The following is a 40,410-nucleotide window of genomic DNA, read 5'->3' as shown; positions in this document are numbered from 1 at the left end:
TGCCGACGTCGTGGCGGCGGCGGCGCTACCCGTAGAGACGGGAAGCCCCATAAGCGCGGCGGTCGAAAGCGCCACAGCGGCCGACACCGACAGAGAAAAGCGGCGGTTCATGATGTGCTCCTACTCCGAAGGTCCGCGCCCTGTCAGGGCTTCTCAGTGATAAACGTGGCCGCTTGCAGGAAACTAGAATCCCGATTACAACGGCAGCACCGCGGGCGGCGGGGGATTCGACGTGTTCCGCCGTTCCTCGGAGGGCTGGCAGTACGCGATCTACAGCGGCCTGCCGCGCACGATGGTGACGATCGGGTCTGAGCCCTCCTCCACCTTGCAGGTGGTGAGGCACGACCCATCCGGGAACCTCAGCGAGCCGTCCGAGCCGCTGACCGTCCCCGGTGTTCCGTCGTCACCGCCGCCCTCCTCCCCACCGCCGTCGTCACCGCCGCCCACTGCGACGTGCGCCGTCGCCTACGACGCGTGGAACTGGAAGAGCGGCTTCACCACCAGGATCGTCGCCAAGAACACCGTGTGAAGGACGCGACGGCCCTCTCCAGGTTCTGAACGGGAGGTCGCCGATCGTGTGGTCGTGGGGCAGCCCCAACTCCTGCAGGATCTGACGGACGCGTGGACCGGTCAGGCCGGGTGGCCCGAACGGACGTTTCCCTAGGGCCACCTTCGCCGGGCGCGCGCCTATTCGGTCGAGCCGCTTTCTTACGCCATACGCACCATGCGAGTCGCTTTTCCGTAGATGTACGGATATCGCTACGGATGTTCGCGTCCCGGCCATGGTTCTAACGTCGCGCACGAGCCGGTTATCCCGGCCGGGTCGGCGAAGCGAGGAGCCCCGTGACGTAGAACCCCTCTCATCCTCCCGGCCTTTTCCGCCATGGGAGAGACGCGTCCGCTCGTACCCCACACAGCGGACATCCCCCTCCATTTCTCTCATCACCCCCCCAGTTCCCACGGTGTCCGCAGCCCGGGCTCGTCTCCCGGCCGCGCGACCGCCGGCGCCCGCCCACAAGGCGGGACGCCGCGTGGGAGGCAGAGAAAGGAAGACGCCCATGAGGCGCACAGCACTGCTCGCGGCGGCCGCCGCGCTGGCCGTGACCGGCGTCGTGGCACCCCCCACCGCCGCCGCCGCGAAGCCCCCGCCGGGCAGCGAGGTCGCGGTGAGGTCCCTCGCCGACGATCCGGCGCAGCGGGCCGCGGCCGCGGCCGACCAGGCCGTCGCGAGCGGCTTCGACGACCTGCGCGTGTCCCCCGGCGAGACCTACCGGCGCACCGCCGTGACGGCGGGCGGCGGCATGTACTACGTCACCTATGAGCGCACGTACAAGGGCCTGCCCATCGTGGGCGGCGACGCGGTCGTGGTCACCGACTCCAATGGGCGGGTACGCGACTCCGAGGCGGCCTCCGGCGCGCTCCCCCTGGGCGTGCCGACCTCGCCGGCGGTCGCCGCCGAGACCGCCACGGCGACGGCGAAGACCGTGCTGTCGCGCGTCGACGACAGCGCCGCCCCGCGCCTGGTGGTCCTGGCCTGGGGCGCCCAGCCCCGCCTGGCGTGGGAGGCGGTGGTCTCCGGCATCGCCGACGGCAAGCCGAGCATCCGGCACGTCTTCGTCGACGCGACGACCGGCGAGATCGCCGACTCCTACGACGAGGTGAAGGCCGGCACCGGCAACGGCTACTACTACGGCACGGTCACCATCGACACCAGCGGCTCCGGCACGTCGTACTCGATGACCGACTCCACCCGCAGCGGCATCAGGTGCGGCGGGCAGAACGGCTCGGCCTACACCGGCACCGACGACTCCTGGGGCAACGGCGGCGGGACCAACCTGGAGACCGCCTGCGTGGACGCGCTCTACGGCGTGCAGCGCGAGTGGGACATGCTGCGCGACTGGCTCGGCCGCAACGGCATCAACGGCAGCGGCGGCGGCTTCCCCGCCCGCGTCGGGCTGTCCGACGTCAACGCCTACTGGAACGGCAGCTACACCAACTTCGGCCACTCGCAGGACAACGCCCGCCAGGCCACGCCGATCGACGTCGTCGCGCACGAGTTCGGTCACGCCATCTTCCAGACGACTCCCGGAGCCGCCGGCTCGGGCAACGAGAACGGCGGCCTGAACGAGGCCACCGGCGACATCTTCGGCGCGCTCACCGAGGCGTACGCCAACAACCCGAACGACCCGCCGGACTACCAGGTGGGCGAGGAGGTCAACCTCGTCGGCGACGGGCCGATCCGCTACATGTACAACCCGTCCCTCGCCGGCGACCCCAACTGCTACTCCTCCTCGATCCCGCGTACGGAGGTCCACTCCGCGGCCGGCCCGCTGAACCACTGGTTCTACCTGCTCGCCGAGGGCTCGTCCCCGGGCGGCGGCAAGCCGAGCAGCCCGATCTGCTCCGGCGGCCCCTCCTCGGTGACCGGCATCGGCATCCAGAAGGCCGGCAAGATCTACATGGGCGCGCTGATGCGCAAGACCTCGACCTGGAAGTACGTCAACGTCAGGACCGCGTCCCTGGCGGCGGCGGTCGAGCTGTACGGCGCGAGCAGCGCCGAGTGCGCGGCCACCAAGGCGGCGTGGCTCGCCGCCGGCGTGCCGGCGCAGTCGGGCGAGCCGAGCTGCAGCTCCTCCGGCAGCGACTTCTCCCTGGCGCTCAGCCCCACCGCGGGCACGGTGACGCCCGGCCAGTCGGCGACCGCCACGGTCGCCACGGCCACCACCTCGGGCAGCGCGCAGACGGTGAGCCTCAGCGCCTCCGGGCTTCCGTCGGGGACCACCGCGAGCTTCAGCCCGTCGTCGGTGAGCTCGGGCGGGTCCTCCACGCTGACCGTCTCCACCAGCGCCTCGACCCCGGCCGGCACCTACACCGTCACCGTCACGGGCAGCGGGTCGTCGGGCAGCCACACCGCGGCGTACACGCTGACGGTGTCGGGTACCTCCGGCGGGCGCACGTTCACCAACGGCACCAACTACACGATCAGCGACCTGACCACGATCAACAGCCCGATCACCTCGACCGCCACGGGGACGGCGGTCTCCCCGGTGCAGCTGAGCATCACGATCTCGCACACCTGCGCCGAGGACCTGCGGATCAGGCTCAGGGGCCCGAACGGCACCTACTACACGGTCAAGTCCAGCGGCGGCCTGAGCTGCACGTCGTTCGGCACCCGGGCCTACTCCGTCCCGGTCACCCAGACGGCGGCGGGCACCTGGACCCTCGAGGTCCGTGACCAGTACACCTACGACACCGGCTACCTCGACTCCTGGAGCATCACGCTCTGAGCGAGGGCGGCCCGCCCCCGGGACCACGCGGTCCCGGGGGTCTCCGCGTCCGGGGCCGGTCAGGAGGGCGGCGCGATCTGCGTCCGCGACCGGACGCCGAGCTTGCGCAGCACGGTGGCGACGTGGGTCTCGACCGTGCGTGTGGACAGGAAGAGCACGTCGGCGATCTCCCGGTTGGTCCGGCCGAGCGCGACGAGCCGGGCCACCTCCCGCTCCCGCTGCGACAGCGCGCCGGCGCCCCGGCGCCCGCCGCGCGGCAGCGGGACGTCCACCCCGATGTCGCGCAGGGCCCGCCGGCACCGGGCGGCGTCGTGGGTGGCGCCGAGCCGGCCGTACCACTGTGCGGCCTCCCGGAAGCCCGCCGCCGCGGCCCCGTCCCCGAGCGCGAGCCCGGCCCGCGCCTCGCCCTCGGCCGCCCGCGCCGCCGCGTACGGCTGGGGCAGTGCGGCGTACGCCTCGCGGGCCCGGGCGAAGCAGGCGGCGGCGTCGGCGTGCCGCAGTCCGGCGGCGGCGAGCGCGCCCCGGGCGGCGTGCAGCGCGGCGTGCGCCGCGGGCGCCACCCGGTCCACGATGCCGGCGGCGTACTCGTCCACCAGTTCGGCCGCCGTCCCCGCCCGCCCGGCCCGGGCGAACGCGGCGGCGGCGGACGGGACCAGGCTCGCCCCCCACACCCACACGCCCTTGCGGCGCAGCCGGGTGACCGCCCGCCCGGCCTCCGCGGCCGCCTCGTCCACCGCCCCGCGGGCGAGATGCAGGTCCACGAGCACTCCGGCGGCGGCCGTCACGACCGGGACGTTGCGGGCGTCAGGGGCGTCCAGCCCGGCGCGGTGGAGCTGCCTGACCGCCTCCTCCCATTCGCCCCTCGCCAGGGCCAGCGATCCGAGCACCAGCCAGAGGTCCACCGCGATCAGCGGCGTCTCGGTGGCCGACTCCCCCAGGGACGCCGCCCGGTCGCGGAGCCCGTCCCACCGCCCGGTGAGCCACTCCCTGCGGATGACGGAGGCGTCGAGGAGGAAGGCGGGATACTGCGCGCCGGTCTCCAGGGCGAGCCGCCGGCCCTCCCGGGCGAACCGCTCGGCCGCCGCGTAGAGCCCCACGGTGGTCGCCGAGTCGTGGAGGTTGCAGTACGCCCGGGCGACCTCCCGCCGGACCGCCGGACGCGGATCGGCGACCGGAAGCCGGGCGGCGACGTCGAACGCGCCGGGAGAACCGGTCGTCATCTCGAAGGAGGCCCGGTTGGCCAGGACCGCGGCCGACAGCTCCGGGTTGTCGGCGGTGGCGACGAGCGCCTCGGCGCGGGCCATCCACTCCGCGTGCTCCGCCAGCGACTCGGTGCCCCATTCGGGCATCGCGATGCTGGCCCAGCCGCGGGCGGCCAGCGTCGGCCGGTCGCTCAGCTCGGCCAGGGCGGCCAGGATCTCCGGGCGCCCCGCGGCGGCGTCGCCCGCCTGGTTCGACAGGACGACGCCGAGGTTGAGCCGCACCTCGCCGCGCACGTCCCGGGAGAGGAAGTCACCCCGGAGCACCTGGCGCAGCAGCCGCACCACCCGCTGGTGCGACAGGCCCGTCGCCGCCAGGCGGCTCAGCATCAGCACCAACGGGCCCCGGCCGGCGGCCGGGAGATCGGGGTCGTCGAGCATGCCCTCGATCACCTCGACGGCCAGCGCGGTGTCGCCCAGCGCGGCGGCCTGCCGGGCGGCGGCGGTCCCGTGACGCACCCAGGCGCCGGTGTCCCCGGCCCGCCGGGCGTGGAAGGCCAGCTGCACCAGCGGCGGCGCGTCCGTGGCGGCGAGCGCGGCCATCGCTCTGACGTGCGCCGACCGGCGTTCCGGGCCGGGGACGGCGTCGTAGACGGCCTGCTGGGCCAGCGCGTGGCGGAAGCCGTACCGGCCGCCGGGATGTTCGTGCAGGACCCCGGCGCGCAGCGCCTCGGCCAAGCCGGCGGAGCCCGGCCCGAGGCTGCCCGGCCCGGCGGAGCCCGGCCCGGAGGTGCCCCCGGCGACCGCGGTGATCGTCTCCTCGTCCGCGGGCAGCCGCAGCACCGCCGCCGCCCGGACCGCGCGCGCCGCCGCCGGGGACAGTCCCGCCATCCGCTCGGCCATCGCCTCGCGCAGCAGCAGCGGGACGCCGGCGCGGTCGACGGCGCGGTCGAGCGAGTCCGGATCGTCCGCGCCGGGAAGACCGGCGGGCAGCGACCGGACGAGTTCCTCCACCACGAACGGGATGCCCGCCGTGCGCTCGTGCAGCCGCGCGACGAACCCGGGAGCCAGGTCGGACCGCTCCAGCAGCGCGCCGGCCAGGCTGGCCACAGCCGGCACGTCCAGCGGCGCCAGCCGTACGACGACGTTGGCCGTGTCCGGCTGGTGCCGGTAGGCCCGGCCGAGCGGCGGCCCGGCCGTGCCGTCCCGCCGGCAGGTCGCGACCACCGCCAGCCCCTGCGGCGGCTGACCGGCCAGGAAGCGCAGCAGGTCGAGCGTGCCGTCGTCGGCCCAGTGCAGGTCCTCGACGACGAGCACGGCCGGTCCGACGGCCGCCAGCAGGGCGCGTATGGCGCGGAACACCCGGTGGCGCTCGGCCCGCGGGTCGTCCAGCGGCTGGGGCGGCGGCGGCAGCGCGCCGGCCAGCTCGGGGAGGTAGCCGCGGAGCGCACCGGTGACCGGGTTGAGCCGGTGCGCCGCCGGGAGCCGTCCCCTGATGTCCCGCAGCGCCTCGAAGACCGGCCCGTACGGGAACGGCTCGCGGATCTGGTGGCAGTAGCCGAGCAGGACGGCCCGGTCGCCGGACGGCAGGCGGTCGAGCGCGGCGCGGACGAGCCGGGTCTTGCCGATGCCCGCCTCGCCCTCCACCAGCACGACCGCGGGCGGCCGGGTCACCGCGTCGATGAGGGTCCGCAGTTCAGCGGCGCGTCCGACCAGCGGGGGCGAGGGCACGATGCTCATCCACGGCTCCAACCTACGGATTGCGGCCCCCGCGTCAGTTATCCCCGTCCCCTGACCCGTGGTCAACCCTCCGGCGTAACGGCCGTGTTGCGGAAGCGGACAGACGGCACGGCCACTGCTCGCGGCGGTCTCGCGGGTTCGGCCCGGCGAGGCGGAACGGGCTCAGCCGGTCAGCAGCCGCCAGGTGGTGAGGGCGATCCCGGCCCGGGTCAGCCCGGCCGGTTCGGTGAGGTCGATGCCGAGGGTCCGCCCGATCCGGCCGAGGCGCCGGGCGACCCTGCTGTGGTGGAGGCGGAGAAGGCCGACGGCACGGCGCAGGGAGCCGGTGGTGCAGCAGACGCCCAGGGTCGCAAGGTCCTCGGGGCTGGCGGCCAGCCGGGCCATCGCGGCCACGTCGGGGTGCTCACTCGCCCACCGCGGCCTCGGTGACGCGCGGGCGAGAACCCGGGGTGCGGCGACGGGCTGCGCCTGCGCAGAGTCAGCGGCCGGAACAGGGGTGACGCCGTAGGCATGCTGGACCCGCGGCGCATTCGTGAGAAGCCGGGCTGGCGCTGGTCGTGCCCGGGGGCCTCCTCGCCCGGCTGCGGCGCAGCCGTCCGCCCGAGCGGGGCCAGCTCGGCTGGATGGTGGAAACAGCTCCAGCCGAGGTCCAGCGTCCGTCGTCGGACGTGCGCCTCGATCCGCCGTGGCTCACGATCGCGTGGAACGCATGCCGGCCCGCCACGATGCCTGGCATGAAGTCCACGGCAGCGGCCCGGCCGCTCGCGGCGGGCATGGCCGCCGTCGCCGCCTTGGTTTCCCGGACGCCCTGCTCCTCGTTGACCTCGCGGCTGACGACGGTCAGGCCGAAGACGGACTCGTAGAACGGTAGCCGAAATCGACCCGGACATCAGGTGAGACTCACCAAAACAGGCGACACCGCGGCTGAGCGCCTCAATCCGCGGCCCGGCCATCGCGACGAACCGCACCGTCGGCGCAGCACGAGCACCACGGCGTCGGCCGCGGTGAGGATCGCGTACGGCACGCTCTCCACCCCAAGCGCGCCCACGTCCGCGATGACATCCCGCCCGGCGGTGGTCAGGACCTGGGCGATCTGCGGCCAGGAGCCCTTGATCTGCAGGGCCTGGCGGGGGTCTGCCACCCCGGGCAGCAGCAGCCTGCGCCGGGCGTCCCCGTCGAGCGCGACGGCCTCCTCGGCCAGCTGCGCCCGCGTGGCCTCCAGGTCACGCGCCGCCGTCATGGCCACCTCGGCCACCCCGGTCCGGTACGGCTGCCGCCCTACGAAGTAGCCCGGCAGCACGCCGCCACCGGAGGGGTCGCAATCGGCGAGCAACACCGGCTTGGGCCAGGTGAACGCGGCGGCCAGGCACACCGTGGTGACCCCGGGCGCCCCGCCGGGAGACGCCACCGCGATCAGCGCCATCCGCCCACCCCCACCCAGGACGACAGCGGCACGGCGAACACCAGAACCCCTGCGGCCGGTCGGCGCGAGCCATACCGGCAGGATCGCGACCACCACACGGAGAAACCTCGCCCGATCACGGCGTGTCTCTCCGGGAGGTGAGGATGAGGGCGATGTGCCCGCCCATGGCCTCCCGCGCGATGAAGCCGCCCGCTCCGGGGCCGACCAGCAGGTCGACGACCCGCACACCGTCGGGGTCGGCCTCCCCCACCCGGTCGACGACGGCGGGCAGGTCCTTCGCCGCAGCCCTGGTCTCCTGGCCGGGGTCGGTCAGCTCGGCGGCGACCAGGACGGGGTCGCCGGCACGAAGCCCCCGGGCCGGAAGCTGACCCGGCTTGAGCGCGAGCGGCACCAGTTGCTGGCCGGGGCCCGGCGTTATGGCGTCCGTCGCGGTGAGACGGAAGAAGGGAAGACGCGTCCCCGTAGTGGTGACCGAAGCGCGGACACCAGCAGGGGCACGGGCACATTGGAACGGCCCAACTGTGCGTGCATGAGTGCTGGTAGATGGCGGGTGACGCCCCGCGGGCGGACACACCCCGCCTCCTCGCCCGGGCACCGCGTGCCCTCTTGCCCGTCGCCCGGCCGGGAGAGCGTGGGGCACAGCCTCGTACCCAGCCCCAGCAACGTGGGAAGGCCTCGGTGGAGACCTCCGACAGCCGGACACCACACGACGTGCAATGCGCCCAGCAGGTGCGAACCCGCGCCGTCGTCCAGCACGACGGCGCCGAGCAGATCCGCGCCTGCTGCGGGCACTCTCCGCTCAAGTCCCTGCGGCTGGCCGCCGGCTGGACCGTTGCGCAGGCGGTGGCCGAACTTGTACGAACAGCCCGAGCGGTAGGCCTGCGCGATCGCGGCATCGACGCCCGCACCTGGCGGCGCTGGGAGTCCCAGAGCGTCCGCCCGGACGACGACTACCAGGACCGGCTCGCCCGCCTGTTCGCCACCGACCCCGTACGGCTCGGATTCGCCAGCGACTACACCCCCCAACAAGGTGGCAGCACGAACCGCCGAGACGCCCTACGCACGCTAGGCACCGCAGCGCTCGTCGCACCAACCCTCGGGCGAGCCTCGGACGCCGAGCGGATCGCCCGCGGGCTGACCCAGATCAGCGAAACCACCGACGTCGGCCCATCCACGCTCGACGGCCTGCGGCAGGTCATCCTGAATTACGGTCACCAGTACGCCCGCTACCCCGCCGGCGACCTGTGGCAGGCCGTGCTCACCGACCGCCACCGCGTCGCCGAACTACTCCAGCTCCGCACCACGCTCCGCCAGCGCCGCGAGCTGTATGTCGCCGCCGCCTGGCTGTCGATGATCCTCGCCTGGTCCGCCCACGACCAGGGCGACAACCGCGCAGCGCTGGCGTACGCGGCCGACGCGCTGCACCACGCGGACCAAGCCGACCACGACGAGCTGACCGCCTGGGCGCACGACATGGCCGCGACCGTCTGGTTCTACAACGGCCGCCCCGACGAAGCGCTCCGCGCCGCCGAACGCGGCGCCGCCACCGCCCCCACCTGCACCCACAGCGCACGTGCGGCTCACCGGACAACTCGCCCGCGTCCACGCCAGGCTCGGCCACGCCGACGCCGCCACCGAGATACTGCAGGTCCTCCTCAAGCAGGCCGAACGGGAACCCGTCCACGCCGCCGGCCTGTTCACCTGCGATGCCGCCCGCGTCCTGTCGATATCCGCCACCGCATACTTGTCCCTCGACCAGCACGAGCAGGCCCGCCGAACCGCGCAGGAAGCCGTAACCGTCTACCAGCAGGCCCCACCCTGGTCGTCCCCCACGCGGCAGGCGATCACCCGGATCGACCTGGCCGTCGCCTGCGCCCGGCTCGGCGACCCCGACCGGTCCGTGGCCGAAGGCCTCACCGCGCTGACCGCCACCCGCTACGCCGCCGCGATCGTCACCCGCGCAAGAGACCTGCAGAAGAAGCTCAAGCGTGCCTATCCGTCCGCTGCCGTCGTCGGGAACCTCAGGCGGGGTCTCGCAGAGTTGTACGCCGCCCAGGAATAGCGCGAGTTGCCTATGGGCTACAAAGACCGAGCTCTCTGTACGGCACGCACTGCCCCCAATGGGGCCGAAACTGGGAGTCGCTCCATCACGCCTCGGCTCACACGAGCGTGAGTATGATTCGGGGTATGAGCGGAGACAGGAAGGCGCGGATCACCATCACCGTGGACCCCGACGTCCTTGAATACGCCGAGCACCTCGTGGCGACCGGCAAAGCCACCAGCGTGGCCGCCGTCTTCAACGAGGCCATCGCGGAAAAGCGCATCACCGACCAGCGTGCGCTTGCCCTGCTGCGCGAACGCGCCCGGCAGGCCGACCCCGCCCGGGTTGCCCGCATGATGCGGCACGTGAACCGCCAGCTCGCCGAGCACGGGTTCCCGGCGGCGCTGGATGAGTGACTTCACACCCACGCCGTACATCCTCGACACGAGCGTGCTGGCCGACGTCGCCCGCGGGGACGCCGACTTGATCGGCCTCCTGCAGGACTTCGACCGAGCAAGGCAACCGCTCATCGTCCCCGCGCTGTCAGCCGCCGGGGCGCTCCTCGACGGCCGCGGCACGCCGGACGCTCAGGCACTGCTCGCCGGTCTGGCCGCGTTCGAGCACGCCATCGTCGCCCCGCTCGACGGCATCGCCCAATCCGTCAAGCTCGTCGACACGATGGCCGTCACCGGACTCGACATCTACGACGCTCACGCCGCCGCCATCGCGGACGTATCGGTCTGCCCGATCCTCACTCTGCGCGGCGGCAAATGGCAGCAGCCGTCCCGCGCTCTGGACAACCCGCTGCACGTCATCGAGATCGCTGACCCCGACGAGTAGGCGGCCGACCTGCTCGACTACCTGTTGCACGACCGCGCCCGGTCGTACGACTCCCGGCGCTCCGGAGTCGTAAGTATGGTTCATGCATATCTTGCTCCGCGGAGTGCGACGGGTTCACGGTGACTGAGGGTCTTTTCGGCTCCCTCTTGTTCTTCTTTGGTCACGGGAAGGCGTACAGGCGTGAGACGGCGCTGGCAGTCATGGACCGGGTTTCCAAGCTCCTGCGTCTCAGGGCCTGACGCCACATGGGTGACCGGACGGCCATCGTCCTGCTGGCCGGGTGGCCGGGGTGGCGATCGGTGATGGGGGGGTTGTGGCCGGTCGAGGTCGGTCGAGGCGGCCGGCATGCGCAGCATGCAGCCGGGACGGATCACATCCGGCTGGGTAAACCGGGCGCCGTCGGTCATGACGCGACCGGTGTTGAGGGCGGCGATTTCGATGTAGCGGTCACCGTCGCCGAGGTGGCGTTCAATGGTCACAGGCAGTCGCCGCGACGCACCCGACCGCCCTGCCGCTCATGCTGCAGGTGCACGGCGGCGGCTTCGTGGGCACGGCCGTGCAGAGCGACTGGGTGAACAGTCACCTCGCCGCGAGGCTGCCCGCAGTCGTCGTCTCGGTCGAGCACCGCCTCCTCGACGAGCGGACCCCGCTGCCGGCGGCCGTGAACGACGGCTGGGACGTGCTCCGGCACGTGGTGGCGCACGCCGCGCGGTGGGGAGTCGACCCGGCGCGTATCGCGGTCGTCGGCGAGAACACCGGCGCGCTCGTCACCGCCCTGGCCGCGATCCGGGCCGGACGGTCAGGGCCGGTCCTGCGGGCGCAGGTGCTGGTCAATCCCGCCGTCCACCTGACCCCGGCGGGGTTCGAGCATCCCTCGATGAGGGAGCACGCCGACAGCCCCGGCTTCACCATGCCGCAGATCCGGCTGTTCCGGCGGCTCGCCGTGCCGCCGGAAACCGACCCTCGTGCGGTGTCGCCGCTGCACGCCGGCGACCTGAGCGGCCTGGTCCCGGCGCTCGTGGTGGTGCCGACCGTCGGCCCGGTGGCCGACCGGGGCCGCTGTTGTGCCGCGCGGCTGCGGGCGGCCGAGACGCCCGCGCGGCTGACCGAATACCCCAAAGCCACGCACGCGTTCCTCAGCCTGCCGGGCGTGGTGCCGCACGCCAAGGCCGCGCGGACGGAGATCACCGAGTTCCTCCGCGAGGCCCTGCCGCGTGACGTGCGGCCGGGCGGTTACGTGCGGCGCGGCCGGGCGGCGGCGTCGAGGGCGGCGGCCTCCTCGGGGGTGGGCGCCGTGCCGCCGAGGTGGGCGGGCTGCCACCACACGCCCCGCGGCTGGTCGGGGTAGGTTCGCTGGGCCTCGTCGAGCAGGTCCGCCATCCGCCGCCGCAGGTCGTCGGTGAGTGCGGCGATGTCGTCGCCCGGCATCGGGTGCATGGGCTCGCCGACCAGGATCGTGATCGGGACGTGCCGCTGGAGCAGCTTGCGGGGGCGGCCCTTGGTCCACAGCCGCTGGCCGCCCCACAGGGCGACCGGGATCACGGGCACCCCGGCCTCGGCCGCCATCCGGATCGGGCCGTTCTTGATCTCCTTGATCGTGAACGACCTGCTGATCGTCGCCTCGGCGAAGTTGCCGACGATCTCGCCGTCCTTGAGGGCCCGTACGGCGGCGTCGTAGGCGCCCGCCCCGGCCGACCGGTCCACCGGGATGTGGTGCATGCCGCGCATCAGCGGGCCCGACACGGGGTGGTCGAAGACCTCCTTCTTCGCCATGAACCGGACCAGCCGCCCGGCGGGGTGGGCGGCGAAGCCGGCGAAGATGAAGTCGAGGTAGCTGACATGGTTGCTCACCAGGACCGCGCCGCCGCTGCGGGGTATCCGCTCCGTGCCCTCCAGGTGGAACCTCAGGTCGAGCAGTTTGAAGGCGGTCAGCGCGGTCCTCAGGACCGGCGGGTACACGATCTCAGCCATGCTGAAACCGTAACCTACTCACCCGTAACCTAACCGGGGCCGAAGGTCCTCTTCGCGTAAACCGGGCCGTCAGTGCCCGCGGAACGCCTCCTCCAGCCACCACGACGGGCGGTCGGCGGTGACCTTCGCATGGACGAGCAGGGGCTTGTCGCGCGGCCCCTTCAGCCACTCGGCGACGCCGGACAGGTCCTCCTCCGCCCGTACGGTCACCGCCTCGAAGCCGAAGCCCCGGGCGATCGCCGCGATGTCGGCGGGCGGGAAGGTGACCGTGCCGAGCGGGAACCCGCCGGGGCCGAAGTGGTGGACCTCCGCGCCGTACCCGTCGTCGTCGTAGACCACGACCACCATGGGCAGGCCGAGCCGTACGACCGTCTCCAGCTCGGCGACGCCCATCAGGGCCCCGCCGTCGCCGAGCGCGGCGACCGCCAGCCGGTCGGGCCGCGCGACGGCCGCGCCGATCGCGGTTGCCAGGCCCAGCCCGATCGACTGGAACGCCTGGGTGAAGCAGAACGCGCCGCCGTCCGGGACCGTGAGGAACATCGACGGATATCCCATGAAGTTGCCGGAGTCCACGGCGACCAGCCGCTCCTGCGGGAGCAGGTCGTCGAGCCCGATGGTCAGCGTGCGGGGGTCGATGCGTCCCCCGGCGCTCAGGTCCTCGTACGGCACGTCGCGCCAGCGCCCCTCGCGGGCGATGCGCTCGGCGATCTCCGGGGCGCGGTAGCCGCGCCTGCCCGCCTCGCCGTCGGCCCCGCCCTCACCGAGCAGGGCGGCGACGGCCCGCGCGGTCTCGCGTACGTCGCCGACCACGCCGAGGTCGATCTCGCGGTGCACGCCCAGCGCGTCGGGGTCGAGGTCCACCTGGACGACCCTGCTCTGCGGGCCGATCAGCGCGCCGTGCCGGGTGGTCCACATGGTGAACGAACAGCCCCAGCCCACGACGAGGTCGGCGTCGCGGATCAGCTCGGCCGCGAGCGGGGTGGCGAACCCGCCGCTCACGTCGAGGTCCCAGGGACTGCCGTGGAAGTTGCCCTTGGCGACGGCCGATGTGGCGAACAGCGCCCCCACCCGCTCGCCGAGCGCCTCCAGTTCGCGCCGCGCGCCCCGGGCTCCCCGGCCGGCCACGAAGACCGGGCGCCGCGCCTCCGCCAGCAGCCGCGTGAACCGTGTCAACGTGTCGGACGGCTCCGCGGGAAGCCCCTCCGGCTCCTCCTCGTCCCCCGAATCGACGGGGAACGTCAGCCCCCACGCCGCAGGCACGCGGCTCGCCACGTCGCGGTGCCCGCGTCCGGCCAGCAGTTCGCGCACGGCCGCGGCGGCCTCCTCGGGCAGCGTCTCGGCCTGCACGTCCAAGGGCAGGTTGAGCACCACGGTCCGGCGCCCGAGCAGGGCGGCGAGGAAGGCCATCACGGTGTCGTCCACGACCGTCTCCGCCGACCCGACCCGGGCGCAGTGCGCGCCCACCGCCTCGGCGAGGGCGGTCTGGTCGACGCGGAAGTTGGAGGTGGGCGAGGTGACCTCCGGGGCGAGCACCAGCAGCGGAGTGCGGCTCTTGGCCGCCTCGGTGACGCCGGTCAGCGCGTTGGTGAGGCCGGGTCCCTGGTGGACGGTGAGCACGGCGACCGTGCCGCTCATCCGGGCGTAGGCGTCGGCCATCGTGGCGGCCCCGCCCTCGTGCCGCGCCGCGACGTAGCGCACGCCGTGCTCGACGAGGGCGTTGGTGACGTGGAAGTTGCCGCTGCCGACGACGCCGAAGGCCGCCCGTACGCCGAGGGCGGCGAGGGCCGCGCCGACGGCCTCCGCGACGTTCACCGCTCCACCAGCGCGAGCACGCGCACCGGGCTGCCGGAGCCGCCGACGATCGGCAGCGGCCCGGCGACCACGACCGCGCCCGTCACCGGGAGCCGGTCGAGGTTGCGCAGCTGCGTCAGGCCGTACTTCCCCGCGCCGAGCAGGTACGAGTGGCACGGGAACGCGGGGTCGAAGGAGTGGGCGGCGCCCGCGTCGGTGCCCACGGTCTCCACGCCGATGCCCGCGATCGGCGTCTCCTCGGCCAGGAAGCGGGCGCAGGCGGGCGACATGCCGGGCGTGTGCGGCCCCGTCTCGTCGGCGTTGAGGAACTCCGCCTGGTCGTGGGCGCGCACGTCCCAGCCCGTGCGGTACAGCAGCCAGCCGCCGTCCGGCAGCGGCCCGTGCTCGGCCTCCCACGCCTTCACGTGGTCGATCTCCAGCAGGAAGTCGGGGTCGGCGGCCGACTCGGCGCTGAAGTCGAGCACCACGGCGGGGGCGATCAGCTTGGCGGGGGCCACCTGCGACACGTCCTCGCCGTCGCGCCCGGTCACCCAGTGGTTGGGGGCGTCGAAGTGCGTGCCGGTGTGCTCGCCCGTGGTGAAGTTGTTCCAGTACCAGCCGGGGCCGCGGTCGTCGTACCGGCTGATCTCCTGCAGCGAGAACGGCACCGTCTGCCCGAACGGCTCCGGCAGCGACAGGATCGGTGTCTTGTCGCTCAGCGGCGCGGTGAGGTCGAGCACCTCGATCCCCCCGCTCCGGATGCCGTCCACCAAATCCCGCAACACCGACACTGCGCCTCCCAACAGTCAGGACACCCCTGCGATACTCCTACACCTCCGCCCCCGAACGCCATATCCCGGAGACATGCAACGCCCGCGCCCGCCCGCGCGATGAACCGCACAGGGGACCTGATCATCGATTCACGCGGGAGGACGCGGATGGCGGGGGCGGCCGATCGGACCCGCACGACAGCCGGGGCGTGGCTCGGGCATCCCGCGACACTCGCCGCGATCGCCGTGCTCCTCGTCAACGACCACCTGCTCAAGCGCCTGTGGCCGGGCGTGGTCACCGGCAAGCTGAGCGACGTCGCGGGCATGCTGGTCGCCCCGCCGCTGCTCGCGCTCGCCGCGACCCTCGCCGTCCGGCGCCCCGTCGCCGCCGCTGGGGGCGGCGCCTCACGGAGCGGCGCCGGCGCGCCCGGCGAGGCGGACAGGCGGACCGCCCTGGCCGCGATCCTGCTGACCGCCGTGCTCTTCACGGTCGTGAAGACCACGGCGGCGGGGGCCCATGCGGCCGCGGACGTCTGGGCGCTGTTCACCCCCTCCGCCCGCGTCGTCGCGGACCCCTCCGACCTGCTCGCCCTGCCCGCCCTCGGCCTCGCCTGGCTGGTCCGGCTGCGCGCCGTGGAGACCGCCGCCCGCGTCCGGCGTGCCGTGCGCCGGGCCCGGCTGCTGGTCGCCCTGCCCGCGGCCGTCCTCGCGGTCACGGCCACGAGCGCGGCCGACCCCGGGCCGTCCGCGCTGCACGTGGAGGCCCACGACGCCGTCATCGTCGTCTATTCGGCTCGCACCAGGTTCATCGAGGGCAAGGGCCTGGCGACGAGCGACCAGGGCCGCACATGGCACCGCTGGGACACCTCCGCCAGGGGAACGCCGCGCACCGTCGCGTGCGTGCCCGACCGGCCGTCGCGCTGTTACCGCGTCGTCCCGGACCGGCTCGCGGTCGAGCAGTCCGACGACGCGGGCATCACCTGGTCGCCGTCCTGGGCGGTCTCGCCGGGCCGGCAGCTCTTCCTCGACCGCGGCCACAAGTACGACTACCTGTACGGCGGCGTCGACCCCGCCGCGTCCGTGGCCCTGGCGATCCTGCCCGTGCCCGGGGGGCACCTCGTCGCCGTGGCGAACGGCAGCGAGGGTGTGGCGCTGCGCGACGCAGCGGGGCGATGGCACCGGCTCGGCTTCGACGGGCGGGACGGCCTGGCCGAGCAGGCGGCCGAGCCGCTGTCCGGCCCCGGGAAGCACATCCAGGGGGAGACCGGGACGGCCGTCCTCATCGCGTTCACAGTGCTGCTGGCCGCCCTGGCGTCCGCCGGACTGTGGCGGCGGGCGCCCATCGGGTTCACCGTCCTCGGGCTCCTCGCCTGGGCCGGCGTCTACCTCATGGTGAAGGGTCCTCCCGGCATCTTCGGGCTGCCCTACGCCGCCTTCGGGCTCTTCCTCGCGGCGGGCGCCTGCGCCGCGCTGGTCGGCATCGGCGTGCACGCCGCCCTGCGGGGGCTGAGCGTGATCGTCGCCGCACCGCTGACCTTCGCGGCGATCTACCTGCCCTTCCTGGGCTGGAGCGCGGGATGGCCCGACGACTACGGCACGGCCGTGGTGCTGGCGATCGTCTCGTGCCCGCTCGCCCTCGCCCTCGGCGCGCACCTCGCCGTACGGGCCAGGGGCGGATATCGCCGGATGGCCAGAGGGCTCCGCGCCCGTACGCGCTGAGCCGGGCCCGGCGCGATCCGTCCCAAGCCCGGGCACCCGCCCGCGCGGCGCTTGCGGCTTCGCGAGGAAAGGGCAAGCTGGAGAGCACGACAACGGCAGTAGGGACCGCATCGTGAAGAAGCTCATCAACGGCGCCGACTCCATCGTCACCGACGCGCTGCGCGGCATCGCCGCGGCGCACCCCGCACTCCGCGTGGACCTCGAGAACAGGATCGTCTTCCGCGCGGGCGCCCCCACCCCGGGCAAGGTCGGCCTGGTCTCCGGCGGGGGTTCGGGCCACGAACCGCTGCACGGCGGGTTCGTCGGGTACGGCATGCTCGACGCCGCCTGCCCCGGAGAGGTCTTCACCTCCCCCGTGCCCGACCAGATCATCGAGGCCACCAAGGGCGTCGACGGCGGCGCCGGCGTGCTGCACATCGTGAAGAACTACACCGGAGACGTGCTGAACTTCGAGATGGCCGCCGAACTCGGCGGCGACGAGGGCGTCGAGGTGGCGACCGTGCTCGTCGACGACGACGTGGCCGTGCAGGACTCGCTGTTCACGGCCGGCCGCCGGGGCACCGGGGCCACGCTGTTCGTGGAGAAGATCGCCGGAGCGCTGGCCGAGACCGGTGCGCCCCTCGCCGAGGTGGCGCGGGCCGCCCGGGAGGTCAACGAGCGCAGCCGCTCCTTCGGGGTGGCGCTGAGCGCCTGCACGGTCCCGGCCGCGGGCAAGCCCACCTTCGAGCTGAGCGACGCGGAGATCGAGCTCGGCATCGGCATCCACGGCGAGCCCGGCCGCGCCCGGGCCCCGATGGGCGAGGCCCGCGAGATCGTCCGTACGGCCATGGACGCGATCCACGCCGACCTCCCGCTGTCCGGGGAGACGCTCGTCATGGTCAACGGCATGGGCGGGACCCCGCTCATCGAGCTGTACATCGTCTTCGCCGAGGTGGAGGCGTACCTGCGGGAGAAGGGCGCGACGGCCGCGCGCAGCCTCGTCGGCAACTACGTGACCAGCCTCGACATGCAGGGCTTCTCGGTGACGACGTGTTCGCTGACCGGCGAGCTCACCCGGCTCTGGGACGCGCCCGTGGAGACGCCGGCGCTGCGCTGGGGCCGCTGACCGCCATCCGAACGTCTGGAGTCCACTCGTGAACACCGACTTCTTCGCCGCCTGGATCGACGAGATCGCCGCCGCCGTGCGGGCGCGGCGCGACCACCTCACCCAGCTGGACGCCGCGATCGGCGACGCCGACCACGGCGCCAACCTCGACCGCGGATTCACCGCCGTGCGGGAGGCGCTGGCCGGCGCCTCCCCGCACACCCCGGGCGCGCTCCTCGTCCTCGTCGGCTCCACGCTCATCCGCAAGGTCGGCGGGGCCTCCGGCCCTCTGTACGGCACCGCCTTCCGGGAGATGGGCAAGGCGTTCGGCGAGGCCGCCGAGGTCTCGCCGGCCGAGCTGAGCACCGCGCTGGACGCGGCCCTGTCCGGCGTCCGGCGCCTCGGAGCCGCCGCCGAGGGCGACAAGACCATGGTCGACGCCCTCGCCCCGGCCGCCAGGGCACTGGCTCAGGCCGTACGGGACGGGCTGAAGGCGGAGGAGGCCCTGGAGGCGACGGCCGCCGCGGCCGAGCAGGGGGCCGAGGCGACGATTCCGTTGCAGGCGCGCAAGGGGCGGGCCAGCTATCTGGGGCCGCGCAGCATCGGGCACGAGGACCCGGGCGCGGCCTCGACGGCTCTCCTGTTCGGCGCCCTCAGGGCCGCCGCCTCCCGATGACGGAGGTGGCGAACACGTCTCGGGGACGGCGAATGGTCGGCATCGTACTCATCTCACACAGCAGCGGCCTCGCCGAGGAGGTGGCCGCGCTGGCCAGGCAGATCGGCGGCGCGCAGGTGCCGCTGGCGGCGGCGGGCGGCACCGAGGACGGCGGCCTCGGCACCAGTCCCGACCGGGTGACCGCCGCCATCGAGGAGGTGGACCGGGGGGACGGCGTCGTGCTGATCCCCGACCTCGGCAGCTCGGTGCTCACCGCCCGGCTGCTGGAGTCCCCGGGTGACGTCGTGGTCGCCGACGTGCCGTTCGTGGAGGGCGCCATCTCCGCGGTCGTCGCGGCGGGCGGCGGGGCCTCGCTGGACGGTGTGCTGGCGGCGGCGGAGGAGGCGTGGCAGGTCCGCAAGCTCTGAGCCCGCCTGCTTCGGGCTCCCGGCCGGAGACGCCCGAGCAGGAGCCCACGACTCGTGGCCGGCGGGCCGCCGCGGCGGCCGAGGGCGGCCCGCGGCCGCCGCGACGGCACCCGCATGGACGTCCGCGGTGGACACGGTGAACGGCATGGTCGGGCGCGTCTCCTGAGACCGCGCGCGAGGGCCCGGTTCAACGGCTCCGCGTGCGCCGGGCGCGGGGCATGGCGGCGAGCTGGTCGTGGCGGATCTCCTCCAAGTAGGCCCGCATGAGGTCGCCGGCGCGGGTGAACCAGTCGGACAGCACGGCGACCTCCGCGGGCGTGTAGTCGGCGAACAGGTCGTTCAACCGCCGGTAGAACGGCTCGTAGACGGCCGCCGCGGTGGTGACCGCGGCCTCGTCGGCGACGACGCGCACGCGGCGGCGGTCGGCGGGGTCGGGTTGCCGGTGCGCGTACCCGGCCCGTTCGAGGCGGTTCAGCACCCCGGTCACCGCGCCCGTGGTCAGGCCGGCCTGCTCGGCGAGCGCGCCCGCGCTGATCGGGTCGTCCCCCGCCGCCAGGATGAAGCCCAGGCAGGTGACATCGGTGACGTTCAGTCCGAGCCGCCGGGCGATGTCGTGCTGCCCGACCAGGCTGAGTGCGATCAGCTGATCCATGCCGGCCAGGGCCTGCTCGGGCGTCGCCTCCGGACGCGGCTTGCCGTCCATCCCCAATCTCCTTAGTATCTAAGATGTTTAGTTCGTGAGATAAGCATCTCGCAGTCAAGGAGAATCATGAGTGCGATCCACGACGACGTCGATCTGGGGCACACGGTCGCGGGCTGGACCGGCTGCGTCGTCGTGCTGTGCGGCTGCGCGACGACGGGGGCGGGGGTGTGCGCCGCCTCGCCCCTCGGCGTCTGGCTCGGCATCGGCGTGATCGCCCTGGGCGGCCTGGTCACCTGGGCGCTGCACGTTGCGGGCTGGGGCAAGCCCAGCGGCCCCCGGCCTCCGGAGCAGTGGGACTGGCGGACGAGGGACCCGATGAAGGGCCACGGCGACTGTCTCGCCTGCCGTCTCGCGGGCCGTCTCGCGGGCCGCGCCGGTCGCCGGGACCGCGCTCCCGCCGTCATGTCGGGCGCCCCCGTCGCACCGGACACCCTTGTAGCACCGCCGTCGTCGTCGCGCGCGCCTGCGCCTCTGCCTTCGCCGGAGGAGCCGCTCTCCCCCGCGCTCGCCGAGCGATGATCGTCCCCTTGTCGTAGCATCATGCGGTGCTCGACCGGGTGATCGACCGACAGTGCGACGACCTCCACCGCGCCGCGGAGGCCCAGGACCCTCCCGCTTTCCTGGCGACCCTACAGGAGCTGTGGCAGGGCACCGAGGACTGCGACCCGGCCACCGCGGACGCCGTCCTCGTCCGCCTGTGCGACCTGTTCGGCCGGCTGAGTCCCGGGCTCGGCGCGCGACTGGCCGTCATGGGCGGCGCGATGGTCGAGAACGGGGCCGATCCCGCCCCGCTGATCGACCCCGTGGTCGCGGGAGTGTGCGACGCGCTGGAGCGGAGCGCCGAGTTCGCCCGGGCCTGGCGCGCGGTCACCGACCGGCGCCTCCCGGAGCCCGGTCCGGAGGACCACGTGCTCCTCGGCGCGGCGCGCGTGCTCTCCGGCCCCTTCGGCCTCCTCGGACGGCTCGGGCTCGGCCGCCGCCTGCCTTCCCCTCGTGCCCTCGACCTGGCCGTCGGCTGGTCGATCGCCGACGACTGGAGCACCGCCGCGACCACCCTGCTCCAGCGGTCGGCGGCCATCCGCGCGGAGTTCTCCCGGCGTCCGCGTCTCACCGCGGCGGTCGCCGCCGTGGAGGACGACCGCCCCGACCTGTGGTGCCTGCCGAGACTCCTGGCCGTGCTCGACGACGAGCCGCTGATCGTCGTGCACCGGCCCGCCGCCCGCGCGTACGCGATGACCATCGGCGGGATCGGGGACAACTTCCAGCTCTCCACGCTGCTGGCGCACGTCCTGAGCGAGCACGTGCCGGTGACCATCCCCCATCCCTCCTGGGTCGAGGCCGCCACGGACGGGCCGCTCCGACCCGAGGCCGGGCCGATCGTGGATCGGTTCGACGTGCGCGACGCGACGGGCGAGCTGATCCGCAACGCCGGCCACCCCGCCGAGATCCCGCTCCTCGACGGGCATCGTGTGGTGGTCCTCGACAGGCCGTCGTTCCGGCGGACGTGGAACATCGGCCGCACCTACCCGATGATGCGGCCGTCGATCACCCTCGACCGCGTGCTGTCCGAGGAGGAGACCCGCATGTGGTCGTCCCGGCTGGCCCCCGTCTCGTGACCCTCCCCCGCGGGCCGGGGCCGTCTAGCGCGGCGCCGCGGGGGTATCGGGTTCCTTCATGCGCGTGCTCACCCGCCTGGTCCTGCCGCTCGTCCTGGCACCTGCCCTGGCCTCCGGCTGCGGAGCCTTCGACCCGCGCCTGGTCGTCGGCGGAGGCTCCGACACGGACGGGCCCGTCGGGGTCGTCGTGCTTGACGACACCGTCGCCCACAGGCCGTACTCCCTGGGCGGCTGGGACATGTGCCTGGACCGGCCCGGTTCCGCGACCATCATCAGGGTCGAGCCGATCAGGCCGTACAACGACATCGTGGTTCAGGCGTTCTCGTCCCGGCCGCATACCGGCGCCATGCTCGGCAACGCCGACAAGCCGCTGACCGAGCTGGGCTTCCCCGCACGCGGTCCCGCCGTCACCACCGTCTGCGAGGAGAGCGACCTCCACACGGAACTCGCCCTGCAGTACGGGAAGACCCGCGACGACAGCGCAGGAGCCGAGGGCGTCCGCATCACCTACACGTCGGCGGGCCGTCGGCACACGGTCGACTTCAACCTCCGGGTGCTGCTGTGCGCACCCCACACGCCCGCCGAGCGCTGCGAAAAGACGTACGAGGAACTTCTCGCACCTGGCGACGACGCCGATTAGCCTTCACCGCGTCGGCCACAGAGCGCCGCTCGTCCGTCCGCCGCCGAACGACAGGGCCCGCCCGCCCGAAGGAGAGGAAGACCGTTGACATACCCGCCGCCGTCCTACCACGGTGAAGCCGGCGAGCCGTCGGCGTCGTACCGGCGCCCGGACGCGACGCCCGAGCTGGATTACCCGAGCGGCACCACGGTGCACTACCTGGCGACGGGCGCGACGACCAACGGGCAGTTCGGGCTCTACCGCTGGGACATGGGACCGGAGCCGAGCGGACCTGCGGCGCACTTCCACCGGTCGATCTCCGAATCGTTCTACATCCTCTCCGGCACGGTGCGGATCTACGACGGGCGGCGCTGGATCGACACCGGACCCGGCGACTTCGTACACGTCCCGGAGGGCGGCGTGCACGCGTTCCGCAACGAGTCGGGAGAGCCGGCGTCGATGCTGCTGCACTTCGCGCCCGGCGCGCCGCGCGAGGGGTACTTCGAGGGACTGCTCACGCTCGCGAGCATGAGCGAAGAGGAGAAGGCGGAGTTCTACCTCCGCCACGACACCTTCTGGCTCTGAGGAGCGTCCCCGCGCGATGAGCCGGGCCGGGGCGGCGCCGGTTCATCGTGTCCGCGGGTCTCGAATCGAACTTCGCCCCCCTCCGCGCCGCCGTCGACCGGCTCACCGGCATTCCCGCCACTTGGCGCCGGGGTGGCCATACCGGTCACCCCAGCCCTGTCTTCACCCGCGGACCGGGCCGGGCCCCGGTCGCGCCATACGACTGTCTCGCGCCTCGCGGGCAGAGGCCCGTTGCGGGGAGCCATAGCCCCACCCCAGGTGTCCGGACATCCGCGCGTGGCGTCTCGCGGGAATCAGCTCCGCAGGTTCCACTGCTGGTTGGCCTGTCCATTGCAGGACCACAGGATGAGTTTCGTTCCGTTGGCGGTACCGGCCGCGTTGGCGTCGAGGCACAGCCCGGACTGCACGCCGGTGATGGTGCCGTTGGCGTTGACGTTCCACTGCTGGTTGGCCTGGCCGTTGCAGTCCCAGATGATCACCTGGGTGCCGTTGGCGGTGCCCCGCCCGTAGGCGTCCAGGCACTTGTTGCCGTACACCTGCAACTGCTTGCCGGAGGTGTAGGTCCAGCGCTGCATGGTGCCGCCCCAGCAGTCCCACAGCTGCACCTGCGTGCCGTTGGTGGTGCTGGAGTTCGGCACGTCGACGCACCGGCCGGACTGGCCGCCCACGATCTGGACGTTCTGCTGCGGATCGCCGCCGCCCGCCGGCGCGTAGCCGGCGGCGGCGATGTTGGCCTGTACGGCGTTCTCGGTGGCCTCCGACGGGTAGCCGGAGGTCAATACGCCCTCGAAGAAGGTGCCGCGGCCGGAGACGCTGTTGTCGCCGCCGATGCCGAGCAGGATGGCGCCTTCCTTCTTCATCGGGTGGTAGCCGTTGGGGCGCCGTCCGTCGAAATAGGTCGTCAGACCGCCCGACTGCGCGTTCCCGCCCCGGATCGCCCAGTGGTTCGGCTCGCCCTTGACCATCGCGGTGACGAAACGGTGGTTGATCGACGGGATGTTGTTGTAGCCCGCGTTCACCCCGGAGAACAGTCCCCACTCCAGGTCGGCCATGATCCAGGGGCCGGCTCCGGCCCCGTAGCCCCACTGTTTGTCGGCGCCGAAGTAGACGGTCTCCATGATGGCGGGGGCGTCGGCCTGGCCATCCGTCTGCGCGTTGCCGTAGTCGAAGCAGCACCACTGGTTGTAGTGCGTGCCGTCGACGACGGCGTAGATGCCCTCGGGCTGGTCGCCGGTCGCGACACCGTTGGTGTTGTTGTTGCGGTAGCCGGTGCCGGGCTCCACGCGGACACCGTACGCCTTCTGTCCGCCGATGGTGATCGGGGCCGCCTTCGCGTCGGCGAGATTGTCCCATCCGCCCGGAGCGGGGCCCTTCCAATACCCGGGAGGCGCCTGGGTGAGGCGGTTGTTGCGGCCGGACTGGTCGTAGATGACGGTGATGACGCAGCTCGTGCCGGCGCAGAACGAGTCCTGGGCGGCGGCGTTGACGACTCCGCCCGCGCTCAGCACGCCGATGTCGCGGGTGGCGTTGTCCGAGGCGCGCCTGACCTGGTACAGCGGGCCGTTGTAGGCGCCGTACAGAGCACGGGTCGTGCTGTGCGCCGCCACACACGGCGTCCCGCCCGCGGCGTAGATGTCACACGGCTGCGCCGCCGCGGCCTGGGCCGTACCACCGCCGACCAGGCAGGCGGCGGCGATCAGCGCGCTCGCCCCCGCCGCGAGCTCCCTTTTCCGGCTTCCGGAAATCATGCCTTCTTCCCTCCATCAGGAATCATGATCGGACGGCACCGATACGACAGGCCCCACCAAGTAATGTTAGCGTTAACATCGATTAGCGGTTCGAATCGATTCGACGGTTCCGGTAGTGCGGAGTCAATTCAACGAAGGTCCCGGCGTCAAGCACGTGGACCACATCTCTCGGACACCCGGGGTGCCGTCGGCGCACCGTCTGGGCTCTTGCCGTGACGCGTTCACCCCGTCGCGACGAGATGGCGTGAAACTTTCATGCCCCACGTCCGCCGGGCGGTGAGCCCACGCCCGCCTCACCCGGGACCGTTACCGGGCGGCGAGGCGATGGCTGCGGCCCTCGACGGCATGTCGTCATGTGCCCTGGCGGATCCCGAGGGCAAGCGCCGTGCGGCTGTCGCACCATCAGCCCAGAGATCTACCGCCAGGGGCCGAGGCCGAAGGGCGTCACGCTCGCCTGGATCGCGGCGAATGAGGACTGACGTGAGGCCCGCACCGCCGCCCGCAGCATGGCCGGTGTCGTGGGGCGCAGCGAGTCGATCACTTCGCCCAGGTCGGTGAGGCTCATCGCCTCCGCCCAAGCGCCGACGACCACGAGGACGTCTCCGCGACGCTCGATGAGCTGGATCGCGTCGTCGTCTGAGCGCTTCCACCGGTTCGGACCGGCTTTCTGGCAGGCGGCGTCGCCGTCGTTGCCATTGATGGCGGGTCCTGGCTGCACCGCCAGGCACGTAGTGGGAGGGGCGAATCCCGGAGGAACGGGGCTGATGAGGAGCTCTATCGCCCCGGGCGCGCCCCAGTGCCGCTTATCCGGGTTCTTCAGGTTAAGAACCAGCGAATCGCCGGCCGGGTACGCACTGTCGAGCCGGTAGCCGGCGATGTCCGGCGCCAGGAGCGGCACCCGGAGCCGCGCCAGCGCGCGTTCCTCGTCGTTCTGCTGCACCGCCACGTGGATGGCTCTGCCGGACAGCAGGACGGCCACCACCGCGCCGGCCAGGACGACAACACCGACGACGCGAAGACCTGGGGTGACAATCAGCGCCAGCAGCCCGAGGAAAAGCGCCGTGCAGGCCGCGTACGCGAACAGGGGGTGGAGCCGTCCGCCGGGCACCGATGACAGGTAGGCCCAGGTGGTGAAGAGGAGAAGCGCGAATCCCGAGGGCACAGACACGATCAGCGGCCGGATCCCCAGAACCGCGAACCCGACCAGGCATCCGAGGACGACGAGGGCCGCCCCCACGGCGAGGCCGACGACCGGACCGGTGCCGATGCACAAGCTCGGTGAGCCTCGGCACTCCCGCTGGCCCGCATCGGCCGCCATGTCGAGGATGAGCGAAACGGCGGCGCCCAGGACAGCCCCGAGCAGGTTCGCCCCAGCGATGCGCATGCCCACTGTCGGACCCGGCATTCCGTGATCGTAGCGACATGACTCTCCGGATCCCACCAGACGACCGAGCTGTTTCGATCCTGAGTAACGGCCCTCTTCGATGAGTTGCAGGAGGAGGATGGCCTCGACGAGGGCGGTCGTGCGATGCGGGCATGTGACGGGCACGCCGGCGTGTTTCCTGACTTCCGGCGTTCTACGGCCTCGGGCGGAAGCAGAACGGAATTGAGGCGCACGGTCGCCGAGTACCTCGGCCGCCCGGCCCCGGCTTCACGCTCCGGACGTACACCACCTCATGCCGAACGCAGCCGACCGGGCGCGCAGGGCCGTGGACGCGTTCTTCATCCAAGAGCGAACCGGGCCGAGTGCCCTGGTTGTGCCCTCGGGAAGATCCATATGACGTTTATCCTGGTAGACGCAGGGTGCCCTTACTTCCACTGGAAGTAGACGAACAGGCGGCCGTGGTTCTTGGCGTCCTTGTCGATCCGGTGGTAGAGCGCCTTGATCTCCTTCTGCTCGAGGAAGCGCAGCACCTTCTTCTTGAGCTGGCCGGACCCCTTGCCCGGGATGATCTCCACCTGGGTCGCCTTCTTGCGTACGGCCTCCTGGATGATGCCGTGCAGCGCCTTGTCGATCTCGCTGCCCTTGTTGTAGATGTCGTGGAGGTCCAGCTTCAGCTTCACGCCAGCGAGTCTAAATCGCCGCTCGCCGTGGAGCGCGAGGCGTGGGGAACAGGGGCGCGGGGCGAGGCGGTGACCGCGCCCCACGCCGGCGCCCTCCTCAGCCGTTGATGTAGCCGACCAGGGCTTCCTTCTCGCTCTCCAGCTCCTGGATGGAGGTCTTGACGACGTCGCCGATGCTGACGATGCCGGCCAGTTTGCCGTCGCGGACCACCGGCACGTGCCTGATGCGGTGGTTGGTCATGGTGCGGCGCAGGTCCTCGACGTTGGCGTCCGGGCCGCAGGTGCGCACCTCCGCGGTCATGATCGACGAGACGGGCATGGCGAGCAGCGCGCCGCCGTGCTCGTTGAGCCGCCGCACGACGTCGCGTTCCGACACGATGCCCGCGATGGACAGGCCGTCCTCCGAGACCACGACCGCGCCGATGTTCAGCTCGGCCAGCCGGGCGAGAAGCTCGGACACCGTGGCGTGCGGAGGAACGGTCGCCACGCCTGTTCCCTTACTCTGCAAGATCGTCCCGATGAGCATCGGCACCGCCTCTCAGGGGCATCCGGGGGACATGTCCCCGTTTCCGCTCCCGCCGGCCGGCCGGAGCGGCCAATCCTGTTTCCCCAGGCAACAGCGGCCGTCCTACCTCGTCAAGGCCCCCACCCCTACGATGGCGAAATATCACCGCACCCTGGGGGCACTGCATGGCCGAGAAGCTCAACACCGGAAGCCACGACCTCCCGATCTCCGACGCGCTCGCGGAGTTCATGCGCGGCGGCTGGGCCGACGATCGCGTGGACGTGGCGCCGCTGCCGGTCGCGGCGTACGCGGCCAAGCGGCGGGCGCGGCTCGCCGAACGCCTGCCCGGCGAGCGGCTCGTCATCCCCTCGGGCACGCTGCGCGCCCGCAGCAACGACGACGACCACCGGTTCCGTACGCACAGCGCGTTCGCCTACCTGACCGGCGGCCAGCAGCCCGACGACGTCCTGGTGATCGAGCCGTCGGGCGCCGCGCGGCTGTTCCTGCGTCCCCGACCGTCCCGTGCCGAATCCCAGGAGTTCTACCGCGACCGGAGGTACGGCGAGTTCTGGGTGGGCCGCCGCTTCGACCTCGCGGAGGCCGAGTCGGCGTACCAGATCGAGTGCGCGCACATCGACACGCTGCCGGCGGCGCTGAGCGGACCGGCCCGCGTGCTGCGCGGGGTGGACGCCTCGGTCGACGCGCTCGTGCCGGCGGCGGGCGACGACCGCGACGCCGACCGTGACGCCGAACTGGCCGCGGTCCTGTCGGAGCTGCGGCTGGTCAAGGACGAGTGGGAGATCGCGGAGCTGCAGCAGGCGGTGGACGCGACCGCGCGCGGGTTCGAGGACGTCGTGCGCGCGCTGCCCGCGGCCCTCGCACATGCGCGCGGCGAGCGGTACGTCGAGGGCGTCTTCGGGATGCGCTCCCGGCTGGAGGGCAACGCGGTGGGCTACCAGTCCATCGTGGCCTCCGGGGCGCACGCGTGCGTGCTGCACTGGATCCGCAACGACGGGCGGCTCGACCCCGCCGAGATGCTGCTGCTGGACGCCGGGGTCGAGGGCGACAACCTCTACACGGCCGACGTCACCCGCACGCTGCCGCTGTCGGGACGGTTCAGCCCGGTCCAGCGGCAGGTGTACGACCTGGTCTACGAGGCGCAGACGGCCGCCATCGCCGTGCTGCGGCCGGGGGCGCGCTTCCGTGAGTTCCACGAGACCGCCATGCGGGTGATCTCCGACGGGCTGCGCGAGTGGGGGCTGCTGACCCGGGCGCAGGCCGACGCGGGCCTGCACCGGCGCTACACGCTGTGCAGCAGCGGCCACATGCTGGGCCTGGACGTGCACGACTGCGCCCGGGCGCGGGCGGAGAGCTACCTCGACGGCGTGCTGGAGGAGGGCCAGGTGCTGACGGTGGAGCCGGGGCTCTACCTCCAGCCCGACGACCTGACGCTGCCGCCGGAGCTGCGCGGGATCGGCGTGCGCATCGAGGACGACCTCGTCATCACGGCCGACGGCGCGCGGCTGATGTCGGCCGCGCTGCCCCGCCGCGCGGACGAGATCGAGTCGTGGATGGCCGCCCTGGCCGGGTGACCGTGCTCACGAGGTGCCGTCCGATCCGTGGCCTCCGACCCGGCTGCACATCCACACTCCGTCCAGGCCTCGCTCGGCCCCCGCCGGAAGGGCGGGGTCAGCAGTACCGGTACACGTGGTCTGCCTTGTTGTTGTGATCGGGCGCGAGATAAGCGATGGACTCATTCCACTGGTCCCAGAAAAGGGGGTCGTCGTCGGAATGCCCGTTGGCGGGATTTCCACCGTCGTCGTGGTTGATGTATCCGATCGCATTGGTGTCACCGTTGTCGACCGAGGATGTGCGGTCGCTCCAGCCGTAGGTGGCGAGGTCCTGCCACCAGCATGACGAGAGTTTGCCTCGCGGGTATCCGAAATTCGCGCCGTCGTAGAAGCAGAACCAGCCGGACGGGCAGTCGGCGGTGCCGGCGGCAACTTGCTGCGGAAGAGCGTAGGTCACGACGAACCGGCCGTTGTCGTACGAGACTTCGTTACGGCTCGTCTGTATGCCCCCTGGAGCGATCTTCAGCTGAAGTGCGACCTGCTCACGCAACTCCGCATCCGAGCGGGCCTGCCGGTGCAGCAGGGACGACTTCTCTTTCGAATCGGCCGCTGCCGGTGATGTGGTCGGATCCGAGGCAGAACGGGTTGCCGACGCCGGTGCCGCCGCCGTGAGGATGAGGCCGCCGGCGGCCAGTGACCCGGTGGCCAACAGTCGAATACGCTGCACTCGTTTGCCCATTTTCCCTGATTCTCCCGTTATGTTATGAATTGTTACAGGGCTCACTCTCTGGGCTTCTATTGAGTTTTCCAATAGCCATGTGGTGACATCGTCGTTGTGTGGCGCCTGAGCCGGCGACCGGTTGACAATCCGGATTTACGGCCTGCCGATACCACGTGACACCGACCCGGGCCGACATGTGGAACGTGCGGATGAATTGTCTTTTGGGCCCTGGCGCCGCATGAGGATCGACCATTACTGGCACTCGATTCATCGACTCTGCGCGTGCTCGTGCCGGCCGGCGCCGCCTTCGGCAGGCCCCAGTTCACTTGATCGTCACATCGCTTCCCTACAGTGGCCTTGTGCGCCCCCCACTGGCCGTGGCCGGCCACACCGACGACGTGCTGGACATGGTCGCCGGCACTCTGACCGAGGCCGAGCGCGAGCGCGCCGGCCGGTTCACCCGCAAGCGGGACCGCCTCGACTTCGTCGCCGCCCACCTGCTCGTACGGCACTGCGCGGCGGAGCTGCTCGGCACCCGCGCCTGCATGCTGACCGTGGTGCAGCGGTGCGAGGGCTGCGGCCAGGCCCACGGACGGCCCCGGCTGGCCGAGGCCCCCGAGGTGTCGATCAGCCTGGCGCACACCTCGGGCTACGTCTGCGCGGCCGCCGGGCTGGGACGGGTGGGCGTGGACGCCGAGCACGCCACGGACGGACCGGCCGACGAGAGGCTTGCGGCGCTCGCGCTCACTCCGGCGGAGGCCACGCTGGTCGGCGACGACAACCGCGGGCTGATCCGCCAGTGGGTGCGCAAGGAGGCGCTGGTCAAGCGGGGCGAGCTCACCCTCGACCGGCTGCGCGAGGCCGACCTGTCGGCCCTGCCGCTCGACGACGGGCCGTCGGCCGCGCTGGAGTGGCGGGGCCGCCACTTCGTCGAGTGGACGGCCGGCACGGTGATCGCCGCCGCGGTCACCGACGAGCCCGCCAAGCTACGTCTCCTTGGCGGCTGACCGGCCCGGGGTGGGGTCGAGGAAGACCTGCTTGATCTCCGGAAACCGCTCGGTGAGCCGGCGCTCCACCTGGTCGGAGGCGAGCTCGAGCCGCTCCCCGGACGTCTCGTCGAGGAAGTCGACCTTGGCGGCGACCATCACCTGGCCGGGGCCCATCATGACGGTGACCAGCTCGACGACGGCCTCGACCTCCGGCTGGGCGGCCAGCTCGCCGCGGATCTTCTCCTGCAGCCGCGGCGGCGCGGCCTGGCCGATCAGCAGCGAGGCGTTGGTCCTGATCAGGCTCAGCGCCACCCCGAGCAGCAGCAGCCCGATGACGATCGACGCGACGCCGTCCCACGCGGCCGAGCCGGTGAGCTGCGACAGCAGCAGGCCGAGGCCGGCGGTCGCGATGCCGATCAGCGCGGCGGAGTCCTCCAGCACGACGGCCTTGAGCACGGTGTCGGAGGTGCGCTGGAACAGCCGCCCGGGGCTCACCCGCCAGCGGCGGGCCTCGCCGCGCAGCTGGTGCATGGCCCGCCACAGGGAGACCGACTCGATCGCGAAGGACACCGCGAGCACGAGGTACGACACGCGGATGTCGCCCAGGCTCTCCCCCTCGGTGATCGTGTGCCAGCCGTGCGTCAGGGAGAACCCCGCCCCCACGACGAGCGTGAAGCAGGCCGCCACGATCGCCCAGAGGTAGGCGGCCCGCCCGTGGCCGAGGGGATGCCGGGCGTCGGCCGGCCGCTCGCCGTGCCGGATGGCGGCGAACAGCACGACCTCGGTCGCCGTGTCGGCCGCCGAGTGCGCGGCCTCCGACAGCATGGCCGAGGACGAACTGATCAGGCCGGCCACCAGCTTGGCCAGCGCGATGGCGAGGTTGGCCGCACCCGCGACCACGACGGTGCCGACGCTCTCGCCGTTCTCGCTGTCAGGCATGCCGCTCCGTCCGTTCAACTGATCTTATGCTGGTCGTCATGGACGCCCCCCAATGGCTCACCCCGCAGGAGCAGCGCGCCTGGCGGGCTCATCTGGCCGCCCACCGCCTGCTCTTCCTCCAGCTGGACCGGGAGTTGCAGGGCACCGGGCTGTCGCTGAACGACTACGAGATCCTCGTGAACCTCTCCGAGAGTCCCGGCCGCCGCATGCGCATGAGCGAGCTGGCCGACGCCACCATCCAGTCGCGCAGCCGGCTGTCCCACCAGATCTCCCGCATGGAGGCGGCCGGTCTGGTGACCCGGCAGGACTGCGAGGACGACCGGCGCGGCACGTACGCCGTGCTGACCGACCACGGCTGGGACACGATCCAGCGGGTGGCGCCGGACCACGTCGCGAGCGTCCGCCGGCACTTCATCGACCTGATGACGCCCGAACAGGTGTCCGCCCTGGAGCAGACCTACGCCCCGATCATCGAGCATCTCCAGGCGGTCCGCGGCGCCCGTTGAGAGGACGCCGCGGGCGGCGGGACGGCGCGGGTTGAGCACCGGTCCCGCCTTCCCCCGGGCGGCAGCACCAAACCGATTCCCCGGTGGGCGCGTGTGGTCCCCGCCCGCTCGCTACGATCCGGCTGTGCGAACAATCCTCGGGCTCGTCGTGGCCGGCCTGCTGCTCGTGACCGCCTGCAGCGCGAAGAGCGAGACGGCCCTGCCGGACGGTCCCGCGCTGCTGAAGCGCTCGGCCGACGCCATGCGGACGGTCAAGACGGTCGCCTTCACGATCGAGACCAAGGACAAGCCTCCCGTACCGGTCCGGCACGCCGAGGGCAGCCTCACCAGGGAGGGCGACGCCAAGGGGACCCTGCAGATCGAGATGCTGGGGCTGCAGGAGATCGAGTTCGTGCTCGTCGGCGACAAGGTCTACTTCAAGGGACCCACCGGCGGCTTCCAGACGATGACCCGGCAGCAGCTCATGGCGCTCTACGACCCCTCCGCCGTGCTGACCGGCGTGCCCGACCTGCTGGCCACCGCCCAGGACGCCCGGTCGCAGGCGGAGGAGAAGGTCGGCGACGCCACCGCCTACCGGGTGACGGCCACGCTGACGCAGCAGGCGCTGGCCAAGCTGGTCCCCGGCGTCCAGCAGAACGTCACCGGCACGCTCTGGATCGACAAGGCCGCAAGCCGCCTGCTCAAGCTCGACCTGCCGCTCACCGGCGGCTCCGTGGCCGTGACCCTGGGCGACTACGACGCCCCCGTGACCGTCGCCCCGCCCGCGTCGTGACCGGCGCCGCCAACCCCTCCGCCGACCCCGCCGGCACCACCGGCGCCGGCGGCGCGACCGAGCCCGCCACGCGGCACCGGCGTCTCGCGCTCGGCGTCGGCGGGGCCGCCGTGCTGCTCGCCGCGCTCGACGCGTACGTCGTCGTCACCGTGCTCGTGGACGTGGCCGCCGACGTCGGCGTGCCGCTGAACCACCTGGAGCGGGCGACCCCGGTCGTGACCGGGTTCCTGCTCGGCTACGTCGCGGCGATGCCGCTGCTCGGCCGCCTGTCGGACCGGTACGGCAGGCGTGCGCTGATCCACGCCTGTCTGGCCGGGTTCGCCGCCGGCTCCCTCGTCACCGCTCTGGCGGCGGGCGTCCCCGCGCTGGTCGCGGGCCGTACTCTCCAGGGCGTCGCGGGCGGCGCGCTGCTGCCGATCACCATGGCCCTCATCGGCGACCTGTGGGACGAGCGCGCCCGGCCGGTGGCGCTCGGCGCGGTCGGCGCGGCGCAGGAGCTCGGCAGCGTGCTCGGCCCGTTGTACGGCGCCGGGCTGGCCGCGCTGGCCGGATGGCGCGGCATCTTCTGGGTCAACCTCCCGCTCGCGCTCCTGGCCGCCGTGGCGGTGCACGTGGCCGTCCCCGCCGGGCGCGAGCCGTACGGCCGGCGGCCCGGTGAGGCGAGCCCGGGCAAGGCGGGCGCCGGGAGGGCGGGCGCCGGGAAGGTGGACGCGGGCGGCGGCGCCCTGCTGGCGCTGGCGCTCGGCCTGCTGGTCGCCGGGCTCTACAACCCCTCCCCCGACACGGCCGTGCTGCCGCCGTGGGGACTGCCGTGCGTGGCCGCCGGGGCGGTCACGCTGGTGCTGTTCGTGCTGTGGGAGATCCGCTCGCCGGTCCGCCTGCTCGACCTGACGGGCGTGCGCCGGCGGCCGCTGCTCGCCACGCTGGCGGTGAGCCTGCTGGCCGGGGCGGCGCTGCTGGTCACGCTGGTCGACGTGCAGCTCGCCGCGCAGACGCTGCTCGGCAGGGACGCGGTGGGCGGCGCCCTGGTGCTCACGCGGTTCCTCGCCGCGCTGGCGGTCGCGGCCTTCCTCGGCGGGATCCTGGTGCGGCGGTTCGGCGAGCGCCCGGTGGCCGTGGCGGGGATGGCGGTGGCCGCCGCCGGCTACTGGATGATCTCCCGGTGGCCGCTCGACCTGGCCGCGGCGGGGGTGCGGATGGACGCCGACCTCGTGGTGGCCGGTCTCGGCCTCGGGGTGGTGATCGCCCCGGTCTCCTCGGCGGTGCTGCGCCTGGTGCCGGCGGCGCAGCACGGTGTGGCGTCGGCGGCGGTCGTGGTGGCCAGGATGATGGGCATGCTGCTGGGCGTGGCCGCGCTGTCGGCCTGGGGCTTCCACCGGTTCCAGTCGCTCACCTCGCACCTGGACACGCCGCTGCCGTTCGGGGTGGACGCGGCCGAGTACGCCCGCCGGCTCGCGGACTACACGGCGAAGGTCCAGGCGGCGCTGCACGCGGAGTACACGGAGATCTTCCTGATCACCTGCGGGCTGTGCGTGCTCGGCGCCGCCGCGTCCCTCGCCCTGCCCGGCCGCCGCGCCTGATCCGCCGCCTGATCCCACGCCTGATCCGCCGCCCGGTCCCCGCGTCGGCGGCCGGTCAGGCGCCGAACCAGCCGGGCACGTCGAGGCGGAAGACGTCGGGCGGCGTGACCTTCCGCAGGTCGGTCTCCAGTTCCCTGAGCCGCTCGGCGCCGATGACGGCGGCCCAGCGCGCCCGCAGCTCGTCGAAGATCCGGGCGGAGCGCACCAGAACGTCCACCCCCGACGGCGTGAGCCGTACGATCTTGCGGCGCGTGTCGCGGGGGTCGCGGGCGCGCTCCACGTAGCCGAGGCGTTCGAGCGTCTCGATGGTCTTGCCCGCCGCCTGCTTGCTGACGCCCAGCGTGCGGCCCAGTTCCGCCGCGGTCGTTCCTTCGGTGCCGATCGCCTGCATGACGAACCCGTGCATGGGCCGCGCGTGCGGATGCCCCTGACGGGCGAGCTCGGCGTGCAGTTCGTCGATCAGGACGCGGAAGCCCAGGAAGAGCCGCAGGGGCAGCTCGAAGCCGGGCGGGTCGTTTGACACAGATAGACAACCAGGTTCACTATTAACGACAACAACATTGTCTATCTTAGGAGACGCCGGCGATGCCTGTCATCCGTCATGCGCAATGCCGCAGGTCCGAGACCCCCGCCGGGGTCATGACCACCCTCGCCTCCCCCACCCTCGGCGATGCGACCCGAGCCGTGTGGCGCGTCGAGGCGACCCCCGCGACGAGCGGGCCGCTGCACGACTTCGACGCCGAGCAGGTGTGGACGTTCCTCTCCGGCGCCGCCACGGTCGAACTCGGCGGCGACACGTTCGCGGTCGCGCCCGGCGACACCGTGGTCATGCCGCCCTCGACCCCGCGGCGCGTCACCGCGGGCGCCGATGGGGGCTTCACCGCCGTCGTCACGGCCCCCGCCGGGGCGAAGGCCGTCCTGCCCGACGGCACCGTGCACGGCGTGCCGCCGTGGATCGCCTGAACCCGGCCCCTCCTCCCCTCTCCCCGCCCGGCCTTCCCACAAGGAGTCACCCATGTCTCTCATCCGTTCCGCCGACAGCCGCGTCAGCACCACGCCCAACGGCGTCATGACCACCCTCGCCTCGCCCACCCAGGGAGGCGCCGCTCAGGCCGTATGGCGGGTGGACATGCCGGCCGGGAACAGCGGCCCCTACCACGCCTGCGACGGCGAGCAGGTGTGGACCCTCCTCATCGGCGCCGCGACCGTGGAGCTCGACGGCGAGACCCTCGGCGTCCAGGCCGGCGACACCGTCGTCATGCCCGCCGACGTGGGCCGTCAGGTGCACGCCGGTGCCGAGTCGGGCTTCAGCGCGATCGTGGTCGCGCCGGCCGGATGCGAGGTCTACAACCCCGGGGGCGTCTCCGCCCCGGACGCGTGCGATCTCGCTCCCCGGGGAAGCGACCGGCTCGTGCCGCCCTGGGTTCGCTGACGAGTCCTCACCCTGGGACGCACGCGCTTGCCCGGGCGGCGAACTTCCCGGTGGACAGGGGCGGATGTCCCGGGTGCCCGGGACACCGCACGGTCCACCATTGCGGGCGTACCGTTCCGGCTCTCGCCGCCGCCCCGCAGAACCCCCGGGGCTCGTCCCTTCCGACTGAGGAGGCCCCACATGCGCAAGGTGTTCTTCGGGTTCGCCGTTCTGCAGCTCGTCGCCGTGCTCGCCCAGTTCTACCTCTCGACGTTCGGCGCGTTCGAGACGCCGCACCCGGCGCCGGGCGACCCGAACGCCGCCATCGGCTACCACGCCATGAACGGCACGATGATCATGCCGCTCCTGTCGTTGCTGACGACGGTCGTGGCCCTGCTCGCCCGCGCGGGCGGCAAGCTGGTGGGCCTGTCGATCCTGCCGTTCGTGCTGGTCGCGGTGCAGCTGTTCGTCATCTTCTCGCTGGCGGAGATCGCGGGGTGGACCGAGAACTCGACCACGACCGGCAGCCTCGTGGTCCTCGGCTTCCACGCCCTCGACGGCGTGGCCATCCTCGCCGTCGCCGTCATCCTGGTCCAGCGGGCCCGCGCCCTGATGAAGGGCACGGCCGCGGCCCCGGCCGCGGAACGCGTCGCGGCGTGACCACCGCACGGCTGATCGCTCTCGATCAGATCCTGTTCGTCCTGGTCGCGGCCGCCTGGGCCGCGACCGCCGGGGTCGCCCTGACCGGTCTGCGGCAGCCCGCCGCGGACGGGCGGCGGACCCGCCTGATCGCCGCGGCGCTGTGCGCCGCGGCGATCGTCGTGACCGCGCTCCGGGTCGCCGGCACGCTCGGCCTGGCCCGGGCCGGCTGGTGGTTCGTGGCGGAGAAGGTCACCCTGGCCCTGCCGCTGGTCGTCCTTCCCGCGCTCGCCTCGGCCGTCGTCAGCCTGCCCCGGCTGCTGCGCGCGCCGTCCGGCGGCGCCCCCGTCCCCTCCCCCCGGCTCGTCGCGTTCCCCCTGCTGCTCACCGCGTACGGCGCGGTGGCGGGGGTCGCCTGCGCGGTGGTCGTCTCCTCCCCGGTCACGGCCGGCGGGGCGGCGGCGGTGCTCGCGCTGTTCGCCGCGGCGGCCGTCGTGTCGTGGCGGCTGCTCGGCCCGGTCCGCGCGCCGCACTACCGCTGGCAGACCGCGGGGACCGGCGTGCTCGCCCTCGCCGTCGCCCTTGCCGTGGGAGGCGGCCGGCCGGGCGGCACCCCTCACTCCGGTCACGACGGCGGCGCGGCCGCCCCGGGCCTGTCGGTCGACCTGCTGCGCGGCCCGGCGGCCTCGGCGGCGGGCGGGCCGGCCGGGGCGAGGCCGCGGGTCCGCCGGTTCACGCTCACCGCACGGCCCGCCGTCGTACGGCTCGCGTCCGGCACGGTGGACGCGTGGTCGTTCGACGGCCAGGTGCCCGGGCCGGTGCTGCGGGTGCGGCAGGGCGACCTGGTGGAGGTCGTCCTGCGCAACCGGCTACCCGGCCAGGCCGTGACCGTCCACTGGCACGGGTACGACGTGCCGTCCGGCGAAGACGGGGTGCCGGGCGTCACCCAGGACGCGGTGGCCCCCGGGCAGGCCCACGTCTACCGCTTCCGCGCCGAGGACGCCGGGACGTACTGGTACCACAGCCACCAGGACTCCAGCGTCGCCGTGCCACGCGGGCTGTTCGGCCTGCTGGTCGTCGACCCCGCCGTCCCGCTCCCGGAGAGCGAGGACCACCTCCTCGCGCTGCACACGTTCGGCACGCGGCCCACGCTGTCGGTCGACGGCGCCGCGCCGGTCGACGGGCTCGCCCGTCTCGCGCTGCCCCCCGGCGCCCGGGCGCGGCTGCGCGTGGTGAACACCGACACCCGGCCCGTGGTCCTCGGGCTGGCCGGGGCGCCGTACACAATCGCGGCGGTGGACGGCGGCGACGTGCCGGGGGCGACCGACCTGGACGGCGCCCGCCTGCACCTCGCCGCGGGCGGCCGCTACGACCTGACCTTCACGGTGCCGTCCGGCCCGGTGCTGCTGACGGCGGGGGACCGCCCCGCCCTGCTCGTCAACGGACCCTCGGCGCCCCCGGCGGCGGCGGGGCCGATCGTGGACATCACCCGGTACGGCGCGGCCACCGCCCCGCCGGCCCGGTTCGACCAGGAGATCACCTGGGTGCTGGACAAGACCCTCGCCATGGCCGGGGGCCTGCCGAAGCTCGCGCAGACGGTGAACGGCAAGGCCTGGCCGAACATCCCGGCGCCCGTCGTACGGCTGGGCCAGACCGTCAGGATCACGGTGGTGAACCGGGGCACCGACACCCACCCCATGCATCCGCACGGCCACCACGTGCGGATCCTGTCCCGCAACGGCGTGCCCGCGACCGGCCTGGCGATGGACACCTTCGACGTGGCTCCCGGCGAGGTCTGGGAGGTCGCCCTGACGGCCGACAACCCCGGCATGTGGATGTCCCACTGCCACGACCTGGCGCACGCCGCGCAGGGGATGGAATTCCACCTCGCCTACGAGGGGGTCGGCACGCCGTACGAGATGGGCGGCCGCAACCGCCCGGCCTGACGCGTACGGTCAGGAGCGCAGGTAGGCCAGCACCGCCAGGACACGGCGGTGCTGGTCGCCGTCCTCGGCGTGCAGCCCGAGCTTGGCGAAGATGCCGCGGATGTGCTTTTCCACCGCGCCCTCGGTGACGACGAGGCGGCGGGCGATCGCGGGGTTCGACCTGCCCTCGGCCATCAGCTCGAGGACCTCGCGTTCGCGCGGCGTCAGCGAGGCCAGCGGGTCGTCGCGCCGCCGCCGCACCATCAGCTGGGCGACGACCTGGGGATCGAAGACCGTGCCCCCGGCGGCGACGCGCCGCAGGCCGTCCATGAACTCCTCGACGTCGACCACGCGGTCCTTCAGCAGGTAGCCGACCGCGCCGCGGGCGTCGGCCAGCAGGTCGTCGGCGTAGGACACCTCGACGTACTGCGACAGGATCAGGACGGGCGCGCCCGGCACCTTCTCGCGTGCCTCGACGGCGGCGCGCAGGCCCTCGTCGGTGAACGTCGGAGGCATCCGCACGTCGACCACCGACACGTCGGGCCGGTGGGCGGTGACGGCCTCGACCAGGCCCGCCCCCGTGCCCGCGGTCTCGACGACCTCGCAGCCGAACTCCTCCAGCAGGCGGACGAGCCCCTCCCTGATGAGGACGGCGTCGTCGGCCACCACTACGCGCACGGAACCTCCGCCGTGATCAGTGTCGGCCCGCCCGCCGGCGACCGCACCGACAACTCCCCGTCGACGGCCCGCAGCCGGTCGGCCAGGCCGGACAGACCGTGTCCCTTGGCGACGTGGGCGCCGCCGACCCCATCATCCCCGATCGTGAGGATGAGCGTGTCGCCGATCCTGGTCAGCCCCACCGAGCAGGAGGTCGCCCTGCTGTGCTTGGCCACGTTGGTGAGCGCCTCGGCCGTCACGAAGTAGATCGTGTTCTCGACGAGCGCGGGATACCGCTCGGCCGTCTGGACGTCCAGCTCCACGGGGACGGTGCAGCGGCCGGCCAGGGCGGCGAGCGCCGGGGCGAGGCCGCGGTCGGCGAGGATCGGCGGGGCGATGCCGCGCGACAGCGCCCGCAGCTCGTCCAGGGTCTCCCGGGTGGCGCTGATGGCCTTGCCGATCGTCTCGTGCGCGGCCGTGGCGTCCTTCTGCAGCTCCCGCTGGGCCCGCGACAGCTCCATCGCCAGGTGGACCAGGCGCTGCTGCGGACCGTCGTGGATGTCCCGCTCCAGGCGGCGCAGCGCGTTCGCCTCCGCGTGGGCGGCGGCCTGGCGGCCCTCGGTCAGGTCGTCGATGCGTTCCTGCAGCTCGGCGACGCCGGTCAGCAGCGCCCGGCCCAGCGACGCCTTGATCAGCGCGCAGGAGCGGACGACCGGGTAGAGCGTGAGCGCGAAGACCGCCCCCATGGCGACGTAGAAGACGCTGTTCACGACGTAGCCGCGGCCGAGGCCGAGCAGTTCGGGGAGCTCGTGATTGTCCGGGATGCCCGACAGGATCCACCCGAACAGCGGGTAGGTCAGCCCGAAGACTGTCACCGCCCACCAGGTGACGGTCACGCAGAACGCCACGATCGCGACCGGGAAGGCCAGCAGCGCGTGCAGCGCGTCGAGCCAGGGCTGCCCGCCGGCGAGCGGGGTCGCGGTCCTGCGGAACACCCCGGCTCCGGGCGGGGACATGGGGTAACGCGGCCGGGGCAGCTCCCGGCCCAGCACCGCGCGCATGCGCAACCGTTCGACGTCGCTCATCCCCCGGGCGATGAGGAGGGTGAGGGCGAGGACGGGCACGCCCAGCCAGACCACCAGCAGCCCGGCGCCGGCCGACAGACCGGCCACCGTGAGGGAGAAAGTGATCGTCGCGAGGGGGAGCCCGACGAGGATGTATACCGTGTCGCCGCCGAGGCGGGAGAGGAGTCTGCGCATGTCTCCAACGCTATTGAGCCGCCCGCGGAAGATCGATCCGGCGGACGGCAGTCCCGGGGGTAGGGCATTCCCTACCTTCGCACGCCGGCGGCCCCGGTCAGGATCCTCGGCAGCTCCTCAGGGGCGTCGCGCATGCGGTTGCGCCGGCCCATACCTCGGGCATGAGGGGTCCTCGCGCAGCCGCTCGTACACAGCCGGTCTCCACCACGCCGCCGTCCCACCGCGGTCGCGGCCGGCAGCAGCCATGGCGAGGGGGCGGCCACGGTCGCGCATGACCGGTCTCACGCGCTCCTAGCCGGCTTCCGACAGGCGGGCGCCGGCCATCTCCCACGGCTGCATGTCACCGTCACCGTCGGCGTCCTCCTCATACCAGCCCTCGCCTGACAGCCAGGTCTCCAGCCAATCGACCAGGCTCTTGGAGTCGACGAACCAGGCGAGGTGCCAATCGTCGTCGTGGACCGGGTTCGGCTCGAAGAGCAACACGGCGCCCTCGGAACTCCGGCAGTCCACGGCGGCGTACATGCCACAACCCCAGTCGAGTATCGGCAGGACTCCCGCAGGCCAGAAGGCGGCATCGCAGGACTGCGACATCGAGCGTTCTTCGAGGTAGGCGCGCACGGCGGTACGCCCCTCGCCCAGAAGCGGGAAGAGCT

General features: G+C 72.9%; 43 protein-coding genes and 1 pseudogene (1 of these 44 running past the window's edge). 25 read left to right on the top strand and 19 right to left on the bottom strand.

Features of this window, described 5'->3' with window-relative positions; translation table 11 throughout:
- The first annotated feature begins 232 nt into the window (after positions 1-232).
- Positions 233-529 (top strand): hypothetical protein, encoded by a 297-nt coding sequence (locus AAH991_RS22360; protein ID WP_346227828.1) that lies wholly within the window; start codon positions 233-235, stop codon positions 527-529.
- Positions 530-1,058: 529 nt separating this feature from the next.
- Positions 1,059-3,287 (top strand): M4 family metallopeptidase, encoded by a 2,229-nt coding sequence (locus AAH991_RS22355; protein WP_346227827.1) that lies wholly within the window; start codon positions 1,059-1,061, stop codon positions 3,285-3,287.
- 59 nt (positions 3,288-3,346) lie between these two features.
- On the opposite strand, the gene AAH991_RS22350 is transcribed toward AAH991_RS22355, so the two are convergent.
- Together AAH991_RS22350 and AAH991_RS22345 are read right to left on the bottom strand one after the other, a co-directional pair.
- The gene (locus tag AAH991_RS22350) at positions 3,347-6,226 is read right to left on the bottom strand and encodes a helix-turn-helix transcriptional regulator (RefSeq protein ID WP_346227826.1); all 2,880 of its coding nucleotides are present in this window, start codon (positions 6,224-6,226) and stop codon (positions 3,347-3,349) included.
- A 162-nt stretch (positions 6,227-6,388) separates the two neighbouring features.
- Positions 6,389-6,619 (bottom strand): hypothetical protein, encoded by a 231-nt coding sequence (locus tag AAH991_RS22345; RefSeq protein ID WP_346227825.1) that lies wholly within the window; start codon positions 6,617-6,619, stop codon positions 6,389-6,391.
- Between the two features lie 341 nt (positions 6,620-6,960).
- On the opposite strand from AAH991_RS22345, the gene AAH991_RS22340 reads away from it, so the two are divergent.
- Positions 6,961-7,089, top strand: a complete 129-nt coding sequence (locus AAH991_RS22340; protein ID WP_346227824.1) for a hypothetical protein — start codon at positions 6,961-6,963, stop codon at positions 7,087-7,089.
- A gap of 26 nt (positions 7,090-7,115) precedes the next feature.
- Here the strand turns inward: AAH991_RS22340 and AAH991_RS22335 are convergent, their stop codons facing one another.
- Together AAH991_RS22335 and AAH991_RS22330 are read right to left on the bottom strand one after the other, a co-directional pair.
- The gene (locus AAH991_RS22335) at positions 7,116-7,649 is read right to left on the bottom strand and encodes a CpaE/TadZ family protein (RefSeq protein ID WP_346227823.1); all 534 of its coding nucleotides are present in this window, start codon (positions 7,647-7,649) and stop codon (positions 7,116-7,118) included.
- 115 nt (positions 7,650-7,764) lie between these two features.
- Positions 7,765-8,040, bottom strand: a complete 276-nt coding sequence (locus tag AAH991_RS22330) for a hypothetical protein (RefSeq protein WP_346227822.1) — start codon at positions 8,038-8,040, stop codon at positions 7,765-7,767.
- Between the two features lie 152 nt (positions 8,041-8,192).
- Between AAH991_RS22330 and AAH991_RS40655 the strand changes: the two are divergent.
- From AAH991_RS40655 to AAH991_RS22315, 4 genes and pseudogenes are all read left to right on the top strand, one after another.
- Positions 8,193-9,167: pseudogene (locus AAH991_RS40655) on the top strand (helix-turn-helix domain-containing protein); the annotation flags it as partial.
- A 55-nt stretch (positions 9,168-9,222) separates the two neighbouring features.
- The gene (locus AAH991_RS22325) at positions 9,223-9,711 is read left to right on the top strand and encodes a hypothetical protein (protein ID WP_346227821.1); all 489 of its coding nucleotides are present in this window, start codon (positions 9,223-9,225) and stop codon (positions 9,709-9,711) included.
- Positions 9,712-9,836: 125 nt separating this feature from the next.
- A complete protein-coding gene (locus tag AAH991_RS22320) occupies positions 9,837-10,106 on the top strand; it encodes a hypothetical protein (RefSeq protein ID WP_346227820.1) in 270 nt (89 codons plus the stop codon).
- Positions 10,099-10,530: a PIN domain-containing protein gene (locus tag AAH991_RS22315; RefSeq protein ID WP_346227819.1), complete on the top strand. Its 432-nt coding sequence runs from the start codon at positions 10,099-10,101 to the stop codon at positions 10,528-10,530. The genes AAH991_RS22320 and AAH991_RS22315 overlap by 8 nt, the downstream gene beginning before the upstream one ends.
- Positions 10,531-10,610: 80 nt before the next feature.
- Here AAH991_RS22315 and AAH991_RS22310 read toward each other — a convergent pair whose 3' ends face one another.
- Positions 10,611-11,009, bottom strand: coding sequence for a hypothetical protein (locus AAH991_RS22310; protein WP_346227818.1), 399 nt, complete (start codon positions 11,007-11,009; stop codon positions 10,611-10,613).
- A 29-nt stretch (positions 11,010-11,038) separates the two neighbouring features.
- Between AAH991_RS22310 and AAH991_RS22305 the strand changes: the two genes are divergently transcribed.
- Positions 11,039-11,878, top strand: coding sequence for an alpha/beta hydrolase (locus AAH991_RS22305; RefSeq protein WP_346227833.1), 840 nt, complete (start codon positions 11,039-11,041; stop codon positions 11,876-11,878).
- Here AAH991_RS22305 and AAH991_RS22300 read toward each other — a convergent pair.
- From AAH991_RS22300 to AAH991_RS22290, 3 genes are all read right to left on the bottom strand, one after another.
- A complete protein-coding gene (locus tag AAH991_RS22300; RefSeq protein WP_346227817.1) occupies positions 11,764-12,501 on the bottom strand; it encodes a lysophospholipid acyltransferase family protein in 738 nt (245 codons plus the stop codon). The two genes, AAH991_RS22305 and AAH991_RS22300, sit on opposite strands and share 115 nt — an antisense overlap.
- 69 nt (positions 12,502-12,570) lie before the next feature.
- Positions 12,571-14,313 carry a thiamine pyrophosphate-binding protein gene (locus tag AAH991_RS22295; protein ID WP_346227816.1) on the bottom strand — a complete coding sequence of 581 codons (1,743 nt, stop codon included), beginning with the start codon at positions 14,311-14,313 and terminating at the stop codon, positions 12,571-12,573.
- The gene (locus AAH991_RS22290; protein ID WP_346227815.1) at positions 14,310-15,083 is read right to left on the bottom strand and encodes a cyclase family protein; all 774 of its coding nucleotides are present in this window, start codon (positions 15,081-15,083) and stop codon (positions 14,310-14,312) included. Before AAH991_RS22290 ends, AAH991_RS22295 begins: the two co-directional genes overlap by 4 nt.
- A gap of 147 nt (positions 15,084-15,230) precedes the next feature.
- On the opposite strand from AAH991_RS22290, the gene AAH991_RS22285 reads away from it, so the two are divergent.
- From AAH991_RS22285 to dhaM, 4 genes are all read left to right on the top strand, one after another.
- The gene (locus tag AAH991_RS22285; protein ID WP_346227814.1) at positions 15,231-16,781 is read left to right on the top strand and encodes a hypothetical protein; all 1,551 of its coding nucleotides are present in this window, start codon (positions 15,231-15,233) and stop codon (positions 16,779-16,781) included.
- A 112-nt stretch (positions 16,782-16,893) separates the two neighbouring features.
- Positions 16,894-17,886, top strand: coding sequence for a dihydroxyacetone kinase subunit DhaK (dhaK, locus tag AAH991_RS22280; protein WP_346227813.1), 993 nt, complete (start codon positions 16,894-16,896; stop codon positions 17,884-17,886).
- Between the two features lie 28 nt (positions 17,887-17,914).
- Complete coding sequence (gene dhaL, locus AAH991_RS22275; protein WP_346227812.1) at positions 17,915-18,541, top strand: dihydroxyacetone kinase subunit DhaL; 627 nt, start codon at positions 17,915-17,917, stop codon at positions 18,539-18,541.
- A 32-nt stretch (positions 18,542-18,573) separates the two neighbouring features.
- A complete protein-coding gene (gene dhaM, locus AAH991_RS22270) occupies positions 18,574-18,948 on the top strand; it encodes a dihydroxyacetone kinase phosphoryl donor subunit DhaM (RefSeq protein WP_346227811.1) in 375 nt (124 codons plus the stop codon).
- 187 nt (positions 18,949-19,135) lie between these two features.
- Here dhaM and AAH991_RS22265 read toward each other — a convergent pair whose 3' ends face one another.
- The gene (locus tag AAH991_RS22265) at positions 19,136-19,651 is read right to left on the bottom strand and encodes a MarR family winged helix-turn-helix transcriptional regulator (RefSeq protein WP_346227810.1); all 516 of its coding nucleotides are present in this window, start codon (positions 19,649-19,651) and stop codon (positions 19,136-19,138) included.
- 66 nt (positions 19,652-19,717) lie between these two features.
- Here AAH991_RS22265 and AAH991_RS22260 point away from each other — a divergent pair, with 66 nt between their 5' ends.
- The 4 genes from AAH991_RS22260 (at position 19,718) to AAH991_RS22245 (ending at position 22,471) form a co-directional block, all read left to right on the top strand.
- The gene (locus tag AAH991_RS22260) at positions 19,718-20,170 is read left to right on the top strand and encodes an HGxxPAAW family protein (protein WP_346227809.1); all 453 of its coding nucleotides are present in this window, start codon (positions 19,718-19,720) and stop codon (positions 20,168-20,170) included.
- A gap of 26 nt (positions 20,171-20,196) precedes the next feature.
- Positions 20,197-21,267 carry a hypothetical protein gene (locus AAH991_RS22255; RefSeq protein ID WP_346227808.1) on the top strand — a complete coding sequence of 357 codons (1,071 nt, stop codon included), beginning with the start codon at positions 20,197-20,199 and terminating at the stop codon, positions 21,265-21,267.
- 58 nt (positions 21,268-21,325) lie between these two features.
- The gene (locus AAH991_RS22250) at positions 21,326-21,907 is read left to right on the top strand and encodes a hypothetical protein (protein WP_346227807.1); all 582 of its coding nucleotides are present in this window, start codon (positions 21,326-21,328) and stop codon (positions 21,905-21,907) included.
- Positions 21,908-21,991: 84 nt separating this feature from the next.
- Positions 21,992-22,471 carry a cupin domain-containing protein gene (locus AAH991_RS22245; RefSeq protein ID WP_346227806.1) on the top strand — a complete coding sequence of 160 codons (480 nt, stop codon included), beginning with the start codon at positions 21,992-21,994 and terminating at the stop codon, positions 22,469-22,471.
- A 293-nt stretch (positions 22,472-22,764) separates the two neighbouring features.
- Here the strand turns inward: AAH991_RS22245 and AAH991_RS22240 are convergent, their stop codons facing one another.
- From AAH991_RS22240 to AAH991_RS22225, 4 genes are all read right to left on the bottom strand, one after another.
- On the bottom strand, positions 22,765-24,219 hold the full coding sequence (locus tag AAH991_RS22240) for an arabinofuranosidase catalytic domain-containing protein (protein WP_346227805.1): 1,455 nt from the start codon (positions 24,217-24,219) through the stop codon (positions 22,765-22,767).
- A 415-nt stretch (positions 24,220-24,634) separates the two neighbouring features.
- A complete protein-coding gene (locus AAH991_RS22235) occupies positions 24,635-25,768 on the bottom strand; it encodes a hypothetical protein (protein WP_346227804.1) in 1,134 nt (377 codons plus the stop codon).
- Positions 25,769-26,028: 260 nt separating this feature from the next.
- On the bottom strand, positions 26,029-26,283 hold the full coding sequence (locus AAH991_RS22230; RefSeq protein ID WP_346227803.1) for a Smr/MutS family protein: 255 nt from the start codon (positions 26,281-26,283) through the stop codon (positions 26,029-26,031).
- A 97-nt stretch (positions 26,284-26,380) separates the two neighbouring features.
- Positions 26,381-26,809, bottom strand: coding sequence for a CBS domain-containing protein (locus AAH991_RS22225; RefSeq protein WP_346227802.1), 429 nt, complete (start codon positions 26,807-26,809; stop codon positions 26,381-26,383).
- 164 nt (positions 26,810-26,973) lie between these two features.
- Between AAH991_RS22225 and AAH991_RS22220 the strand changes: the two genes are divergently transcribed.
- Complete coding sequence (locus AAH991_RS22220; RefSeq protein ID WP_346227801.1) at positions 26,974-28,380, top strand: aminopeptidase P family protein; 1,407 nt, start codon at positions 26,974-26,976, stop codon at positions 28,378-28,380.
- A 97-nt stretch (positions 28,381-28,477) separates the two neighbouring features.
- Here AAH991_RS22220 and AAH991_RS22215 read toward each other — a convergent pair whose 3' ends face one another.
- Positions 28,478-29,098: a peptidase inhibitor family I36 protein gene (locus AAH991_RS22215; protein WP_346227800.1), complete on the bottom strand. Its 621-nt coding sequence runs from the start codon at positions 29,096-29,098 to the stop codon at positions 28,478-28,480.
- 341 nt (positions 29,099-29,439) lie between these two features.
- On the opposite strand from AAH991_RS22215, the gene AAH991_RS22210 reads away from it, so the two are divergent.
- A complete protein-coding gene (locus tag AAH991_RS22210) occupies positions 29,440-30,087 on the top strand; it encodes a 4'-phosphopantetheinyl transferase family protein (RefSeq protein WP_346227799.1) in 648 nt (215 codons plus the stop codon).
- Here AAH991_RS22210 and AAH991_RS22205 read toward each other — a convergent pair.
- Positions 30,067-31,008, bottom strand: a complete 942-nt coding sequence (locus AAH991_RS22205) for a cation diffusion facilitator family transporter (protein ID WP_346227798.1) — start codon at positions 31,006-31,008, stop codon at positions 30,067-30,069. The genes AAH991_RS22210 and AAH991_RS22205 overlap by 21 nt on opposite strands.
- Positions 31,009-31,046: 38 nt before the next feature.
- On the opposite strand from AAH991_RS22205, the gene AAH991_RS22200 reads away from it, so the two are divergent.
- From AAH991_RS22200 to AAH991_RS22190, 3 genes are all read left to right on the top strand, one after another.
- Positions 31,047-31,514 (top strand): MarR family winged helix-turn-helix transcriptional regulator, encoded by a 468-nt coding sequence (locus tag AAH991_RS22200; RefSeq protein ID WP_346227797.1) that lies wholly within the window; start codon positions 31,047-31,049, stop codon positions 31,512-31,514.
- Between the two features lie 124 nt (positions 31,515-31,638).
- The gene (locus tag AAH991_RS22195) at positions 31,639-32,286 is read left to right on the top strand and encodes an LppX_LprAFG lipoprotein (RefSeq protein WP_346227796.1); all 648 of its coding nucleotides are present in this window, start codon (positions 31,639-31,641) and stop codon (positions 32,284-32,286) included.
- Positions 32,283-33,866 carry an MFS transporter gene (locus AAH991_RS22190; RefSeq protein WP_346227795.1) on the top strand — a complete coding sequence of 528 codons (1,584 nt, stop codon included), beginning with the start codon at positions 32,283-32,285 and terminating at the stop codon, positions 33,864-33,866. Before AAH991_RS22195 ends, AAH991_RS22190 begins: the two co-directional genes overlap by 4 nt.
- 55 nt (positions 33,867-33,921) lie before the next feature.
- Here the strand turns inward: AAH991_RS22190 and AAH991_RS22185 are convergent, their stop codons facing one another.
- Entirely contained in the window at positions 33,922-34,389 is a 468-nt protein-coding gene (locus AAH991_RS22185; protein WP_346227794.1) for a MarR family winged helix-turn-helix transcriptional regulator, read from the bottom strand.
- Between the two features lie 62 nt (positions 34,390-34,451).
- On the opposite strand from AAH991_RS22185, the gene AAH991_RS22180 reads away from it, so the two are divergent.
- The 4 genes from AAH991_RS22180 (at position 34,452) to AAH991_RS22165 (ending at position 37,862) form a co-directional block, all read left to right on the top strand.
- Complete coding sequence (locus AAH991_RS22180) at positions 34,452-34,829, top strand: cupin domain-containing protein (RefSeq protein ID WP_346227793.1); 378 nt, start codon at positions 34,452-34,454, stop codon at positions 34,827-34,829.
- A 52-nt stretch (positions 34,830-34,881) separates the two neighbouring features.
- The gene (locus AAH991_RS22175) at positions 34,882-35,298 is read left to right on the top strand and encodes a cupin domain-containing protein (protein WP_346227792.1); all 417 of its coding nucleotides are present in this window, start codon (positions 34,882-34,884) and stop codon (positions 35,296-35,298) included.
- Between the two features lie 180 nt (positions 35,299-35,478).
- Complete coding sequence (locus tag AAH991_RS22170) at positions 35,479-35,937, top strand: DUF6220 domain-containing protein (RefSeq protein ID WP_346227791.1); 459 nt, start codon at positions 35,479-35,481, stop codon at positions 35,935-35,937.
- A complete protein-coding gene (locus AAH991_RS22165) occupies positions 35,934-37,862 on the top strand; it encodes a multicopper oxidase family protein (RefSeq protein WP_346227790.1) in 1,929 nt (642 codons plus the stop codon). The genes AAH991_RS22170 and AAH991_RS22165 overlap by 4 nt, the downstream gene beginning before the upstream one ends.
- A 9-nt stretch (positions 37,863-37,871) precedes the next feature.
- On the opposite strand, the gene AAH991_RS22160 is transcribed toward AAH991_RS22165, so the two are convergent.
- The 3 genes from AAH991_RS22160 to AAH991_RS22150 form a co-directional block, all read right to left on the bottom strand.
- Complete coding sequence (locus AAH991_RS22160) at positions 37,872-38,519, bottom strand: response regulator (protein WP_346227789.1); 648 nt, start codon at positions 38,517-38,519, stop codon at positions 37,872-37,874.
- Positions 38,510-39,757 carry a sensor histidine kinase gene (locus AAH991_RS22155; RefSeq protein ID WP_346227788.1) on the bottom strand — a complete coding sequence of 416 codons (1,248 nt, stop codon included), beginning with the start codon at positions 39,755-39,757 and terminating at the stop codon, positions 38,510-38,512. The genes AAH991_RS22160 and AAH991_RS22155 overlap by 10 nt, the downstream gene beginning before the upstream one ends.
- Positions 39,758-40,048: 291 nt before the next feature.
- On the bottom strand, positions 40,049-40,410 hold the 3' portion of the coding sequence (locus AAH991_RS22150) for an SMI1/KNR4 family protein (RefSeq protein ID WP_346227787.1). It continues 187 nt past the right edge of the window; only the last 362 of its 549 coding nucleotides appear in the window; the start codon falls outside the window, past its right edge; it ends in the stop codon at positions 40,049-40,051.

The sequence above is a fragment of the Microbispora sp. ZYX-F-249 genome (assembly GCF_039649665.1).
Lineage (GTDB): Bacteria > Actinomycetota > Actinomycetes > Streptosporangiales > Streptosporangiaceae > Microbispora > Microbispora maris.
Note: the sequence above shows the minus strand (reverse complement) of the source record. Positions and strands in the feature narration are given on the sequence as shown.

What these genes read in the sequence shown, in the direction of transcription:
- AAH991_RS22355 (WP_346227827.1), top strand. Translation starts at nt 1,059, where the DNA reads ATGAGGCGCACAGCACTGCTCGCGGCGGCCGCCGCGCTGGCCGTGACC.
- AAH991_RS22350 (WP_346227826.1), bottom strand. Translation starts at nt 6,226, where the DNA reads ATGAGCATCGTGCCCTCGCCCCCGCTGGTCGGACGCGCCGCTGAACTG.
- AAH991_RS22340 (WP_346227824.1), top strand. Translation starts at nt 6,961, where the DNA reads ATGAAGTCCACGGCAGCGGCCCGGCCGCTCGCGGCGGGCATGGCCGCC.
- AAH991_RS22335 (WP_346227823.1), bottom strand. Translation starts at nt 7,649, where the DNA reads ATGGCGCTGATCGCGGTGGCGTCTCCCGGCGGGGCGCCCGGGGTCACC.
- AAH991_RS22320 (WP_346227820.1), top strand. Translation starts at nt 9,837, where the DNA reads ATGAGCGGAGACAGGAAGGCGCGGATCACCATCACCGTGGACCCCGAC.
- AAH991_RS22315 (WP_346227819.1), top strand. Translation starts at nt 10,099, where the DNA reads ATGAGTGACTTCACACCCACGCCGTACATCCTCGACACGAGCGTGCTG.
- AAH991_RS22300 (WP_346227817.1), bottom strand. Translation starts at nt 12,501, where the DNA reads ATGGCTGAGATCGTGTACCCGCCGGTCCTGAGGACCGCGCTGACCGCC.
- AAH991_RS22285 (WP_346227814.1), top strand. Translation starts at nt 15,231, where the DNA reads ATGGCGGGGGCGGCCGATCGGACCCGCACGACAGCCGGGGCGTGGCTC.
- dhaM (WP_346227811.1), top strand. Translation starts at nt 18,574, where the DNA reads ATGGTCGGCATCGTACTCATCTCACACAGCAGCGGCCTCGCCGAGGAG.
- AAH991_RS22265 (WP_346227810.1), bottom strand. Translation starts at nt 19,651, where the DNA reads ATGGACGGCAAGCCGCGTCCGGAGGCGACGCCCGAGCAGGCCCTGGCC.
- AAH991_RS22260 (WP_346227809.1), top strand. Translation starts at nt 19,718, where the DNA reads ATGAGTGCGATCCACGACGACGTCGATCTGGGGCACACGGTCGCGGGC.
- AAH991_RS22250 (WP_346227807.1), top strand. Translation starts at nt 21,326, where the DNA reads ATGCGCGTGCTCACCCGCCTGGTCCTGCCGCTCGTCCTGGCACCTGCC.
- AAH991_RS22240 (WP_346227805.1), bottom strand. Translation starts at nt 24,219, where the DNA reads ATGATTTCCGGAAGCCGGAAAAGGGAGCTCGCGGCGGGGGCGAGCGCG.
- AAH991_RS22225 (WP_346227802.1), bottom strand. Translation starts at nt 26,809, where the DNA reads ATGCTCATCGGGACGATCTTGCAGAGTAAGGGAACAGGCGTGGCGACC.
- AAH991_RS22220 (WP_346227801.1), top strand. Translation starts at nt 26,974, where the DNA reads ATGGCCGAGAAGCTCAACACCGGAAGCCACGACCTCCCGATCTCCGAC.
- AAH991_RS22215 (WP_346227800.1), bottom strand. Translation starts at nt 29,098, where the DNA reads ATGGGCAAACGAGTGCAGCGTATTCGACTGTTGGCCACCGGGTCACTG.
- AAH991_RS22205 (WP_346227798.1), bottom strand. Translation starts at nt 31,008, where the DNA reads ATGCCTGACAGCGAGAACGGCGAGAGCGTCGGCACCGTCGTGGTCGCG.
- AAH991_RS22200 (WP_346227797.1), top strand. Translation starts at nt 31,047, where the DNA reads ATGGACGCCCCCCAATGGCTCACCCCGCAGGAGCAGCGCGCCTGGCGG.
- AAH991_RS22180 (WP_346227793.1), top strand. Translation starts at nt 34,452, where the DNA reads ATGCCTGTCATCCGTCATGCGCAATGCCGCAGGTCCGAGACCCCCGCC.
- AAH991_RS22175 (WP_346227792.1), top strand. Translation starts at nt 34,882, where the DNA reads ATGTCTCTCATCCGTTCCGCCGACAGCCGCGTCAGCACCACGCCCAAC.
- AAH991_RS22170 (WP_346227791.1), top strand. Translation starts at nt 35,479, where the DNA reads ATGCGCAAGGTGTTCTTCGGGTTCGCCGTTCTGCAGCTCGTCGCCGTG.
- AAH991_RS22155 (WP_346227788.1), bottom strand. Translation starts at nt 39,757, where the DNA reads ATGCGCAGACTCCTCTCCCGCCTCGGCGGCGACACGGTATACATCCTC.